General features: G+C 38.6%; 47 protein-coding genes and 1 riboswitch (2 of these 48 cut by a window edge). Of the genes, 9 read left to right on the top strand and 38 right to left on the bottom strand.

Translation table 11 applies throughout. The annotated features are described in order from the left end of the window. Positions 1 to 1,281 carry the 3' portion of an ABC transporter permease gene (locus tag J0J33_RS06775; RefSeq protein ID WP_206888946.1) on the top strand. Its footprint begins 201 nt before the window's first position, so 1,281 of the gene's 1,482 nt are visible here — the last part of the coding sequence; its start codon lies off the left edge, out of view; it ends in the stop codon at positions 1,279 to 1,281. Between the two features lie 14 nt (positions 1,282 to 1,295). After that, complete coding sequence (locus J0J33_RS06770; protein ID WP_206888944.1) at positions 1,296 to 1,967, top strand: ABC transporter ATP-binding protein; 672 nt, start codon at positions 1,296 to 1,298, stop codon at positions 1,965 to 1,967. A gap of 54 nt (positions 1,968 to 2,021) precedes the next feature. On the opposite strand, the gene J0J33_RS06765 is transcribed toward J0J33_RS06770, so the two are convergent. The 15 genes from J0J33_RS06765 to J0J33_RS06695 form a co-directional block, all read right to left on the bottom strand. Next, complete coding sequence (locus J0J33_RS06765; RefSeq protein ID WP_206921632.1) at positions 2,022 to 3,782, bottom strand: InlB B-repeat-containing protein; 1,761 nt, start codon at positions 3,780 to 3,782, stop codon at positions 2,022 to 2,024. A 375-nt stretch (positions 3,783 to 4,157) separates the two neighbouring features. After that, positions 4,158 to 4,991: an Rgg/GadR/MutR family transcriptional regulator gene (locus J0J33_RS06760; protein WP_206888926.1), complete on the bottom strand. Its 834-nt coding sequence runs from the start codon at positions 4,989 to 4,991 to the stop codon at positions 4,158 to 4,160. A gap of 293 nt (positions 4,992 to 5,284) precedes the next feature. Next, entirely contained in the window at positions 5,285 to 7,108 is a 1,824-nt protein-coding gene (gene lepA / locus J0J33_RS06755) for a translation elongation factor 4 (RefSeq protein ID WP_019293520.1), read from the bottom strand. Between the two features lie 110 nt (positions 7,109 to 7,218). Next, a complete protein-coding gene (locus J0J33_RS06750) occupies positions 7,219 to 9,069 on the bottom strand; it encodes a transcription antiterminator (protein ID WP_117518165.1) in 1,851 nt (616 codons plus the stop codon). Positions 9,070 to 9,150: 81 nt separating this feature from the next. After that, a complete protein-coding gene (locus J0J33_RS06745; protein WP_206921631.1) occupies positions 9,151 to 10,605 on the bottom strand; it encodes a glycoside hydrolase family 1 protein in 1,455 nt (484 codons plus the stop codon). A 24-nt stretch (positions 10,606 to 10,629) separates the two neighbouring features. Continuing rightward, entirely contained in the window at positions 10,630 to 11,883 is a 1,254-nt protein-coding gene (locus J0J33_RS06740) for a PTS sugar transporter subunit IIC (RefSeq protein ID WP_165716722.1), read from the bottom strand. Continuing rightward, on the bottom strand, positions 11,876 to 12,223 hold the full coding sequence (locus J0J33_RS06735; RefSeq protein ID WP_165716721.1) for a PTS lactose/cellobiose transporter subunit IIA: 348 nt from the start codon (positions 12,221 to 12,223) through the stop codon (positions 11,876 to 11,878). The genes J0J33_RS06740 and J0J33_RS06735 overlap by 8 nt, the downstream gene beginning before the upstream one ends. 29 nt (positions 12,224 to 12,252) lie before the next feature. Next, the gene (locus J0J33_RS06730) at positions 12,253 to 12,567 is read right to left on the bottom strand and encodes a PTS sugar transporter subunit IIB (RefSeq protein WP_117518171.1); all 315 of its coding nucleotides are present in this window, start codon (positions 12,565 to 12,567) and stop codon (positions 12,253 to 12,255) included. 357 nt (positions 12,568 to 12,924) lie between these two features. Next, entirely contained in the window at positions 12,925 to 14,412 is a 1,488-nt protein-coding gene (locus J0J33_RS06725; protein ID WP_240265512.1) for a helix-turn-helix domain-containing protein, read from the bottom strand. Between the two features lie 111 nt (positions 14,413 to 14,523). Next, complete coding sequence (locus J0J33_RS06720) at positions 14,524 to 16,413, bottom strand: WxL domain-containing protein (RefSeq protein WP_206921630.1); 1,890 nt, start codon at positions 16,411 to 16,413, stop codon at positions 14,524 to 14,526. Next, positions 16,410 to 16,724 carry an LPXTG cell wall anchor domain-containing protein gene (locus tag J0J33_RS06715; protein ID WP_165719667.1) on the bottom strand — a complete coding sequence of 105 codons (315 nt, stop codon included), beginning with the start codon at positions 16,722 to 16,724 and terminating at the stop codon, positions 16,410 to 16,412. Before J0J33_RS06715 ends, J0J33_RS06720 begins: the two co-directional genes overlap by 4 nt. Beyond that, the gene (locus J0J33_RS06710) at positions 16,717 to 17,751 is read right to left on the bottom strand and encodes a DUF916 and DUF3324 domain-containing protein (protein ID WP_206888904.1); all 1,035 of its coding nucleotides are present in this window, start codon (positions 17,749 to 17,751) and stop codon (positions 16,717 to 16,719) included. The genes J0J33_RS06715 and J0J33_RS06710 overlap by 8 nt, the downstream gene beginning before the upstream one ends. Positions 17,752 to 17,848: 97 nt before the next feature. Then, positions 17,849 to 18,460 (bottom strand): WxL domain-containing protein, encoded by a 612-nt coding sequence (locus J0J33_RS06705; RefSeq protein ID WP_086582504.1) that lies wholly within the window; start codon positions 18,458 to 18,460, stop codon positions 17,849 to 17,851. Between the two features lie 205 nt (positions 18,461 to 18,665). Beyond that, positions 18,666 to 19,346: an acetolactate decarboxylase gene (locus J0J33_RS06700; protein WP_019292570.1), complete on the bottom strand. Its 681-nt coding sequence runs from the start codon at positions 19,344 to 19,346 to the stop codon at positions 18,666 to 18,668. 21 nt (positions 19,347 to 19,367) lie between these two features. After that, positions 19,368 to 20,099 (bottom strand): epoxyqueuosine reductase QueH, encoded by a 732-nt coding sequence (locus J0J33_RS06695; RefSeq protein ID WP_206888901.1) that lies wholly within the window; start codon positions 20,097 to 20,099, stop codon positions 19,368 to 19,370. 250 nt (positions 20,100 to 20,349) lie between these two features. Between J0J33_RS06695 and J0J33_RS10950 the strand changes: the two genes are divergently transcribed. From J0J33_RS10950 to gatD, 3 genes are all read left to right on the top strand, one after another. Continuing rightward, positions 20,350 to 20,406 (top strand): hypothetical protein, encoded by a 57-nt coding sequence (locus J0J33_RS10950; protein ID WP_230315958.1) that lies wholly within the window; start codon positions 20,350 to 20,352, stop codon positions 20,404 to 20,406. Positions 20,407 to 20,671: 265 nt separating this feature from the next. Next, complete coding sequence (gene murT / locus J0J33_RS06690; protein ID WP_191672959.1) at positions 20,672 to 22,021, top strand: lipid II isoglutaminyl synthase subunit MurT; 1,350 nt, start codon at positions 20,672 to 20,674, stop codon at positions 22,019 to 22,021. Continuing rightward, on the top strand, positions 22,021 to 22,812 hold the full coding sequence (gatD, locus tag J0J33_RS06685; RefSeq protein ID WP_206888898.1) for a lipid II isoglutaminyl synthase subunit GatD: 792 nt from the start codon (positions 22,021 to 22,023) through the stop codon (positions 22,810 to 22,812). The genes murT and gatD overlap by 1 nt, the downstream gene beginning before the upstream one ends. 33 nt (positions 22,813 to 22,845) lie before the next feature. Here gatD and J0J33_RS06680 read toward each other — a convergent pair whose 3' ends face one another. The 5 genes from J0J33_RS06680 to J0J33_RS06660 all read right to left on the bottom strand — a co-directional run bounded on the left by J0J33_RS06680 (position 22,846) and on the right by J0J33_RS06660 (position 29,106). Continuing rightward, on the bottom strand, positions 22,846 to 25,503 hold the full coding sequence (locus J0J33_RS06680; protein ID WP_206888895.1) for an FtsX-like permease family protein: 2,658 nt from the start codon (positions 25,501 to 25,503) through the stop codon (positions 22,846 to 22,848). Between the two features lie 4 nt (positions 25,504 to 25,507). Then, positions 25,508 to 26,209 (bottom strand): ABC transporter ATP-binding protein, encoded by a 702-nt coding sequence (locus J0J33_RS06675; protein ID WP_117517989.1) that lies wholly within the window; start codon positions 26,207 to 26,209, stop codon positions 25,508 to 25,510. Positions 26,210 to 26,322: 113 nt separating this feature from the next. Beyond that, positions 26,323 to 27,147: an ammonia-dependent NAD(+) synthetase gene (nadE, locus tag J0J33_RS06670; protein ID WP_064305306.1), complete on the bottom strand. Its 825-nt coding sequence runs from the start codon at positions 27,145 to 27,147 to the stop codon at positions 26,323 to 26,325. 2 nt (positions 27,148 to 27,149) lie between these two features. After that, a complete protein-coding gene (locus J0J33_RS06665) occupies positions 27,150 to 27,638 on the bottom strand; it encodes a GNAT family N-acetyltransferase (protein WP_019292563.1) in 489 nt (162 codons plus the stop codon). Positions 27,639 to 27,642: 4 nt separating this feature from the next. Then, positions 27,643 to 29,106 (bottom strand): nicotinate phosphoribosyltransferase, encoded by a 1,464-nt coding sequence (locus J0J33_RS06660; protein WP_019293534.1) that lies wholly within the window; start codon positions 29,104 to 29,106, stop codon positions 27,643 to 27,645. Positions 29,107 to 29,373: 267 nt separating this feature from the next. Here J0J33_RS06660 and J0J33_RS06655 point away from each other — a divergent pair, with 267 nt between their 5' ends. After that, positions 29,374 to 29,961 (top strand): nicotinate-nucleotide adenylyltransferase, encoded by a 588-nt coding sequence (locus J0J33_RS06655; protein ID WP_019292561.1) that lies wholly within the window; start codon positions 29,374 to 29,376, stop codon positions 29,959 to 29,961. A gap of 11 nt (positions 29,962 to 29,972) precedes the next feature. Here J0J33_RS06655 and rnr read toward each other — a convergent pair whose 3' ends face one another. From rnr to J0J33_RS06615, 8 genes are all read right to left on the bottom strand, one after another. Then, a complete protein-coding gene (gene rnr / locus J0J33_RS06650) occupies positions 29,973 to 31,973 on the bottom strand; it encodes a ribonuclease R (protein ID WP_207781148.1) in 2,001 nt (666 codons plus the stop codon). Positions 31,974 to 32,057: 84 nt separating this feature from the next. Then, entirely contained in the window at positions 32,058 to 33,170 is a 1,113-nt protein-coding gene (locus J0J33_RS06645) for an FAD-binding oxidoreductase (RefSeq protein ID WP_206888893.1), read from the bottom strand. Between the two features lie 97 nt (positions 33,171 to 33,267). Further along, on the bottom strand, positions 33,268 to 34,884 hold the full coding sequence (locus tag J0J33_RS06640) for a hypothetical protein (protein ID WP_206921629.1): 1,617 nt from the start codon (positions 34,882 to 34,884) through the stop codon (positions 33,268 to 33,270). A gap of 257 nt (positions 34,885 to 35,141) precedes the next feature. Next, positions 35,142 to 35,663, bottom strand: a complete 522-nt coding sequence (locus tag J0J33_RS06635) for a dihydrofolate reductase family protein (RefSeq protein ID WP_206888890.1) — start codon at positions 35,661 to 35,663, stop codon at positions 35,142 to 35,144. Positions 35,664 to 35,791: 128 nt separating this feature from the next. Further along, entirely contained in the window at positions 35,792 to 35,959 is a 168-nt protein-coding gene (locus J0J33_RS06630; RefSeq protein WP_019292557.1) for a hypothetical protein, read from the bottom strand. An 18-nt stretch (positions 35,960 to 35,977) separates the two neighbouring features. After that, a complete protein-coding gene (gene obgE, locus J0J33_RS06625) occupies positions 35,978 to 37,291 on the bottom strand; it encodes a GTPase ObgE (protein WP_014024644.1) in 1,314 nt (437 codons plus the stop codon). 252 nt (positions 37,292 to 37,543) lie between these two features. Next, entirely contained in the window at positions 37,544 to 40,681 is a 3,138-nt protein-coding gene (locus J0J33_RS06620; RefSeq protein ID WP_206921628.1) for an SbcC/MukB-like Walker B domain-containing protein, read from the bottom strand. A gap of 2 nt (positions 40,682 to 40,683) precedes the next feature. Beyond that, positions 40,684 to 41,856 carry an exonuclease SbcCD subunit D gene (locus tag J0J33_RS06615; protein ID WP_206888886.1) on the bottom strand — a complete coding sequence of 391 codons (1,173 nt, stop codon included), beginning with the start codon at positions 41,854 to 41,856 and terminating at the stop codon, positions 40,684 to 40,686. A gap of 380 nt (positions 41,857 to 42,236) precedes the next feature. On the opposite strand from J0J33_RS06615, the gene J0J33_RS06610 reads away from it, so the two are divergent. From J0J33_RS06610 to J0J33_RS06600, 3 genes are all read left to right on the top strand, one after another. After that, positions 42,237 to 43,049 (top strand): oxidoreductase, encoded by an 813-nt coding sequence (locus J0J33_RS06610; protein ID WP_165719555.1) that lies wholly within the window; start codon positions 42,237 to 42,239, stop codon positions 43,047 to 43,049. Between the two features lie 26 nt (positions 43,050 to 43,075). Further along, complete coding sequence (locus J0J33_RS06605; protein WP_165719554.1) at positions 43,076 to 44,053, top strand: AraC family transcriptional regulator; 978 nt, start codon at positions 43,076 to 43,078, stop codon at positions 44,051 to 44,053. A gap of 169 nt (positions 44,054 to 44,222) precedes the next feature. Beyond that, complete coding sequence (locus J0J33_RS06600; RefSeq protein WP_206888884.1) at positions 44,223 to 45,164, top strand: UbiA family prenyltransferase; 942 nt, start codon at positions 44,223 to 44,225, stop codon at positions 45,162 to 45,164. Between the two features lie 51 nt (positions 45,165 to 45,215). Here J0J33_RS06600 and J0J33_RS06595 read toward each other — a convergent pair whose 3' ends face one another. The 10 genes from J0J33_RS06595 to glpO form a co-directional block, all read right to left on the bottom strand. Continuing rightward, positions 45,216 to 47,891: a cation-translocating P-type ATPase gene (locus J0J33_RS06595; protein WP_165719552.1), complete on the bottom strand. Its 2,676-nt coding sequence runs from the start codon at positions 47,889 to 47,891 to the stop codon at positions 45,216 to 45,218. Between the two features lie 186 nt (positions 47,892 to 48,077). Beyond that, positions 48,078 to 48,177: riboswitch (yybP-ykoY riboswitch) on the bottom strand. A gap of 94 nt (positions 48,178 to 48,271) precedes the next feature. Then, on the bottom strand, positions 48,272 to 48,613 hold the full coding sequence (locus J0J33_RS06590) for a DUF2200 domain-containing protein (protein WP_019292551.1): 342 nt from the start codon (positions 48,611 to 48,613) through the stop codon (positions 48,272 to 48,274). Between the two features lie 61 nt (positions 48,614 to 48,674). Next, entirely contained in the window at positions 48,675 to 49,565 is an 891-nt protein-coding gene (locus J0J33_RS06585) for an ROK family protein (protein WP_019293544.1), read from the bottom strand. Further along, on the bottom strand, positions 49,549 to 50,928 hold the full coding sequence (locus J0J33_RS06580) for a glycoside hydrolase family 1 protein (protein ID WP_206888882.1): 1,380 nt from the start codon (positions 50,926 to 50,928) through the stop codon (positions 49,549 to 49,551). The genes J0J33_RS06585 and J0J33_RS06580 overlap by 17 nt, the downstream gene beginning before the upstream one ends. A gap of 12 nt (positions 50,929 to 50,940) precedes the next feature. After that, a complete protein-coding gene (locus J0J33_RS06575) occupies positions 50,941 to 51,738 on the bottom strand; it encodes a MurR/RpiR family transcriptional regulator (RefSeq protein ID WP_206888879.1) in 798 nt (265 codons plus the stop codon). A 9-nt stretch (positions 51,739 to 51,747) separates the two neighbouring features. Continuing rightward, positions 51,748 to 54,366, bottom strand: a complete 2,619-nt coding sequence (locus tag J0J33_RS06570) for a glycoside hydrolase family 38 C-terminal domain-containing protein (RefSeq protein WP_206888877.1) — start codon at positions 54,364 to 54,366, stop codon at positions 51,748 to 51,750. Between the two features lie 57 nt (positions 54,367 to 54,423). Beyond that, the gene (locus J0J33_RS06565) at positions 54,424 to 54,876 is read right to left on the bottom strand and encodes a PTS sugar transporter subunit IIA (protein WP_206888869.1); all 453 of its coding nucleotides are present in this window, start codon (positions 54,874 to 54,876) and stop codon (positions 54,424 to 54,426) included. A 14-nt stretch (positions 54,877 to 54,890) separates the two neighbouring features. Further along, positions 54,891 to 56,384, bottom strand: a complete 1,494-nt coding sequence (locus J0J33_RS06560; protein ID WP_019293549.1) for a PTS fructose transporter subunit IIC — start codon at positions 56,382 to 56,384, stop codon at positions 54,891 to 54,893. Positions 56,385 to 56,579: 195 nt separating this feature from the next. Continuing rightward, a complete protein-coding gene (locus tag J0J33_RS06555) occupies positions 56,580 to 57,317 on the bottom strand; it encodes an MIP/aquaporin family protein (protein WP_017369576.1) in 738 nt (245 codons plus the stop codon). Positions 57,318 to 57,368: 51 nt separating this feature from the next. Then, a protein-coding gene (gene glpO / locus J0J33_RS06550) for a type 1 glycerol-3-phosphate oxidase (protein ID WP_206888865.1) crosses the window boundary here: on the bottom strand, positions 57,369 to 57,671 show its 3' portion. 1,527 nt of this gene lie beyond the right edge of the window; 303 of the gene's 1,830 nt are visible here — the last part of the coding sequence; the start codon falls outside the window, past its right edge; it ends in the stop codon at positions 57,369 to 57,371.

Below are 57,671 nucleotides of genomic sequence, written 5' to 3'. Positions count from 1 at the left end.
GAAAATTTTTCTAAGAATGATTCAACAGGGAAAACGAACAAGTCTGATATGCCTGACATTACTCAAGCAGATGCTGAAAAAATAGCGAAACTTTCTGGAGTAAAATCTTACTCGTATACAAAACAAGCTACAGCAAATGCCGAAAGCAATATCGAAGCAATCAGTCAATCTGACACCTCAGAAAATAATGATAAACAAGGAGCTGTCTTTATGGCAGGGCCGGAAATGAGCGGAAGTACTCCCGGTGATTTCAAAATCGTTGGTACAAACGACTTGCTCGCCTCTTCAGAGTTTTCGGGTGGGACAAATAAAATAACTTCTGGACGCGCGATTCAGTCCTCTGATGAAGGAACGAATAATGTTGTCATTGAAGAGAGCTTGGCTAAACAGAACAACCTCAAAGTAAACTCAACATTTACCCTCAAAGATAGTAATGATAAAACTTACAAAATGACTGTTGTAGGACTTTACAAATCAGGTTCAACAGAAAATGATTTGGCCGCAGACTTTAGCTTTATGAACCCAGCCAATCAGATATACACTGCTTTGAGTGTGCCAAACCAAATCGATGGTAAAACAGGAACGCTTGGAAGTGCAATCTTTAATCTGGAAAACCCAGAAGATTCAGAGAAGTTTGTCAAAGAAGCTACCAAGCTTATCGATACAGATAAATTTGAAGTACAGTCTAATGATGCTATTTACCAACAAATGCTACAACCTTTGAACAATATCAGCAGTTTTTCTAAAAATATTGTTATCCTTGTGACACTTGCAGGTGCCATCATCCTTGCGCTTATCGTAATGCTCATGGTGCGAGAACGCCGCTTTGAAATTGGTGTCTTGATGAGCTTAGGCGAGTCAAAAGGAAAAATTGTGATGCAATTCTTTACTGAACTATTTATGATAATGGTCGTTTCTATCGGTATAGCCTCAGCTACTGGTAACTTTGTGGGCAATGCCGTCGGTCAACAGTTACTTAACCAAGAAACTCAAACCAGTCAAACCAATCAACCTACCCAAATAAATGGTACTCAAAGACAAGACGATGGACCTCAGACAGAAAAAGGAAGTCCTAATGCTCAACCTGGCGGAATGCGTACGGCGATTGGTATGGGACAAAATAATGAACAGCTCAAGGCCATAAATGAGCTCGAAATTAAAACAAATCCTCAACAAATCGCGATTTTAGCAGCTCTTGCACTCTTGATTACGCTTGTGGCCGTTGGTTTAGCAGCAATTGGTATTTTACGCTTAAATCCTAAACAAGTGCTGACAAATTAAAGAAGGAGGACATTATGACAGTATTAAACATTGAAAATTTGACTTACTACTATAACCATCCTGAAGATTACCTCTTTCAAGATGTCACAGAAACTTTTGAAGCAGGAATTATGTACAGTATTCTCGGCCAATCTGGAAGTGGAAAAACAACACTACTCTCTCTTCTAGCAGGTTTAGATATGCCCAAGTCTGGACAGATTAAACTTAATGGAGACGAGATAAAAGCAAATCAGCTCACCAATTATCGTAAGAACATCGTTTCTACCATTTTTCAAGCTTATAATTTATTAACCTATATGTCAGCTTTTGAAAATGTAAAAACAGCGCTCAGGATCTCAAAAGTCTCCTTTGACGATGAGAAGCAGTCAATTATTGATAGCTTGGAAAAAGTTGGTTTGACAGAGGACTTAATATACAAGCCTGTAAGTAAACTTTCAGGAGGACAGCAGCAACGTGTGGCTATCGCACGCGCCCTTGTTTTAAATCATGATATCATCATTGCGGATGAGCCTACAGGAAATCTTGATGAAAATACGACGCGCCAAATTGTCGAGCTTTTCAAAAAAATAGCGCATGAAGATCATAAACTTGTAATTATCGTGACTCATGAAACAGAGGTAGCTCAAAACTCTGATGTTGTCTACCAACTCAAGAATAAAAAATTCACCAAGTTAGATGCTTTTTGAAAGAAGCCAGACAAAAAAGACTAGCTCTCGGCTAGTCTTTTTTCTTATTTCATTTTACCTTTTTATTAGGTATTTTTTTACCCCCAACAAGGAAAGGGCGACGAGAATGCTTACTCCTAAGACATAAAGATATGGTTTTGCATTTTCACCTGTCAGCGGAAGTTTTTTTCTAGATTCAAGCGACCTAGTAGTATCTTGAGTTTTCTTAGTACTCAGTGATGCTGTGCTCTTCTCTATTTTTATGCTAGCATTAGTATCTTCCTGTTTTTTTGCTACTTCTTCATTTTTCGGTTCTTCATTTTCATTTGACGCTACTGGAACTTTTTCCCAACTGGCATAGAGAATCTTATCACCTTGTTCTTGCGCTGATATGCCTTCTATTTTTTTACCTTTTTGATCTGTCCAGCCTGTAAAAGTATAGCCTTGCTTCGTTGCTTGTTCAAAATGGTTTACTCCTCGTCCATAAATATAAGAATCTGGATTTTGCTGCGAATTTTCTCCACCATTTAAAACATAGTTTATTTTATAAGTATTTGCTTTCCAATTTGCATGGAGTGTTTTGTCGCCTTGTGCATCGGTAGGAATATTGGTTATACTGTTACCATCTCCATCTGTCCAACCTGTGAAAGTGTAACCTTCGCGTTGTGGTGCTTCAAAACGACTTATTCCTTGACCATAACTATATGTTAAAGGATTCGCAGGATGGTTTGTTCCACCATTGAGGACATAAGCAATATTAAAGCTTAAACTCTCGGATCTGAATGTTAAAACAGCAGGTTCAGTGTAAATGGATTCATTATTTATTGAATCTAGCGGTGTAATTTTTAAGCGGTATAAATTACCTTCATTTGAAATATCGGAAGTAAAGTCGAGTGTTTTACAAATTGTTTTATCACCAGCTGAGTTCGTCAGGCTTTCAGAAATATCATTAAAGGACAAACCTTTATCTTTACTTACTTGCCATATCATATCAACTGTTATTTTCTGCGCTGAAGATAAATTTACCTCAGATTCAAAATGAGCAAGTTCTCCTGGAATTAAATCAAGTTGATCATTAGGATTAGTCCCCATAACCTGTCCATCATATTCATATTGCACTAAGGCGGGGACATTAAAGTTGAAAGCATGCCATTTATTCGGATCACCATCATAAGCTCTTTCTTGATATAAGGTGAAAGGGATATTTTGCGCAAGATTAGGGGCAAGCGCAGCAACATCTCCCACTAAAAACACCGGTCTTGTTTCAAGCAATGTGGGATCATTTTTTAGCGTCCTTAATGGCATAAAACTCGTGTAAGGTCCTGTCATGTAGATTTTAATCCCCACACTGCCATTCAATGCTTGGCTCGTATCAACATTAGTTGCCGTATTGTCTATCAGTGGGTTAGGAAGAGTCCAAGCTTGGAGAGCTTCATTCCAGTTATAAGAGCCAGTTGCAGCTGTAGATCCACCAGAATTCGTAATAGTAAAAGTAGGAGAATCCATGTATGGAATCACCTTTACCAGTCGGTAATCACTGTTAGGCAATTTCGTAAATGTAAGTGTCCCCTGATAACGGTCGCCATCAATCGTACTTGTACCTGGTGAGGGGATATTAAATGAAGCTTTAAACAAGCTATTGGCAGCCCCGACCCAAGGAATGTGGGTTTTGTAGTCAAAAGCATAAGTTTTATCTGCAGTTGTGACTACTCCACCATTTGTTGCAAGAACCCGTACAGGTATTATATTTAACAGTATAAATAATATTAACGTGACAGATAACATCATAAGCCTTCTCAAAGACAGTACTTTGTGTAATATTTGATATTTTTTCATTTTTTCTCCTCCTCCTTCTATTATGGGCAACACCACTAGAACTACCTTACCCTTCTAGAATTGTCCTTTCTTTTTTATTATTCCTTATATCATTATATTATAATAAGAAAAAAATTAAATCAATCTCTTTTTCGATGTAATTGTCTACACAATACATTTATACTGGCATCAAGGAGCTATAAGCACCTTCATCCATTGAGTCCCAGATTTAATTTGTAAGAAATGGTTCAAGAAATCGAACTCATATTAGCTATATTTTCTCTTTTATAGACTTTAAAAATAAAATTTAAATGAAAAAAGTTACTGGATCGATTGCGCCAGTAACTGCTATTTTTAAGTATGAATGTGGTGAGACATATATCCTTTACGATAAGTCTATCCTTTTATTTTCTCAAAATTATGTTTAAAAATGCCCCGAAGCTCTAAAGCATTTATTTCTGATAATATCTTTAAAGACCTACTAACAAGTTTTGTTCCCATATTTTTATCTTCAAATTTATAAATCCAACATCCCTTTACAAAAATAGAAGATATTCTTACATAGGTATCAAAAACAAGTGTTAATTTATCTAATTCCTCTATTAACTTCTCTGAAAATTTCTTTTGCTCTCTTCTAATCATGGAAAGAATGGTACGGATGATTAATCTAATTAATAAATTTCTAAATTCCGTGATTTCTTTTAAATACTGACTGTTTTGTGATAGAATTCTTTCAATCAGATGGTAAACTAAGTCGGGATTAATTTCTTCTAGTGTGTTCACTAAGATATACATTTCATAACTATGCCAAACTTGATAAGACTTAAGCTTGTTTTCTATATACTTTATTTCATCAGTTGAAAGCTTTGTATAACAAGCTTTTGCTGAGAGAGCGATGACTTGGTTTTCTTCCATATCATATTTTACATTTTTCATGTATATAGCCTGAAGCTTTTTTAGGTCATTGCTAAAATAAGCTTTCTCAATTTCCTTAAATTGAGATAACCAATAATCCTCCTCATCATTATTAATCATTAGCATATAAGAACGAAAAGTGGTGTGCATCTCTTGTAAGGCAAGGTCTAATTTATCTAAAGAAATCATTGACTTACCATTTTCAAAATAGGACAATGTTGATTTTGATAAACCAACCCGTTCAAAATCGCTTAAAAGTAAGTGGTGCTGCAAGCGTAATTTTTTAAAAACTTCGCCATATTTTTTATAAATCATGGTCATTCCTCCTAAACAGCATATTTTAAAAATGTACACTCTCGCGAACATCCAATAATATATCTTGGCTAGCATTAAATATGCTCGACTTCTTACCTTCTTTTCCCTTTCATTTTATCATAACAAAACTTATATTTACTAAAAAATTCACTTAAATTTAATGAAATAAATTCTTTTTATATCATTTTTCTTCATGATTTATCTCCAGGACGATTATATTTTTATCCAAAAAATAAAGACAGCCTCAAAGACTGTCTTTTACTTATTTGTGATATAAAGTAGCTTATTTACCTTTATTCTTCATCCATAGACAAAACAGAAAGGAAAGCTTCTTGTGGTACTTCTACTGAACCGATCGATTTCATGCGTTTCTTACCAGCCTTTTGTTTTTCCAACAGTTTACGTTTCCGAGAAACGTCACCACCGTAACATTTAGCCAAGACATTTTTACGCAAGGCTTTGATGTCGCTACGTGCCACGATTTTTTGACCAATAGTGGCTTGGATTGGTACTTCAAATTGTTGACGAGGAATAAGTTTTTTGAGTTTTTCAACGATAACTTTACCACGTTCGTAAGCAAAATCTTTATGCACGATAAAGCTAAGGGCATCGACTTTTTCGGAATTCAAGAGAATATCCATCTTCACGAGACGTGATGGACGGTAATCTGAGATTTCATAATCGAAACTTGCATAGCCGCGTGTTGAAGATTTGAGCTTATCAAAGAAGTCAAAGACAATCTCACTCAGCGGGATATGATAAATAACATTGACACGGTTAGCATCAAGATAATCCATCGTCACAAATTCACCACGTTTGCGTTGAGCAAGCTCCATAACGGCACCGACAAACTCGTTAGGCACCATGATTTGTGCTTTGACAAATGGTTCTTCAATACTTTCAATACGCGTTGGATCAGGGAATTCACTTGGATTTGCCACTTCCATTGTTTCACCATCAGTCGTGTTGACATGGTAAATTACAGATGGTGCGGTCATGATTAAGTCTAAGTTAAATTCGCGTTCCAAGCGCTCTTGGATAACATCCATGTGCAAAAGGCCTAAGAAACCACAACGGAAACCAAATCCAAGCGCTTGTGATGTTTCTGGCTCAAACTGCAAGCTGGCATCATTCAATTGTAGGCGTTCTAGGGCTTCACGAAGGTCATTATAACGGTTAGAATCAATCGGGTAAAGTCCACAGAAGACCATTGGATTCATTTTTTTATAACCAGCAAGGGCTTCCTCTGCAGGATTATTAGCTAGAGTGATTGTATCACCAACCCGTGTATCCGCAACTGTCTTAATTGCAGCTGCCAAGTAACCAACATCGCCCGCCATGAGGAAGTCACGCGCCACTGCTTTAGGCGTAAAAATCCCAACCTCTGTCACAACAAATTCTTTACCGTTTGACATCAGTTGAATAGTATCACCTACCTTCACAGAACCGTCAACTACACGGATTTGCAAGATAACACCACGATAAGCATCATAAACTGAGTCGAAAATCAGAGCCTTGAGTGGTGCTTCAACATCACCTTGAGGGGCTGGAACCTTCTCCACAACTTGTTCCAAAATTTCTTCAATACCGATACCTGCTTTAGCAGAGGCTAAAACAGCCTCTGAAGCGTCTAAACCGATGACATCTTCAACTTCAGTACGCACTCGTTCTGGATCTGCCGCAGGAAGGTCAATTTTATTAATGACGGGAAGAATTTCTAAGTCGTTATCTAAAGCCAAATAGACATTGGCCAAGGTTTGGGCTTCAATCCCTTGAGCTGCATCGACAACAAGAATAGCACCTTCACAGGCAGCTAAAGAACGGGAAACTTCATAGGTAAAATCGACGTGTCCTGGCGTGTCAATAAGGTGGAAAATATAGGTTTCTCCATCTTTAGCCGTGTATTCTAACTCAATAGCATTGAGCTTAATCGTGATACCACGTTCACGCTCCAAATCCATGCTGTCCAAAAGCTGTGCTTGCATTTCACGTTTTGAGACCGTTTCTGTCAGTTCAAGGATACGGTCAGCCAACGTTGATTTTCCGTGGTCAATATGCGCAATGATCGAAAAATTACGAATTTTCTCCTTGCGCGCGTTCATTTCTTGTATATTCATCATTATTTCCTTAATAAAAAGTCTATTAGCTCTATTATAACATAAAGTTACTTTCTCAAAATAAAGAAATATATAAAAAGATTAATTTACAAGAGAGACCATCAATCAAACTATACTAAAAGTAATTCAATCATTCTTTCAAGAAAGTCTTCTCTATTTTCGCTTCTCCTCAGGTATTCAACATGATATTCTTCCGTCAATATTTCTATGAGATGAGGGAAAATCTTGTTAAAATCTTTAGAATCATCTGGACTGATAGTAAAACTCAAAATAAGCTGTACAACTTGATTATCCCAATGGAGTGGTTTTTCAGGTTTAAATATAAGTATGCCCGTCTTTCTTCCCTCATACCTTATTGAATGTGGCAGAGCAATGCCACTACTAAAAGAGGTTGAGGATAAGCCTTCACGTTCAAAAAGTTTCTCAGCAAACTCTTTTTCAGCGAAACCATTCTTAAAAAACCATTGCCCAATTTTCTCAAAAGCGACTGCTTTGGAAATCTCACCTTTCAGATGAACGAAAGCATTTTCTTGAATTATTTCTGGCAAAAAGCTCCTCAAAAAATATTGATAACGTTTATTCTTCACTCTATCAATTGCTTCTCTGATAAGTATAAAATCTTTTTCCATTAAAAACTCATGAATCTGTACAGTTTCGTACTGCGGATTTTTTTCTATTATTTTATCAGATGAGAGAATAAGCTCAACATTTTTTTCATCATTAAAACCGTTTTTTACAAACAGAAGTTCATCACCAAACCGCTTTTCCAAACATCCAAGTACTCGATTTTCTCGATCAAGATAACCAGATATTTTAAGTTGGGTTCGTATTTTATATTCATTTTCTTCTTGCTCATCCAAGAAAGAGCCCAGATGAAGGGCTAAGAAGGCTATTTCATCTTCGGCTATCTCAATTTCTAAATCACGTGCAATAAGTGAAGAAAGATAGACTGCTATATCAAATAAAATAGGATAACGCACTTTTATTTCAATCGCACTTAAATTTCTTTTTACTTTTCTATCTTTTATACGATTGTAAAGGTTTTGAGTATGAATAAGTAAGCGTGTCAGAAATTTCTCATCTGTAAAATCTATTAAAAAAACTTCGCTGATTTCTTTTAAAGCATGCTGGAGACTTTCTGATACTTCTTGAGCAACATATGCATCTATTTGTGATTCTGGATGCCCTTTCTCTCCGTCACATAGTAAAGCAAGCTCAATTTTATCTTCTGCTGTAATAACAATGTTATAGTGTTTAAAAAGCCACTGTGAAATCTCCTCAATCATTTCAAAAGAGGGGCTCGCAAAATTCTGGTGTTTTAATACTGATTGCTGATGTATAGCAAAAATTAAATGCAAAATGAAATTTTGAAAAAAATAATTATTAACATGGAACCGATAACTTTTAAAAATAGATCTACAAACCTCTGTCATTTCTGATAAGGAAATCTCTCCTAAAAATCTCTGCATTTCTTCTTCTAAGCTTTGAATACTATTCCCTTGTTGGCGAATTAAACTCATGATTAGCTGGCGTTTTTCATCGTAACTTCCTTTTAAATAGTAATAGAAATCATGCTGAGAGATGCGTAAGCCTTTATTACTTATCATTTTTTGTAATATCCCAATGTCTTGTCGTATCGTCGCTTCAGAAACCCATAGTCTTTCTGCTAAATCAAATAAACTAACTCCTTTTTCATTATTTTTTAACAGTAACTGCAAGATGGAAAATCGACGGCTATTTATTGCATCATTCGTGTTGTCTCCTACTTCTTGTTGGCCACTATACCTATAGCCCTCGCGGCTTGCTTCAATAAGTTTCGGTTCCTCTTCATTAAGCTGTTTTACATAGTAGCGAATACTACGATCCGTCACTCCCAAAATTTTTGACAACTCTTTACTGGAAATGAAGTTTTGTTTTCGATTCTTTTTTAAGTATTCTAAAAGAACTTCTCTTTTCTTCATTGCTTACTCCTAACTCATTTATTTTGGAAAATAAGCTCCATCAAAAATAGGGAGCTACGCCAAAAAGGAGTTAAAAACTCCTTAAATTTCTGCACCGTTTGTTGCAGTGACCTTTTGATACCAATCAAAACTATCTTTTTTCAAACATTTACGTGTTCCATTACCTTCATCATCAATATCGACGTAGATAAAGCCATAACGTTTAGACATTTGTTGTGACGAACAGCTCACAATGTCAATTGGTCCCCATACACAATAAGCAAATACATCTGCCCCCTCATAAATTGCATGTCCTACCTGCTCTATGTGCTGACTTAAGTAATCTGAGCGATAATTATCATGGATTTTATTATCTATTACTGTGTCATACATTCCAAAGCCATTTTCGGCAATCATAATTGATTTCCCATAACGATCCCAATATTGCGATAAGCTATTATAAAGTCCTTTTGGATCGATATTCCAACCCCAAGGGTTAGCTTCTAAATGCTCATTATTAGTGATATCATAAGGAAAATATCCATTTTTCGATGCATCCACCATCTGCGAGAAATAATAAGAAATAGCTAAATAATCTAATGTATTCTCACAAAGAATTTGCTTTTCGTCTTCCGTTATTTCAAGATTTATTCCTTTTTGTGCAAAATAGTTCAAAGCAACTTTAGGATATGCGCCTCTAAATTGTACATCTGTAAACATATATTGCATCCTATTGTGCCACATTGCAAGATTGATGTCCTCCGGCTTACAAGAAGCCGGATAAGCTGTTCCATCTGCAACCATTGTTCCTATCTGAAGGTCAGGTAGGTTTAAAGATTTAGCGTATTTTTGAATCAAGGCCGAGGCAACCATCTGATTATGAACACCTTGGTACTGTGCTTCTTCTTCATGTTCATACTGGTCTTTACAAATACCCAAAGAAAGAAAGGGCTCTACTTGTATCATATTGATTTGATTAATTACTATCCAGTATTTAACTTTTTTGCCAAAACGATCGAGTAAACTCTTACCGTAACGGACGAACTTTTCAATAATTTTCTTATTTGCCCAGCCTCCGTATTCTAAGGTTAGATGAATAGGTGTTTCATAATGAAGCATCGTAATGATTGGTTCCATACCAACTTCACGTATTTTATCAATCATTTTTTCATAATGTTCAAGTGCTGCTTGATTTGGCTCTAGTTCATCTCCCTGAGGGAAAACTCTAGACCAATCTATTGAAGTCCGAAAAGCTTTCATTCCTGTCTCTGCCAGCATTTCCAAATCTTCCTCATAAGTATTATAAAAATCTATACCATAACGTTTTGGATAAAAATGTTCCGTATCCGTAATTGCTTTTCTTACTTGTTCTAAGGTCATTCCTTCTTGTTCAAGACGTTGTATTTCCATGTTGTCTAATCCTTTGTGATAGGGCTGGACATCAGAAGAATTAGGCATTTTACCATCTTGATGATAGGCACCATCTGCCTGTGAGGCTGCTTGCGCTCCAGCCCAAAGAAAATTCTCTGGAAAATATGGAAATTGATTTTTTTTCATTTTTTACTCCTTTTTATTTTTATTTTAACTTTCATCTTCTTCAGCCCACTCTAAGTCTTGTTGTACCGCTTGCTTATCATAAACTTTGAAGAATGGATAGTATATAATCCACGAAATGACAAAGATAACCAAGACAAAAATTAAACCTGAGATTGATTTAGTAATAATCCATCCTGCAAGTGGTCCCGGCGTGTACCACATCTGGAAAGGTTCACTTGGAATTGGAACCAGATTTAATTTCATTGTTATCCAAAGGATAATCGGTGTAACCAATCCAGTAATCCAAAATGGAATCATCAAAATTGGATTAAAAGCAATAGGTGCTCCAAAAACAAGCGGCTCATTAATATTGAAAATGGAAGGAACAAGTGATGCTTTGCCAATCATCCTTAAGCGCGAGGATTTTGCAAGGAATGCCATCATAATACAAAGAGCAAGTGTTGCTCCCCCACCGCCAAGCAAAATTAAGGTTACAGCTTCAACTGTAAAAATATTCACTGGTGCATTACCCGCTGCTACAGCAGCTTGGTTAGCTGAAATACCTGGAAGTTCAATCGCATATAGTACAGGAGTGAGAACCCAACTCGAAATCCCAAAAGAGTACAGGAATGAGAAACCAAGGAAAACCAAAATTGTTAGCCCCCAAAAACTTTGTCCAAGACGAGTTAGTGGCTCAAATACAGCATTAATTCCCTCGTAAAGGTTAAAGTGAAGCTGGAAAGTGAAAAGCCACCCAACTAGAAGTACGACAATAATAGGTAATAACGTATTAAACCAAACTGCCACAAAATCAGGTAAACCAGAATCTTCACTGATAAACTTTATTTTTGTAAATAAATTCATGACAAATCCTACAAACAATCCCGCAAGTAAAGCTGCTATCATACCACCTGTACCAAAAGCGTTGCTGTCAAAACTTATTATACCTGTGGTGGGTTCAATTTTGGGATAAATCAAAATCATAAAGAAAGCCAAACCCGCAAGTCCTGCTTGTTTTGATATTTCTGAATGCTTTTTTTGTTTCATAACAGCACTAGGAATCAAGTAAGAAAGGAAAACTGAAAAAAGGCCAAACGAGAATGTACCAATCATCGAAAAATCTGGAAATCCTTTAACATAAATATTTACAAGACTTAATATCGTTGCAAAAGATCCGATTAAAATCATTGGCATAGCAGCCATGATAGCATCTTGAATAGCTGCAATCCAAGCATTCTTAGCAAATTTATTAACTTTTGGTGCAAAAGAATCCGTCATCCAATCCATAAATTTATTCATTTTCTTTTTCCTCCAGTCTCTTATAGAGCTTAATAATTTCCTTCACTAAGTTATGTTCCGTTTTGACGGTCATCACATGATCTTGAGCATGCCCAAACAACGATGAATAAGGAATTTCAATTCCTTCTGCTTCCTTTTGTAAAGTAGATGTTTGTGCTCTGTGTGCCTCGATTAGCGCAAAATTTGCCTCGTTCATAAGGTTGTCTGCTTCTTCAAATTTACCTTGCGCCGCTTGGTCTACTGCTTTAAAAATTGCTTCACGTGCATTTCCCGCATGCAAAATTACCCCCATGGATACCATAGCAAGATCATCACGTTCAACAGCTTCTGTATTCTCCATTTTTTTCTCCTTAACTCATCATCCTACTTTTACTCTGTCTCAAATTTCTTTAGAGCAAACTCAATTAGCCCTTTGCCATCAAGTGACCCATATACTCGCTGAGGAATAATATCGTATTTAACATTATTTGTCTCGCAAAGTTCTTTTACTTCATCAATCATATATTTTAGATGAGGAGCAACTAAGAGTAAATCAGTTTCTGGAAGAAGGGATGCAACTTCCGTTTCACTTTTTGCTTTAACTTCAACATCCACTCCTAACTTTTTAGCTGCTTTTCGTGCTGCGGCGGCCATAAAACCTGAGGATGCTCCTGCACCGCAGGTTAAGAGTACTTGTTTTGTCATATAATTTCTCCTTTTTCTTATACTAATCTTTAACTTAGAAAAGTATTTCTTTGATGATTTTATTCTAACACTATATGTTAGCGCTATCTTCTATTTTTATTTCCTGATATTAGGAAAAAAGTTTATCACTTCTTCTATGTAGATTCTTTAAATAAGAAAAACTAGCACTCTTTTATGCTAGTTTTTCTTATTTAAATATTCACCCATAGAATCAATAATATAAAGAAAATTAAACAAGAAGTATGAGTTCTTCTGTACTTTACTCACCCTTATTTCATATTTAATAATCATTCTATGTATTGTATTTAGACGCAAAGATTATACTAAACTATATGTTGGACATATACTTAAAACAATTTACCGAAACCTCTTCTCATAAAGCGATTTAGACAAAAACTCAATCAAGTCGGTCCATGTTTCTTTATCAAAAATATTTTTAAAGTAAAAAACATCTTTGGAGAGGAAATTTCCTTCGGGATCACTCGAAATAATAACATCAGCTTCAGGTATCGTTTTGCAGAAAGCGATTAAATCGCTATTAAAAAATTTTTTCAAGGTGTTTTGAATATAGAAGCTATTCACAATGCTTGAGGTATGATTAATATAGACTTGGACAGGGATACTTGGCGCATTGAGCTCGTAAATTGTATAAAGTAGTGCTGTCAAACTTTTTCTCTCTAAATCATTCAACTGCTGTGAAGAAGGAAAATAGGTAATGATCTGATTCAGCCTATCTTTAACAGCACGATAACGAGGCTTTTTTTCAAACAATTCATAATTTTTTTCGATAGGAACTGCACGGTAAAAATCAACATTAAATTGTATGTAACGTGAATATAGGTTGGTAAGTACTAGAAGATAGTATGATTTGACATAATTTTCTTCGGAAAACTCAAAAGAGAACGTCTCGCGAAATTTTTCTAGAAACAGGCTGACTTCATAACCAACAGAAAGTTTCGAATTTTGAAATCTTTCAACAACCCTTTTTTTCTCGTACATATCATCAAACTCAAAAATAAGACCTCTGACTAAAAAACTAAGAAGTATTGACTCTTTCTCAATAATCTCTGGGTCTACATTAAAAGAAGCAAGATTTAAGCAGTGGTGACCTCGATAAAATATCGAAATATCCTCTAAAAATGCTTTTTCAACCTTGACATATTTCTTAAAGTAAACGATACGATAGGAGGTCACGCCTGCAAGTATAAGCAACTTTTGTTCCTGAGCTTTAGAAAGTTTTCGCTCAATTTTTAAAGAACGCTTTAAAAAATTTATATCGATAAATTCTGGCGGAAAGGCATCAGAGAAAGGCTTTTTTCCTAAGGTATTGAAAAGATGCCAATGTGTGAGATAGAGAAAATAGCGTACACCAAGTTCATCTCCCGAAAAATTTGTCGCATTTGCCAAGTCAAATTCGGCTTTAAAAGGGAGCATAATCTCCTTCACTTGTGTCAATAACTTGTAGACTGTTGGTTCACTAAAGTTCAAATCATAAGCAATTTCAGGAATTGACGTGTAACTTTTACTGATAAGTGTAGAGAGGAGACTATATAAAGGGCTTTTCCGCATATAATTCAGTTTCAAGCGGGTCACGATATAATCTGGTGTCATTTCATTTTTCATTTTTATGACTATTTTTGAAGACTTTTTTATTATCTTAATATCTTGACCAAAAATTTCATGGATATCTTCTTCAAGTTCCTTGCTGTACCGTCTAAAAGTCTCATTTTTCAAGTTCAATTTCTCCTTTAAATCTTTAGAAAATTCACCTGCCCGAGAAAACAAGATGTACTGAAAGAGTTCAATCTTAACTTGTTCCTTTGGCGTTGTGAAAAGCTCTATCATAACTTTTTCTCCTATTTCCATTCCTCGCTTTGCATCTTCCAACATCTTTTATTACCTCAAGCCTTCAAAATATAAAAACAGCGAAACGCTGTTTTTATATTTATTATAACTTTATGCTGGTGGTGTACTCTTAGTGGTCGATACAAGATTCCAAGTTATCGTACTGCTAAAAGTCTCTCCTGCACTCAGATCGGCTAGCGGATCAGGTTGTAAGAGCAACTGCCCGGTTAAATCAAAAGCTTCACTGCTTACCGAATCTACAATGTAATTATCTGTATCATCATCTTTAAGATTTATCTCAAAGGGATAAGTGGACATTGTAAGTTGACTATTAAATTTCAGTCTATGATTATTGTTACTTTGGAAACGACTCATCTTTGCAGAAAGTCGCCAGCCACCTTTTGCTCTACTGTCCACAATTTCAAGATGATCTTGTGCAGTGGGCTCTCTATCTTTTGTTCCATCATAGATATAACTGGCAGGCAATTTACCAAAATCAAAGTTTGGTACTTGCTGTAAAAGAAGCTTTCCTGTCGCTTTATTAACCAGAAGTTGAGCCTTATTTGAAGAAAGAGTAACTGTTTCCTTTTTGCCGTCGCCTGTATCAATCGTTGTTGAAAAAGTGACTTGACCTGCAAAAGGTTTCCCATTTTCTGTCGCTTCCCGTGCAGTTTTCATAAAGGCACTGTCTTGAGCAAAAGAAAGGATGTGATCTGCATCATTGAGACTGGTCAAATCGCTTACTGTACCTTTATAGTTTTTGACCCCTTGAGTTTCAGAGAAAGCTTTAGAAGTCTTCCCTTCTATGTATTTCCATTCATAACTCCATACTTCGGCACTTTCAACCGATTTGTTCAAATCTGCTAAACCTTGTCCATCAAGTTCCCAGCTCATACCACTATCTTCTGCAACATTTTTAGCTGCTAAACCACCGAGATAGATTGTCTTATTATCTGTTGGCGTTGTTCCATCATCATTTCTAATTCCTGCAGATATCGTGAAAGGGATACCCGGCGCTTGCACATCAGTGTTTACTTCATCAAGCTGATCCCCAGCATCAAATTCAACACTGCGTCCCTCTGTTTTGAGGAAATTAATTCCCTTTAAAGAACTATTCCAAGTAATTTTACCCGTCGCATCACGTGGTGTTGTCACAGCCTTTGCAGAATAAGTCGCTTTTTCAAACACCACATTCGGAGTCGTAATGGAAATACCACTAGCTGCAACTGGTTTATCTTTCACCGTGACTTTAGCAAGTTGCGAGTAATAGGTCATAGCAGAGATGCTCCCAATTATTGGCAGGGTATTGAGCCTTGTTTCTAGCTGAAAATAATAATTCCCAGCTTGCATCTTGGTTACAGGGATGTCAATGCTTTGCTTTGTTGAGCCAAGTATCCCACTTCTATCCGAAAATTCACCAATACTTCCCATATTTAGCCAACTTCCATCGTCTTGTTCCTGCCAAGCATTTACTTTGACTTTAACCTTACCCAAAGAAGTCACCCATGATGTAGTTTTAATACTTAAATCAGCAGTTGTACCTTCAACAATATACTGCTCTTCTTGGGGCTGTGAAAGAATCCCTGTGCGTAGTGGAAAGAGTAAATAAAGGCCATTACGATCTGGTTCATGGGCACCTGGCAAATCGGTATAGCTTGCATCTGATGATAGGCCAGCAACTGAAGTTGCTTTTTCAGATTGAGGTTTATCTTCGATAGATTTTTCTTGCTCCGGTACCTCAGATGTTCTCGGTGCTTCTTTTTCTATTGGAGCTGCCTCTTCAGATGTTTGATCTCCTCTGTTTTCAGACTCAATAGTTTGATCTGTATCCGATGTTGGTGTTTCAAGTTCTGACTCTTGCAGACTTGAGGTACTATCCTTATCATTTGTTGCACTAGATGAAGGCTGTGCTTCCACATCACTGTCCAAGGCATAAACTGCTGGGCTTGCAGCATGTAGCAAGAGAAAAAGCAATATTAACCCTATATTTATTTTTTTCATTGAAGTTTTCCTTTCTCTACATATATACGAGCCAAGAAAAAGACAGCAACAAACAACAATAGCATACAGCCAAACAAGATTAAAGAATATTCTTGAGTACTTCCTGTAGATGGCAAGAGATCGTAATGGACCAACTGTCCATTTTGAGGAATTTCAGGTGGCAAAACACCAGCATCTCTTACATCCTGATGAACAGTAAAACCAATCTTACTTTGCATCATATTAGCGCTCACTGGCTGTATAAGGAAAAGATTCGTCAGACAAGAGAGACCTAAGAGTGCTAAACTAACTTTTAGTTTGCTATTATTCATCTTCATCATCAGTATCGCCCTTTCTTTTTCCTAGCCCATAAGCCACGAGGAAAATAATAATACTGCTACCAACTACTGCAGCTATGATCCACCAAAGCTTTGTATTTGATTTTTCTCCCTCAAGCAGCTTGCTGTTGACGGTTTCTCTACTTTTACTATCAACTGTAAAGTCACGTGCCATATCAAAGCTTTTATCACCCGACTTCATCAGCATATGATAGGTATATTTCCCCGGTTTTAAGAGATGATTATTGGTATCTATTGTATATTCAAATGAAGAATAGGGGGCCATCTCATATTTTTCTGATTGTGACTGATAAAGCTTGTCCGTTTTTCCCTTTTCAGTCACCCATGCCTCTACTTTTATTTGCCCAAACATGCTTGGAGCTTGGTTACTAACCTCACCTACAACTTTAGGCACTCCTGTATCCGACTTCATCTGTGCGTTCGTCAACGCCAGTTTCGGCGTAATTTTTTTATTGAAATCTTCCGATATTATGACAGGAATTGTCATTGCAAAGGCATTACGAACACCTACACCTTTAGACTTTGCTGTTTCTTTCGGTACTTTGCGAACATAGACACTGCCTAAAACAGTACCTTTTATATTATCTTGAGGTAGCTTAAGATTAAAAGTAATATTCTTTGTCTGCCCAGCAGCAACTGTTACTTTTTGAGTCGCCTTTTTCTCCTCTACCAAATCCTTGAGGGAAAGACCACCTGCTATCATTTTTTTGGAGCTGGGAGTATAATCAATATGGCCATTATTACTTGTCGTTGCTTGGACAAGCTGAACATCAAAATCTTGATTTTCATTTTCTGTCAAATTCTGAACAGCTACCGTTACTGGATAACTTTCATTTTGTTCACCCTTAATTGAGAAATAGCCTGCAGCTGGATCAGTTTGACCCTTTCCAAGTACTGGGGTGACGGTAAAACCTGCGCCCTCTTCCGCATGTGCATTCACAGGTAAAAATAAGGTGAATAGCAGTATGGCAAAGCAGCCCAATCCTTTTATAAATTTCATGCTTTTCAACCTCCACTAAAAAATAAAAGCAAGAACCGACAAATCTTAAGTTTTGCCCGTACTTGCTTATACATTTTCATTTATCCGACAACAAAGATTATGCAGTTGGAGCGACGGGTTGTGAAGAACTCAAGTTCCAGTTGATTGTTGTTTCAAAAGCATCATCAGCTGCCAAGTTTGCCTTTGGATTTGCGCCCAAAGATAATTTAGCATTTTCTGCAGAAATAAGGAATTCATCTTTACCATGCGAACCATTACCTTTTGCAAGTTCTACAGGGCTCTTGTCATCTTTAATCACACCTGTAAAATCTTCTCCTAAAGTACCGACCGCTGAAAGGTCTAAAGCTGCACCTTCCAATGAAGTTTTAGAATTTGTAAATTTATCCATATTAGCTGTCAATGTCCAGTCTGATGTACCCAAACGTGTATCGCTAACTAAAACTTTTCCTTCAGCTTGAGCTGCTTTTCCAGTGAAACCTGAGTAAATTGAGCTGGCTTCAAGAACACCATAGTTGAAGCTTGGTACTTCTTTCAATGTTAACGTGCCATTATCTGGATCCGTTGGATTTCCTGGATCTTTAGCGGTAATCGTGAAGTTAGCAGTAGAATCTTTTGCCTCTGCTTCATCCGCGAATCCTGTAGTAGCTGAAGCCATCGTCATGCTAGCCAAGATTCCCATACCCATCGTTGCTAAAAATGCTTTTTTCATAATAAACATCTCCTCTATAAATTTTTATAAGATTATGTGAATCCACCTTGAATAAACTCACTTCTTTATTTTATAATTTATCTTGCAACATAATTATATTTATTTGTGGGAATTTACCTCAGCTCAAGATAAACTTTACGATTTATTTCACATAGGAATTTTAACGACAAAAAAACTACCCTTTTTAGGTAGTTTTTATCTATTATTACTCAAAGCGCATAGCCTTGAAATTTTCATTTTCTTGAGGAAATTCCTGTTTCATTTCCCCCACTTGACCAACTTCAATGGTAATTTGTCCAGATAAGAATTCAGTCAAGTGACCGCCAAAAGTCTTGTCGTCACTTAAAAAGTGTAGATGAGCACCATCACCATACAGATCTTCTAAAAATTTAGGCGACCAGATACCAACAATCGTTCCCGAAATATTTTTTTCAGTAAAATGAGGCTGTTCAGCCAGAATTTCCAAATAATTTTTCGTATTCTTTGCAGGTTTAGAGCTAATTTCCACCGACTCAAAGTGTCCAGTCATTTTTAGACTGTAAGCTGTGTTCCGTGTTGGGAATTTCTCTGTCAGATCATGCAAGGTTTGCATCGTCAGTCCATTAACTTTATAAGTCGCAAAGGGTTGGTGATCAATCACTGCAACATACGGTAAAGTTTCATCTGGTTTAACTATGCGAACCTGATTTTCAGAATTTCCGTGATAGGCAGTGCCATCAAGAATAATAACTTCTCCATCAGCACCATCTAAGGTACCAATACCAATTTGTCCATATTTTAAAGCTTCTCCAGCAGTTATGGTCCCTTCATAAAAGCCACCATACAGGGTGTTAAAAGAACCATGCTGAAAAATTGCACTCATTTTATTTATAAAACTTTTAACCATGCAACAATTATAGCATGTTCTTTATTTTTTGTCGCCTACTTTATTTATAAATTTTACAGCACTTCTATTAATTTCTTTGAGGTCAATTCCTTGTTGACGTGCTGCAAAGACACAGCCACAATAGCATTGGCGGTAAATATCGTATTCTTTGCACATCTCTACGGAACGTTTCCAGCCATTGTTTTTCTTAAAGTCACTAGGCAAGTATTGGACAGCATAGATTTTTTGCATATCTAAGCCTATTTCATTTATGAGTTGGCCGTTCTTTTTGGGGCTGAGCGTGAGTGCCGAACCAAAATAATCATAACCTAACTCTTGAGCTTTCTCTGCGACAATATCTAAACGCATTTGAAAACAAGCTGTGCAACGCGAACCACCTTCAGGTTCTTCTGCGAGCTGATGCAAATTGACCATCTGCATAAATTTATTGGGTTCATAAGGTGCCGCAATAAACTGAACTTTATTTCCTGTTTTTACATTAAAGTCTTGAACAAAATTAGCCTGCACTTTCTCACGCCTTTCGTACTCGGCACGAGGATGAATATTCGAGTTCGAAAAATAAATTGTCACATCAGCATTTTGACAAAGATATTCTAAACTATAAGTTGAACAGGGTGCACAACAGGAATGAAGCAAAATTTTGGGCCGAAGACCTTCAGCCTCCCAGCTTTCACGCATTTTTTGATAAACCCGATCATAATTTACCTTTTGATTAGGATTCATCTTTTGTAAGATTTCAGTCGCATTTTTCATGCTTTTATTTTATCATATTTTGAAGATGTCTTGCTTGTAGTTTAATAACAGTGAAATTTAGGTCTTTCATTTTTATGGTTTTTATATTATACTAAGAGGAGGAACTCTCAAAACTCCTACACCCCGCTCTTGGCAATGTCCAAGAGCTTTTTTTGTTGTAATTATACTATAACATGGTAGCTTTATCGTGAGCTGGCCTCACAAAAATGAAAGGCGACAATTTTTGTCGATATATAAAACACTTTCATTGATGATCGCATTTGCGTTATTGATGATTACAGTGGTTAATAAAAACGATAAAAAATAACGTCCAACTTTAGCAGGGCAGACGTTATTTTAACATAAATCTTGCTACCGTTCTTAATACGGCTGCATGGGTCTTGTTAGCGCAAGTCCTTTTCTTTATATTTATTATAATACAGTGCTCTCCTAAGAGCAAGAAAAACGAAAAATCTGATGAAGTTAGAACACCCTACACAACTTCTTATTACCTTGTTTATCAGCAAAAAAATATCTTTTCCAATGAGAAGTTTATCCTCCTCAACACCGCAATCTATGGTATAATATCATTTATGACTATGAAAACTTCATTCGCAACTTTAGCAGGAAAGAGTTCACGCTTAGTTTTAGAGAAAATCTTTAAGCGTGGAAGTACGTTGCCTGGTAAGATTGCTTTAAAATTTGATCCTGAAATTTTAGCTACATTAACAAAAGATTATGAAATTATCGTTGTGACAGGGACCAATGGTAAAACTTTGACCACAGCGCTCACTGTCGGTATACTCGAAAAAGCTTTTGGAAAAGTTGTCACAAATACTTCTGGTGCCAATATGATTACCGGGATTACTGCTACTTTCTTGACAGCGCCTAAGGTTAAAAAAGGGAAAAAAGGCTTTGCTGTTCTGGAGATTGATGAAGCATCACTGCCAAAAATCACCGAATATATCAAGCCTTCACTTTTTGTTTTCACAAATATTTTCCGCGACCAAATGGACCGTTACGGAGAGATTTATACAACTTATGACTTTATCGTCAAGGGAGCCGCTAATGCACCTGAAGCCACTGTTCTTCTCAATGGTGATAGCCCGCTCTTCCATTCACGGACTTTGGTAAATCCTGTCAAGTATTATGGTTTTGACCATGAAAGTCATGCGCCTGAACGTGCGCATTATAATACTGAAGGGGTTGTTTGTCCGGAATGCCATCATATCTTAGATTATAAGCTCAATACTTATGCTAACCTTGGCGATTACATCTGCCAAAACTGCGGTTTCAAACGTCCTGAGCTGGATTATCGTGTTTCTGAGCTCACAGAAATTACCAATACTTCTTCTCAGTTTGTCATTGATAATCATTCTTATAAAATCAACGTGGGTGGGCTCTACAATATCTACAACGCTCTTGCTGCTGTTTCTGTCGCTGAATTTTACGGTGTACCTGCTGAAACTATCAAGGCAGGTTTCGAACAATCTAAAGCCGTCTTTGGCCGTCAAGAAACCTTTAAGATTGGCGATAAATCCGCTACTATTGTCCTGGTTAAAAATCCTGTTGGAGCAAACCAGGCCCTGGAAATGATGAAACTTGCTGATTATCCATTTACCTTGGTTAGCTTGCTCAATGCCAACTATGCTGACGGTATTGACACAAGCTGGATTTGGGATGCTAACTTTGAGCTGGTCCATGACATGGATATTGACCAAATCTTTGTTGGTGGTGTCCGCCATAGTGAAATGGCTCGTCGTTATCGTGTTTCTGGATTTGACGAAAGCAAAATTCATGAACTTGAGTCGCTACCCCAAATCCTTGATGCCCTCAAAAATGAAGCAGATCAGCACATCTATATCCTAGCAACCTACACTGCAATGTTAGAAATGCGTGAGTTGCTTGCACAAAACAAGATGATTGGAAAGGAGATGCACTAATGGTTTATACTTCTTTAACATCAAATTTAGAAAATCCTAAATACAACCTTCATGTTGCCCATCTTTATGGAGACTTGATGAATACTTATGGCGATAACGGTAACATACTCATGCTTAAGTATGTTGGCGAAAAATTAGGCGCTGAAATGACTTTTGATATCGTTTCCCTTGAAGATAGTTTTGATCAAGATTTTTATGACCTTGTCTTCTGGGGCGGTGGTCAAGATTATGAACAGGAAATCATTGCGGACAGCTTCAAAAATATCACATCACCACTCAAATCCTATATTGAGGCTGAAAAGCCTATGCTTGCCATCTGTGGCGGCTATCAAATGTTAGGTCAGTACTATATCAATGCTGCTGGCAACAAGATTGACTGTACTGGTATCTTGCCGCACTACACCAAAAACCTTGGCAATGACCGTTTTATTGGCGATATTCAAATTCATAACGAAGAATTTGGTGAAACATATTATGGTTTTGAAAATCACTCGGGAATTACCTATCTTGGTGAAGGCGAAAAAGCTTTGGGTAAAGTGGTTTATGGTGGCGGGAACAATCCCGACGATGACACCGAAGGGCTCCACTATAAAAATACATTTGGTACTTACTTCCACGGTCCCATCCTTTCGCGCAATGCACGCTTGGCCTATCGTCTCGTCACAACTGCCTTGTATCAAAAATACGGGCAAGACTTGGAACTTCCAGCCTTCGAGGAAATTCTCGCCCACGAAGAAAAAGGACAACAAATCACGGATGCCAAACGTAAAGTTGAACATTACGAACATTAAACTAAAAAACTGTAGAATAAATCTACAGTTTTTTTAATCCACAGACTTTAATGCACCCAGCATATCGACATTTTTGAGTTTCAGATGGACGACAATACTTAAGCCTAAAGTTGTGGCTAGGGTAATGAGTGTTGAGAGCAACAGGTTACTCCATAACAGATTAGGATTAAACATAATCATGTCGGTCGGTAACATGGTAATAATCACATGATGGAAGTAAGACCCTAAGCCAAAGCCAGCTAATATACCCATAAAGCTCAGTAAAATCGTCTCACGATAAATGTAAAGTGTCACTTCACGATCATAGAAGCCCAGTACTTTAATCGTTGACAACTCTCGAATTCGCTCAGAAACGTTGATATTGGTTAGATTGTAAATAACAACGATAGCCAATAGAATAGCACAGCCAATAAGCACAAACATGACACTGTTAATACCGTGTAAAAAGGCGTCAATTGTATTTTGTAAATCACTATTTTGCGATACAGTGAGCGCCCCAGCATTTCGCATAAAGTCTGCCGCAGCTGCTTGACTTTTAGCCCTTGATGTATCTCGAAGCTTCAAGAGATGCGCATTTGCCCTTATCGGTGTTTCAAACAGCGCTTTATACTGGTTTTGATTCATAAAAATATAGTGCCCCATATACATCTCGGTAATACCTGCAACTTTTATTTTTACTGTTTTATCCTGATCGTTTTTTAGCGAAATGGTCTGTCCAATTTTTGCTCCAAGCAGTTCTGCCAGTTTTTCACTTATTACTGCACCATCTTTTGGTAATGCCAGTTTCTCCTGACTTACACGATTACGCAGTGTTACAAACTGCTTAAAGTTTTCTTCCTTCTCCGGAACCATTAAACTAATATCCTGACGATTATCGTTAATCGTTTGATGCAGTTGTTCAAAGTGAACTGGAGCGTAAGACTTAATATTGTCTGACTGTAAAAACTGGTCAAGTTCATCTTGCTCCTGTTTATTCAAGTTATCCTGAGAAACCGCAAGCATATTGTAGTGTAAAATTTCACCAAACTGCCGTTGACTCAGCCCTGAGATAGAATCACGGATACCAAAGCCCATAACAAGAAGTGCTGTACACCCCGCAACCCCAACAATAGTCATCAACATTCGCTGTTTGTAACGGAAAAGGTTACGTGCTGTCACTTTATAAGTAAAGCTCATACGATTCCAAATCGGCTTGATTCTCTCCAAGAAAATACGCGAACCTGCTTTAGGTGGTTTGGCTAAGAAAAGTGCTGCTGGTGCGCCACGCAACTCAGATTGAGCCACCAAATAAGCGGGCAAAACGGTACAGGCAAGCGCAATAACAAAGGAAACAAGCGTCCAGAAAGGTGAGAAAGTCAAAATCAATCCTGAAAATGTAGAGGAAGCCGAATAAGCGTTAAATACCACATGAGGAAGCACAACATGACCTAAAATAACACCTACAGTTGCACCGGCACAGGCTGAAACAGCTCCATATACGATAAATTTTTTCCGAATTTGAGCATTGGTGTAACCCAAGGCTTTAAGTAAGCCCATATTGCCTCGTTCTTCTTCCACGAAACGTGTCATCGTCGTTAAACTGACAAGAACGGCGATCGCAAAGAGCACGACGGGAAAAATGTTTGAAAGGGCATCGATACGAGTGGAATTATCAACAAAGGTTTGATAGCCCGGGTTTCCTTCTTTTCGATTATTTACGGTATATTCTGGAGCTTCAAGCGCTGCTAGTTTATCTCTCTGTTCTTGCAGTTGAGTTTTACTTTCTACAAGTTTTGCTTTACCTGTATTCAAACTTTCCTGCAGGGCTTGGAGTTGAGGATTTTCACCAGCTAGAGCTTTTTGTTGATTAAGCGCATTCTGTGATTCTTGCAGTTTTATTTCTTCTGCTTTCAGTTTATCTTGGGCTTGTTTTAGCTGGGCTAGTGGCTCTTTTCTTATCTCCGCTAAACGCTTTTCAGGTTGTCCTTCCAAAAGATTTTTAAGCTTTTGTTGGTAATAGTCTGAGCGTTCCGTAAATTGTGGATCATATGGACTAAGGCCTTGCATGGTTTTGAAACTCAAGCGTGCAATCATATACACATTTGACTGAAAAGCTTCAGGAGGAACAACGGCATAGCCGTTAAGCTGTCCCGTTCCTATATTGGTCGGACCGTATAGACTTTTATCAACAAATTCACTTGATTTGACAAAACCGACCAGCTTAAACTCATGGTTTTTTAGAAGATATGATCTCTCATTTTTTTCTTCGGTTACGCGGATTGTATCACCAAGCTTGTACTTGTCTTGATAGAGAAAATCAAGGGCAATTTCATTGCTTTTTTGGGGCATTTTTCCTGCAATGAGCTCATAAGTCGAAAGGTTGTCTGCTTGCGAGAAAATACGCAAGGAAGTTTTCTTATCGGGCAGCAAAACATCACGAAAATAGCCAAAATCCACCGTTTTGAGTCCATCTGCCTGGCGAATAAGCGCTTGGTCCGATGCATTTAAACCCATCGTTGAGGTAACACTCAAATCTGCCAAGTGATGCCGCGCATAGAATTCCTCAGCCGTTGCCCTCATATTTGGCCCAGACATTTTTAAACCGACAAAGGCAAAGACCCCTAAAGCCATGAGGGAGAAAATAGACATGAAACGTCCAAAGGATCCAGTAATCGACCGTCTTATATTTTTATTGAGGATTTTTGTTTTCATCGAATCACCACTCAATCGTTTCGATATCTGCCGGACTGTCGTTGACTGTAATCTCCTTGACCCGACCATCATGGACATGAATGATACGGTCCGCAATTTGACTAATGGCAGCATTATGGGTCACAATAATCACTGTTGCACCCTGAACGCGCGACATGTCTTGCAGTATTTTCAGTACATGCTTGCCTGTTTGATAGTCTAATGCTCCGGTTGGTTCATCACAGAGAAGGATTTTGGGATTCTTAGCGATAGCACGCGCAATAGCCACACGTTGTTGTTCTCCCCCCGAAAGTTGTGAGGGAAAATTATCCAAGCGATGACCCAAGCCGACATTTTGAAGAACTTCTACAGGATCAAGCGCATTTTCGACAATCTCTGAAGCTAATTCGACATTTTCCTTGGTCGTCAAATTATTAATCAAGTTATAAAATTGAAAAACAAAACCAACATCACGTCTACGGTAAGTAATCAGTTCTTTAGCAGACAGCTCCGCAATATTTACACCATCAATTATCACTTGCCCTTCATCACTCGAATCCATGCCGCCTAAAATATTTAAGATTGTGGACTTACCCGCACCTGACGTTCCTAGGATAACTGCTAGTTCTCCTTTCTCAATTGCAAAGTTTACGTGATCATTGGCATAGATTTTCTCTCCACCGGATTGATATATTTTTGATTCATCTTTTATCTCAATATAGGACATAATATCCCTCCTGTAAGCGTTTGTATTACTCTATTATACCATACTCTCAACCCTCATTTTATTGATTTACGTATAAAAAAACGCCAGCTTAATCGCTCACGTCTTCTTATATATTATTTCCAAAAATCATCAAAAACGGTAATAGGTAAGTGACGTTTGTGTTCCGTTTTAAGATACCAATTTTCGATTTTTTCTTGTGCCTCGGGGCTGATTGATCGTCCTTCTGTATAGTTGTCGATATCCTCATAAGTCACGCCCAAAGCAACTTCATCTGCCAAACCGGGCTTACCATCTTCCAAGTCTGCTGTTGGAACTTTTTCATAAAGAGAAGGTTCGGCACCCAAAGCAGCGAGCAACATCTTACCTTGACGTTTATTGAGACGGAAAAGCGGCAACAGATCAGCGCCACCATCACCAAATTTCGTATAAAAGCCAGTAATATTTTCAGCTGCATGGTCTGTTCCCAAAACAGCACCTTGCATCCCTCCAGCAATCCCATATTGACTAATCATGCGTTGACGGGCTTTGATATTTCCTTTGTTAAAGTCAGAAATCTCCACACCAGTCGCTTCTAAAGCCGCAACTTGAGCATCAACAGCTTCTTTGATATTCACAACTAAACTTTTATCTGGTTTAATAAAGTCCAGTGCTCTTTGCGCATCCTCTTCATCTGCTTGTGTACCATAAGGCAGACGAATAGCTACAAATGTATAAGCTTCGTTTCCCGTTTCTGCACGCATTTCTTCCATGGCAATCTGTGCTAAGCGGCCAGCCAATGTTGAATCTTGCCCTCCAGAAATTCCTAAAACATAGGTTTTAATAAACGGATATTTCTTTAAGTAGTCTTTGAGGAAATCCACTGATTTACGGATTTCTTCTTGTGCATCGATTGTTGGTTTAACACCTAGTTCTTTGATAATTTTTTCTTGTAAAGACATATTCACTCCAAAATTTTAGCCATATAAAATTCATCAACCCATTCATCATTGATTTTAAGAGATTGGCTACGTACTCCTTCAATCACAAAACCGTTTGTTTTATAACATGAAATAGCTGCACTGTTGTTCATTGCCACCGTGAGTTCTAAACGTGAAACTCCTTCTTTACGTGCCCATTCTTCTAAAGCTGCAAAGAGCCGGCTCGCAATCCCTTGACGACGATAATCCTTAAGCACAGCAATGACAATTTTAGCACAATGTCTATTGCGACGGTAAGTGCCACGATAGGCAGCTAAGAAGGCAACTAATTCGCCTTGATCATTGTCGGCACCCATCAAAAAGTCCGTTGAGGCAACTTGATTAGCTAATTCATGAAGTTTAGTTTTATGTTCGTCCGGTTCAACCAGCATAAAGTTATTTTCTTGAAAAATTTCCATTTGGAGCTGACCAAATGCTTCAGCATGTCCTAATTCAATATTTTTTATTCTCATAGTATCAATCCAATTTCATTCCAGAAACCTTGGTGCGTACTTGACTAATCAAACGCATCTTATGGTTCCATAATTCTTGTGATAAGTCAACGGGATATGGTTGGGGATTGAGGTTGCGCTTATATTCATCCCAAAGTTCGGTCAAGTTGGCTTCAGCAAAAGTTTTGATTTCTTCTAAGGTAGGCAAAGGATAAACTTGCTGGCCTTTGACAAAAATTTCTTTAAGTAGGGGTTTAGCAGTAAAGTCACGTACATTTTTATTAATAAAGGTATGCACGGGATGGAACATATAGATTTCCTCACTCTGGTCTGGTCTTTCACCGTCAAAAGTAATATAATCTCCTTCAGACTTACCGTCACTTTCTCTTGTGATACGCCAGATTTGCTTTTTCCCAGGCGTGGAAACTTTCTCTGCGTTGCTCGACAGTTTGATGGTGTCTTGCATTTCGCCCTGATCATCCTCCATTGAGACGAGCTTGTAGACAGCACCAAGCGCAGGCTGATCATAAGCCGTGATGAGCTTGGTACCTACACCCCAAACATCAATCTTCGCTCTCTGCATTTTCAAGTTCAAAATTGTTGACTCGTCCAAGTCATTTGAAGCATAGATTTTGGCATCAGTAAAGCCAGCTTCATCCAGCTGCTTACGTACTTTTTTCGAGATATAGGCCATATCTCCAGAGTCAATGCGGACACCTTGGAAATTAATTTTGTCACCAAATTCACGTGCCACACGAATAGCTGCCGGAACACCAATGTTCAAAGTATCATATGTATCCACAAGGAAAACACAATCTTTATGTGTCTGTGCATAAGCTTTAAAAGCTTCATAATCGTTGCCATAGCTCTGAACTAAAGCATGAGCATGTGTTCCGCTTGGTTTAATGCCAAAAATCTTAGCCGCACGCACATTACTTGTGGCATCTGCACCACCAATATAGGCCGCACGTGTCCCCCAAATAGCAGCGTCCATTTCTTGGGCACGGCGTGTACCAAACTCAAGCAAAGGATCATCACCAATCACAGACTTGATGCGTGATGCCTTGGTTGCAATCAGTGTTTGGAAATTAATGATATTGAGGACAGCCGTTTCGATAAGCTGACATTCAGCCAGCGGTCCTTCTATCTGAACCAAAGGTTCGTTGGCAAAAACGAGTTCTCCTTCTTGGACAGAGCGGACTGTACCTGTAAAGCGAAGCTGTGCCAGATAGTCCAAAAAATCCTCAGGATAATCTAAATCACGGAGATAAGAAATATCTGTTTCGGTAAATCTTAGATTGTTCAAGTAGTTAACCATGCGTTCCAGACCTGCAAAAATAGCATAGCCGTTTTCAAAAGGCATTGAACGGAAAAAGACTTCAAAAACAGAATTGCGATTATGACGTCCAAGCTCCCAATAGGTCTGCATCATATTTATTTGGTAAAGATCTGTATGTAAAGTTAAACTATCGTCTGGATATAGTGACATGGTGACTCCTTTTATGAGTGACAAATTATATTCTAACTCTATTTTAACAAAATTTGACGGTAAATTGTATTGTCATCACCTTTATTTACAAATATTCAGGGACATTTCTATCTTCATGTTGAAATTATCTCAATGCTTCTTAAATTCTTCATGAGTTTAAACTCAATAAATTATTATTTTCTTATTTGAAAATGCTCATGTGACTGATGAAAGTGGGCTTTTCTGGTATAATATGAAAAGAATTAAAAAGGAGCTATATATCCACTAATGGAACAAGCAAAAAGAAATAAAATCGGAATTTTGGGCGGTAACTTTAACCCGGTCCACTTTACCCATCTGATGATGGCTGATCAGGTCGCTCAACGTCTTGAATTAGATAAAGTTTGGCTCATGCCCGAGGCTCTTCCTCCCCATATTGATGAGAAAAAAACAATCTCGGCTGAGCATCGTGTGAAAATGCTGGAGCTGGCGATTGCAGATAGTCCACGTTTATCACTTGAGTTGGGAGAAGTTGCACGTGGTGGGAAATCTTACACCTATGACACGATGAAGCACCTCACTCAAGCTTATCCAGATACTGATTTTTATTTTATCATTGGTAGCGATATGGTGGAATATCTTCCGAAATGGTACAAGATTGATGCCTTACTTGACTTGGTTCAGTTTGTTGCTGTTCAACGTTCAACTGAAGCTATTGAAAGTCTTTATCCTGTCCAATGGGTGGACTTACCTCTTTCTTTTGCTTCCAGTACTTCTTTACGTAAGATGTTTAAAGATGGAATCGAGCCAGTTTACCTCATGCCTCAATCTGTTATCGATTATATTAAGAAAAATAAGCTCTATCTTGAAGGATAGAACTTTTTTTATTATTCTTCAATAATTTCTTCAAAATCAACGGTTCCCTTACGTTTATTGGCTGAAATGACACGAATTTTTAGGACATCCCCCATACGATAAGTTTTCTCAGATTTTTTACCTTTGAAGATATCTTCTTCTTCATCGAATTCAATGGCTTCTTCAACACCTGTGTGAAGATTGACCGTACGAATCAAACCTTGAACCGTATTATCAAGTTCCATGAAGAGGCCAAATTTTTGAACACCAGTTACGGTTGCTGAGTAAACTTCACCGATATGATCTTGCATGTACTCCGCTTTTTTCATAGCATCCACGATTCGTTCCGTCACAACTGCGCGATGTTCCATATCAGAAGACTGTTTAGCGATTTCAGGTAAACGTTCTTTCCATTCTTCTTTCGTACGGTTTGAGTGATCTTTTGGATAAAGATGAAGTAAACGGTGCACGATCAAGTCCGGATAACGACGAATCGGACTGGTAAAGTGGGTGTAGTCTGTCGCAGCTAATCCATAGTGCTGTGTATTTTTTTCTGAATACAGAGCTGTCGACATCGTGTGGCGTAATTGATACGTTAGTGTTTTTTCAAAAGCTGTTCCTTTAATCTCTTCCGCAAAGTAATTTACAGCTTCATGAGAGTTTGAACTCAAGCTAAAGCCCGCATCAGCAGCCTTTTCCATTAATTTAGCAAATGCTTTTTCTTTCGGCTTGTCATGTACGCGGTAAAGTGACGGCAATTTTTTCTTTTGGAAATCAAGGGCAACCGTTTCGTTGGCTGCCAACATGAAGGATTCAATCATACGTTCTGCTGTACCACGTTCACGTTTCACAACATCAATCGCATGTCCTTTTTCATCCAAGATAACTTTTGCTTCACTTTCGTCAAATTCGATCATGCCACGTTGATGACGCATCTCTTCGAGTAGCGCGTGAAGTTCCCCAGCGATAGCGACAGAATCCACAATTTTAGGGAATTGCTCTAGACTTTCGCGATGTCCTTCTTGCCCTTTATTGAGCATCTTGTTTACTGTTGAATAAGTCATACGATAAGTTGTCTTAATCACAGACGGACCAATCTTATAATTGATAATTTTACCGGAATTATTGATTTCCATCACACAGGACATCGTCAACCGCTCTTGCGCTTCATTTAGTGAACAAAGATTATTGGACAGCTTAACAGGTAACATTGGCACGACACGATCGGTAACATAGACAGATGTAGCACGTGCAAAAGCTTCCTCATCCAAAGGTGAACCGTCAGTGACATAGTGAGAAACGTCAGCGATATGAACACCCAGTTCATAATTTCCGTTGTCTAACTTCTTAACATGAATGGCATCATCCAAGTCTTTAGAATCTTCGCCATCAATCGTATAAGTGATTTCTGAGCGATAATCGTCACGCCCTGCAAAATCTTCTTCCGTTAATTCTTCTGGGATTGCTTCGGTCTGAGCCATTGTTTCTGCTGTAAATTCTTGCGGAATTTTCATAGCGCAAAGCACTTCCAAAATATCAATCCCCACATCATCCTTGTGTCCGATAATTTCTAACATTTGACCTTCAAATGCTTTATTTTCATCAGGATGTTGCGTTACTTTGACACGGACAACATCACCTTCTTGTACTTCAGGCAGCGGTTGCTTGATGTATAAAGGATCTGTGATTTTATCATTGTAGAGTTGAATCGTGCCTTTGTAGCCTGTAAGTTTGCTTTGACGGCTAGATAAGCTTTGATAGCTCCCAACAGTTTCCGTCACTGAACGTTTTGTGATTTTGATTATCTGTCCATCTGCACCACGTTTAGCATTTTTTTGATGAAGCACACGAACAAGGACTGTATCTCCATCCATTGCTGATTTGGTGAATTTTGGTGAGATGAAAATGTCATTACTCTTGTCAATCGCATCAAGCGGGTTCACAAAGCCAAATCCCTTCGGATGCTTATGAAAAACGCCTTCAACTTCGTTTTTTTCTGGTGTATTAATAATTAAATCTGATATTTTTGCCATTATTATCTTTCTGTTTTTTAAATCTATCTTTTCTATTATAACACACCCTACAAGACGTCTTTTGTTTTGAAATGTTTTTTAAACTCATTCTTCTTTTTTATTCACATAGAGATTCATTTCCTTTTGATAATGGTTCATATCCCATTCTGAATTATCTGCATTTAAATGTTGTGCTAAAAGATAGGCAATGTAAGGTCCTGTAGTTAGTCCTGAGGAACCTAATCCACTCGCAATATTCAAACCTCTCTCTTGCACTATAGGGCCAAAGAAGGGAGCAAAATCAGCAGTGTATGCGCGGGTCCCGACACGGTAGCTATAAGCTGTATCTGCAAAATAATCTTCCTTTAAGAAGGTCTGCACGCCTTTAGTCAGTTGCTCAAAAGCTTCTTGTGTCGGTTCTAAATCCCAACCTGCTTCATTTTCATGTGTTGCACCTAAGAGTAAACGGCCATTTTGAAAAGGAATCAGGTCGGCTTCACCTTCTAAGAAAGCAACCGGCCATTTCTCTGTTTCAAAATTGGTCTCAAAAGACAACAGTTGCCCTTTCTGGGGCGAGACCTTGGCTGTATAACCCAGTTGATCCAGTAAAGTTTTCAATGCTGGTCCCGGTGTCAAAACAAGTTCATCTACTTCCACCTCCTCTTGCACTGAAGTCACACGCCATTTTGCCTTCTCCTTCTTGACTTGGGCTTCTTCGCTTATTACACGAACACCGCGTGTTTGGGCACGTTCCCGAAGATGTTGCAAGTAAGCTTTTCCATCAAGTCGTGCGCCTCCAGAGATGTATAAGCTTTCGACAGGTTTTAGCAAAGGCAGAATGTCTGTCGTTTCTTCTGTGGTGAGATGGCGCACTTCCCCAATCTCTGGTGCCGTTGCACGTCGCTCTAAAGCAAGCTGTTCGAGGTCTTGAAGCGCTTGTGGACTTCTGACGAAGAGCGTCCCACACTTTTCGTAAATGTTTTCATCTAAACTCAAGTCTTTGACCAGTTGCTCAAAAAAGGCAGCACCATCTTTAGCTAAAGCATACCATTGTTTGTTTCTTCGTTTGGACAGCCAAGGAGAAATAATCCCTGCACTGGCACCTGTCGCCTGATGTTTGCCAGAATCAAAAACTGTAATGTCAAATTTTTCTGTATCTAAGTAATTGGCCAAGGTCATGCCGATGATGCCGCCACCAATAATCGCTATTTTTTTCATAAATTTATTATTCCATACAGCTGATTTTTAGTCAACTATCGGTTTCCGGATATTCAAAAAACTTCCTGAATTTGGGAAGTTTTTGAATATCCTTGGATTAGATGCGGGGAGGTTGAACTAAAAGTGCTGGCCGAATTCCGCCAGTGCGTCCAGAAATATCCGTACGATAAGTGGATAACTGACCAAAGGAAGTGCCCGGACGGTTATCAATACCCCATGACTGTCCGAGTGCCGCTGGTGTCCGTAAGAACCACCATTCATCAGAACCTCCTAAACGCAGTCGAGGGTTCGGGAAAGCTCTACCATCTTCTGTAAGAGCAACCACATCAGCTAATGAAAGAGCAAAGGCTTGTTTGACTCCTGCGGAATTTCTTTCCGTTCTGTCACTTGATACCGCTCCTAGATTCTCAAAGTTTGAAGGCAACCAGCGTGGACCAAAACTCATATTTTCTTGCCATTCTACTGCTTCCAATGCTACAGTAGGTACAGCATCCCGCTCAGGTATTAAAACTGGTACCACAATCTCTTTTAAATCTTCATTAAGGTCATCATACCATTCTTTTAAAGCTTCACGATGATCATTCCAAGAAACATTACGGAGAGTATGAGTGCGCATAATCATATGTGTTCCACCTCCACCTCCAAGGTAAATGAACTGCTGACCACTAGTCTTAAATCTTTGCCCTTGATTGAAATTACTGAAGTTAAGCTTACTCACGGGGACATCTACAGTGGGAGGTGGATTTCCTGCAAAGCCATCTGCCAGCATCCTGATGATGGATAACATTTGTGTTAAGTTTGCTGAATCATCCTCGCCCTCATCTGAAAATGTTTCCTCTAGACTTATCAACTCACTGTCTACATGAATAGCATAATAATAAGAGCCGGTGATTGCCTTTGTTTCGGCCGTCATCACTGCAGCATCTATGAAGTAAGAAGTTGCTTGACCAGGCTGCAGAGCTTGCGACCAGTAAGCCCAGCCTGTCTCCTCGTCCATGACCCAGAAAGCACCGCCTACTAAATCTGGTGCAGATAATTCAAGATATTCTTCAAGCGTTACTGGTGGCCGAGATTCAGGCATATTTTGTACTGTTTGTCTGGAAGCCAAGCTTCCTGGCCAAGGTGCCTGACTGTCATTTGTATAAGTATACCCTTCCTGCCAGTAATTATCTGTACCTTCTCCAGGATGTGTCGCACCATCCACAAGATAGTCCCGAGCATGACCTGCGGCAGCGGTCGTTAGATCCCGAGCATTAAGATTAAATGTCGGAAGGTACCAAGGCGCAGGTTCTCCTCCACGTGTCCACCCAAAAGTCAGATTGGAATAAGTGTTAAAAGCTGCCGAATCTCCAGCACGGTTGTTAATGTTCCCTGATTCTGGTTTATAAGTTGTCCAAGAACCTACATCTGTGCGACTCCCCCCGGCTACTTGATTCCAAGAGGTCTGACCTCGTTCTTGATACTCCATGAACTCAGAAAGTTTAATTCTTACCATGATAGGTGTTTGACCGTAATTTTCAACAAAGACATCCTTGTTTTCTGTGTTACGGTTGAAATAGTCATGCACACGACCACCTGCTTCTGGACGATTTTCTATCTCACGATCATTGATAACCTGTTGGTTAAAAGCTGTGAAGGCAAAAGTTACACCAATTAAAGTAAGAAGACTCAAAATTAAAATATTACGCAGCTGACGTTTCTTTTCTATGTTCATAAACTTCTCCAACCTTCAAGATACAGAGCAGCTATCACTGATAGAGTAAAACCATCTGCTCTGCTCTGCTCTGCTCTGCTCTGCTCTGCTCTGCTGAAAAATTGTAATCTATCATATTTACCTCGTCAAATATTTCGTTATCCTCAAGTAATATTAATAACACCTATATAATGTTATTGTAATATTTTTCTTAGGAGATTCAAAATAATATCAAAAAAGCAGCTCAAAACGAGATGCTCAGATGTTTTTTTCTTATTTTATTTCGCTTTCGTTTTGCGCTTATAAGCCAATTCAACAAATTGTCCGTATCTTGTTGTTCCTTGTAACTCTAAGTCTGACGCATAATTACCTTGTGGAAAGAGCGGAATGCCTTCACCCAAGATAACTGGAGCAATTGTTACTTGGTACTCGTCGATAAGATCAGCTTCCATGAAATCCTTAATCAGCTGACCGCCACCAACTAACCAGATTTCTCCTTGAAGTTCTTGGACAAATGATGTTAGATTACTTGGATGCACAAACTTGATATTAGCTTTATCTTCCCAAGTTTGTCTTGAAAATACATAAGTCATTTTATCTTCATAGGGCCATGTTTCTAACTTTTGATCTAAAAGCCATTGGTAAGTTCTGCTGCCCATGATAACAATATCTACAGATGAGAGAAATCGCGATATACCATTGTCTCCCTCTCCTTCAACAGCCATCAGCCAATCCAAATTATCCTGCTTATCAGCGATATACCCGTCTAATGTTTGGGCGATAAAAAGTTTTACTGCCATGTGTTCTCCTTTTCGTTTCTTAACTTGCTTCATTTAGCTTAGCAAGACTAAATTATAAATTCAAGCTAATTGCTCTTGTTTTCTCCCATGTTATAAAAATAAAAACCATGAAAAACATGGTCTTCTTTTTATTCATCTTCTTTTTCGTTTGTTTCTTGTGCAGCTTTAGAGAGGCGGAGTTTACCTGAGGGATTATATTTCTTAATCAAAGCATCAATCCGTTCATCTGTCCAAAAATCTGCTGAGGCAATAAATTCACCGTTTTCATCACGGTCAGAAATAATCTTAAAGCCCATCTCAATCCTCCTACGCTATTAATCTACAAATTCAAACTCAAATTTCTCGATACGTACCAAATCACCATCACGTGCACCTGCTGCACGAAGTTGTTCATCAACACCCATTGAACGGAGTTGACGCGCAAATTTCATGACAGATTCGTCACGGTCAAAGTTAGTCATCTTGAAGAGTTTCTCAAGCTTAGTACCAGACAAGCGCCAAGCGGCATCATCATCACGTGAAATACTGAATGGTTTTTCTTCTTCTTCAAAGCCATAGTATGCTTCTTCATCGATGAAGTCTTCGTCTTCATACAACAAGAATTCTGGTGTTTCAGCTAAGAGTTCACTTGTACGTGCCAACAGACCTTGCAGGCCTGTTTTTGTTAGACCAGAAACTTCAAAGATTTGAGGCATTTCTTGCCCTTCAGGTAGATTTTCAGCTAACTTTTTCTTGAAATCTGCAAGAATCTCTGGCGCATCTGGCATATCCATTTTGTTGGCCACAATCAATTGTGGACGTTCAAGCAAGCGAAGATTGTAACTTTCCAATTCCTTATTGATGGTTACATAATCTTCGTAAGGGTCACGTTCCTCGATGCCTGACATATCCAAAACATGCAAGAGAACTCGTGTACGCTCGATGTGACGTAAGAACTGAATCCCTAAACCTGCACCTGAGTGTGCGCCTTCAATCAGTCCAGGCATGTCCGCCATAACGAAACTGTCACCGTAGCCGATTTGGACCATACCAATATTTGGTGTGATTGTGGTAAAGTGATAAGCTCCAATCTTTGGTCGTGCATTAGAAACAACACTCAAAAGCGTTGATTTACCTACAGAAGGGAAACCTACTAAACCAACATCAGCAAGGACGCGCAATTCAAGCATAAGCCATTTTTGCTCCCCTGGCTCACCGTTTTCAGCAACTTCTGGTGCAGGGTTACGTGGTGTTGCAAAGCGAATGTTTCCACGTCCGCCACGACCACCTTTAGCAACGACAAACTCTTGACCTTTGTCAATCAAGTCCACAATTACTTGTCCTGTTTCATTGTCTTTGACTGTGGTTCCTTGCGGAACTTTAACAATCAAATCTTCTGCTCCACGTCCGTGCATCCCTTTGTTCATACCTTTTTCACCTGGTTTCGCACGGAAAATACGGTTGTATTTAAAGTCCATCAGAGTAGAAAGCCCTTCATCGACACGGAAGATAATATCACCACCGCGTCCGCCATCTCCACCAGCAGGACCACCGTCTGGTACGTATTTTTCACGACGGAAAGCGACTGCTCCGTCTCCACCTTTACCAGCTCTTACTTCAATTCTAGCTGTATCTAAAAACAAGCTCATTTTTATTTTTCCTATTTCTTCCTAAAAGCATGCGCTCTTCTATTTGGTTCGAGTTCGATTTTCCAGCAGGACTAAACTTCATCATTTTTTACTGCTGTTTGCTGGAAAAGCTTTTTCCCATACATCTCACTCCACACTCCTTTGTGAGTAGAGTTTTGAACTCTACTATTTTACCATATTTCATTGTTTTTCTCAAAAGGCTACTTTGGAAAGCAGTCGGAACTTTTTATCTTGGTTTCTGACTAAAAGATTTTATTTCGAAAAGAGTTTTACCTGACTTCGTCCGTCTCCGACTTTTTCGACACGCAGTTGCTGTGCGATTGAATCTTTCATTTCTTCTACGTGACTAATAAGGCCAACAAGACGGTTTTCTCCTATTTGTTCGAGCGCTGTCATGGCTTTTTGGAGTGTTTCTTGATCAAGTGAGCCAAATCCTTCATCGACGAAAAGTGCTTCTATTTGAACCCCTTGCGCAGAATTCTGGACTACTTCACTCAGTGCTAATGCTATTGACAGAGCAGCAATAAAGGTTTCTCCACCCGACAAAGTATTGGATGAACGTGAGGCGCCTGTCTCATTATCATAGATGCTGATGTCCAAGCCATGATCGCGCCTTTTATTGGCGGATTCTTTGGCCAACTCAAAGCGATAGCGGTTATTGGAAAGTTGATTGATGAAATGCTGGTTAGCATAAATCAAAACTTTTTCCAGATAATGTTGGACAACAAAGGTTTCAAGCTTGAGCTTATCTCCTGTTTTTCCTGCTATCGCATTGTAGAGCTTAGTCATTTCACGCGCCTTATCCGCTGCCTTTCCTTGTGTCTCAAGTATTTGTTCAATCTTAGCAACCGTTGTTTCGAGTTGTTGGCGTGTATTGGATAGCTCAATAACTGTCTTTTGCGCTTGGCTATAGCGCTCGTTTAAAGCTTGCTTTTCTTCTCTCAACTCAGTAAGATCAGGTCTTTGCTTACCGCTTAATTTTTCCTCATACTTTGCTAAAGCACGATTCAACCGTTTCTCCTCAAGTTCATAAGTATTAATAAACTTGGAAATTTCAGGAAGGTTATCCTCTGCAAGACAATTTTTCAGTGTGACTAAATCATTGGTCCAAGCATTTGGGGCTGCCAATGCTTTGTGGATAATGCGCTGTCCTTCTTGAAGCTTCAGTTTTTGCTCTTCAATACGCATCAGACGTTCTTCATGTTTTGCTTTCTGTTCTGCATAACGCTTTTCAAGGACAATTATCTTCTCACGCACCTCTTGGCACTCTGTATAATAGTTATCGACTTCTTGGCGCAATATAACCTTCTGCTCTTTTAGAACTTGACTCGGTTGCAGTTGCCCAAACTCAGCTAAACTTTGAGTAACTGTTTCGAGCTGTGCCTTGACTTTATCGCTCTCCTGAAACAACCCTTGGCGTTCAGCTTCTAAGTTTTCTACTAAAACACACAGCTTGTCTTTTTCCAGAGAACGTTCTTTTTGTGCAGTGCTTTTCTGCCTATAACTGTCTTCACGAGCTTGAAAAATGATATTGAGCTCTTGGCGACTAAACACTTTAGGAAAACTGCCTTCATGTGCCTGACAAAACTGACTGTAGGCTTGCTCAAACTTCTGCTCCATTTCTTGCAGTGTTTCAGCTTTTTCTGCAGCTTTTTTTTGAGCCATTTCAAGTTCGCTTTGAGCCTTTTCTTGCCTTTCTTCTGCAGCAGCAAAGGCTTCTTGAGCTTCGTCAACTTGTTGCATAGCTGCTTTTAAGTCATCGTCAGAAACACCAAGCTCAACATGTGATAAAGGATGTTCTGTAGCACCACAAACTTTACATGGTAAACCATCTTCGAGTTCCTTTTGTAGTTGAGCAATCATGAGACTTTGGCGTAACTTTCGCTTTTCCTGATAACTTTTCTGTTTGAGCATGAAATCTTGCTGCAGTGTCGTAATGTTTTCCTCAGCAAAGTTTAATTCCTTTTGTGCAAGTTGATTTTCTTGTTTTAAGCGCTCCAAATATTCTGCTAAAGGAGAAAGTTGCTGGTGAAAGTCCAACTTTAGACGACTTAAAGCATCTTTTTCCGCCTGCAAGATACTCTCATCAAGGATCTCTTTTTGTAATTGATCAAGTTTGACTTGTGCTTCTTTTAGGGGCACATCTGTCTCACTTTGCTTAAGCTGCAAGTGGACAATCTTTTTCTCCAAATCTTTTTTCTGCCGGATAAGTTTTTCTACCTGCTCGGCTTGCGTAATCGTGCGAGTCAGCTCTTCAATAACCTTACCTTTTTCTTCAAATTCTGAAGCTTTCTGATCTAAGTCTTGCTCACGTTTTTTCACTTCTCCAAGTATTTTCTGCTCTTGCTCGGCTTTTGAGCGATAATCAACTTCACGTACTTGGTTAGCTTCTAGTTCTTTTTCAACCTCTTCCAAGTCACGTAAAATATCCTTAAATTGTTGCGCCCAGCTGCGGGCTTCGTAGGCTTCTTTCTGTTGCTCATAAAGCACTGCTTGCTCCGCTATTTTTTCTTGGTATTCTTTTTGAGCTTTTTCGGCTTCAAGGAACTCTTGTTCCAGCAGCAAGGCATCTTCGTAAGCTTTATCGACAGTTTCTACTTGGTGCTGTGCTATTTTTGCTAAGTCACGAGCCTTGCTTTCTTGCATCTGCTTTTGCTCTAGAAATTCTGTCGCTTTTTCAAATTTTTCCTTATCTGGACATTCTTCCAAAGCCTTGGCTTCTTCCTCCGTCCAGACAGAAGAGCTATATTGGCTTTGCAAGATTGAATCAAGAGCTGCGTTTTCTTGATTGTTTTTTGTATATTGATTCCGCACTTCCTCAGAAAAGACCGTAAAAATTGCCGTACCAAAAATTTTCTTCAGAATTTCTTCTTTTTCATTGGTGGCCGATTTTAAAAAACGTGAGAAGTCATTTTGTGGAAGTAAAATGATTTTCTTGAACTGCTCGGCGCTGAGATTTAAAAGACCATATATTTCACTGGCAACATCGGCCGGTTTTGTAGCCAAGCTGGCTTGCTCTGTGCCAAATACCCTATCTACAATAGCTAAGCTGGCTTGACTTTTTTCCGTCTTAGTGCCTACTCCTCTTTTCTTAAAGACTTCTTGCTCAGGACAGCGTTGTACCTTATAAAGAAAGTTACCTTGCTCAAAATAGAAAGTAACTTCTGTACGTTGGTCGGGCTGTGCAAACTGGCTGCGCATCTCTCTCGCTTCACGATCTCCTGTCGTCTTGTCAAAAAGAGCATAAGTCATTGCATCAAAAATCGTAGATTTTCCGGCACCCGTATCGCCGCTAATCAAAAATAATGGTGCTTCATCTAGAGCTCTAAAATCAATTTCCGAGTGAGCATGAGGTCCGAAATAATTCATTTCTAAGTAAATTGGTTTCATGTCTACTTCTCCCCTCTCAAGTCAATAAAAGTTTCTTCGATAAAAGTTCGCTGAAATGGACTAAGTGACTCTCCTGCCACCTGTTGGTAGAAATTTTGCACGATTTCTTCTTCACTCATCATTTCCATATTTTGATGGGTTTCTTGCTCTATGATGCGTTCTTTATCTTCATAATCCAGTTCGACAATAGTGCCATAGATTTTCTGAAGTTGAGCACGTAAATTTTGCCCAGCATGAGCAAAGCGGTCAAAGTTTTTAATACATATAGCAAACCAAGCAGATTCTAAAGGTTGTTGCTGGTAAAACTCTGGATCAATAAGCGTTTCCCACTCTTCAGTAAGAGCAACCAAATCCGTCTGTGGTTGAATTTCGAAAAACTCAGTCTCAATCTTATCCGCCACATTTACGATATAATAGCCTTTTTTCGTTTTCGCTTCTTTGATATTAAATTTGACAGGACTTCCTGAGTAACGCACTGTCTCACTGGGTGAAGCATGATGTGTATGAATATGCCCCAAAGCAACATAATCAAAATCCACAAACTGCTGGACTGTGACAGTAGCTAGCCCCCCAGCTTTGGACTTGGTTTCACTTGTCAGCTCAATCTCCTGATCTGCAGAAGGGCTCACAGCAAAGTGAGTCACTAAAATTTGTTTTTTCTCAGGGTGAAAGGCTTCCCGCATTTTTTCAAGCACTAGTTCTAATGCCTGAGACAAGGTTTTAATTTCTTTCACTTCCTCTTCCGGCATACCAGCTTGTAAAAAATAAACACGCGCATCAGCTGGATCAAAGTAAGGAAGCAAGAACATTTGGATCTCCGCTGTTTCAATGGGTACAAAAGCTTCTTCTAATAATGTATTCAAATGTAAATGGTTAAATTCCATCCATTCACGCCCATAATTCAGTCGTCGTGCACCGTCATGATTTCCCGAAATTGCATAAATAGGAAAATTCTCCTGAATATTCATTTCTCGCAGCATTTCGTTAAAGGTCGTCACAGCTGCTGCGCTCGGAACTGTCCGATCATAAAGATCTCCTGCAATGATGATACCGTCAACCTTTTCTTGCTTGGCTGCGGCCAGCATAATTTTAAAGGCGTGCTTTTGCTCTTCTAAAAGACTCCAACCGTTCAAGGTTCTGCCAATGTGCCAATCTGATGTATGTAAAAATTTCACTAACTTCAGCCCTTTTCTACTTTTTCGCTTCCTCTATTATACCTCATAAAAGTTAAAGACAAAATAATGGGGAGATTTATTAAGTTCCCTAGAGTTTTTGCTTTTACCTTTTTTAAAATGCTAGAAATCTCATATTGCCAGAAACGCGATATAGTCTTTATAAAAGATTCAAAAAAATATTTTACAATAAATAATTTAAAGAAAGTGCGGTACAATTATACCTAATAAGTACATCAATTCATATATGGATAAATTCCTATTAAAGGAAAAATAATATCAATCAATGTCGTCAAGTGACAATAAATTGGCGCAAAAAGTCATTGTATTACCTCTAGTGATGATATAAAATATTTTTATAAATAAAAAAAGAGGAATATACGATGAAAGTTATTTTAATTACTGGTGCAACAAGTGGAATTGGTTTTGAAACAGCCAAGTTTTTAACAAAACAAGGACATATAGTTTATGGAGCTGGAAGACAGGAAGAAAAACTGAAACGTCTTAAAGCCGCAGGCATAAAACCTATTAATTTAGATGTAACAAGTGAAGAAAGTACAAAAATTGCAGTTGAATCAATTTTAAAAAAAGAAGGTAAAATTGATATATTGATAAATAACGCAGGTTATGGCTCTTATGGTGCAATTGAAGATGTGTCACTTCAGGAAGCACAAAAACAGTTTGATGTAAATTTGTTTGGTGTGGCTCGATTAACACAATTGGTTTTACCTCATATGCGTAAGCAAATGTCTGGGCGAATTATAAATATTTCGTCCATGGGTGGTCGTATCACTACGTATTTTGGTGCATGGTACCACGCTACAAAATACGCACTTGAAGCTTTTAGTGATGCACTTCGCATGGAAGTAAAAGAGTTTGGAATTGATGTATCCATTATCGAGCCAGGAGGAGTCAAAACACCATGGGGATTTATCGCAGCAGACTATCTTTCTTCCTCAGCTAAAGGAGGCGCTTATGAGGTAGCAGCCTTAAAAGCCGCTGAAGGTATGAAAAAACAATATTCTGGGAACATGATGAGTAACCCACTTGTAATTTCTAAAGCAATCTCTAAAGCAGTAAATAGTAAAAAACCAAGGACGCGTTATCTTATTGGTTTTGGTGCAAAGCCAATTGTATTTATGCATACTATTTTGCCAACGAGAGTTTTTGATTGGATTATGATGCGTGCCAGTTGATAGGATAATATAGAAAAGGATAAAAAATGAAAATAGCACTAGACCGAGGTTTTCAACAATTTTTAGCAATGAATAAAATTGACTTTGAATCTTTACTAGCTGAAGCAAAAATTCCCAATCTCCTTTGGCAGGAAGTTCTTCAGTTAGATGAAGAACAGTATTTTCATTTACAAGAAGTTTTATCTCGCCATCTTTCAGATGAACAAATTTTAATGGTGAGCAATATTGAAAAAATACAACTATTTATGCCTGCTTTCTTTGCTGCATTATCTGCTTCTAACGGTCTACAAGCACTTTATCGTTTTTCAAAATACAAAGCAATTGTTGGACCAATATCAATTGATATAACTGAAAAAAAGCAAATCGTTACAGTTAAAATATCCCCACAAACATCTTATTATAAGCTTTCTTACTTTTCAGTTGTTAATGAACTGAGTTTAATACTTAGCATTCTTCGAACTGGAAGTAATCGTTTTATTATTCCAGTTCAAGTCCAGCAACCCTTTAATTTAGGTGAAAAAATTCGTGACCATTTTAATACTACATTGGAAAAATCACAGCAAGTTTCGATATCTTTTAACTTAAATGATTTGGAAAAACCCTTTTTTACTACAAATAATACGATGTGGCAAATGATTAAGCCAGAACTTGAACGTCAACTTCAAGATATCAAAAGCGATAAACAGTTTCTCAATGTTGTACATAAGGAATTACAAAAGTTGGTTGCTTCAGGTAACTTTTCATTAGAAATATTAGCTCGCAAATTAGGAATAAGTACCCGAACGCTTCAACGAAAATTCAATAAAGAGCATACAACTTTTAAAGCAGAGCTACAATCTGTACAATTTGGAATGGCAATATTATTTGCGACACAAGAAAACCAAACTATGGAAGAAATTGCATACTTAGTTGGCTACTCAGAAGTAAGTGCTTTCTCTAGAGCATTTAAAAAGTGGTCTGGCTTGACATTGAAACAATACATTAATAAAAAAAGAAACAAATAGTCCAAAATATATTTAGTCCATACGAGTTCGTAATAAAGTTCAAGGGTCAGAAAGTTCAGAGCTACAGTAAACCAATAATGCCACAAAAACTCCTACCAGTGAATCTAAGGAATAGAAAATCATCAGTCTAATTAATCTGCAACTATTTTTTTGTGATATAATTCTCATTATGAACGTCAAAACATTTCTTAACTTTACAAGAATCCAAACCTTACCCGTGGCTCTGCTTTCGCCACTTGCAGGAATTATGTTCTCGCTATGGTATTTTCACTCTTTTCATCTTTTACCCACCCTTCTTTTTCTGATCGGTCTTGCTGCCATCAATCTTTTTGTTTCCGCATGGAATAATTTGATGGACTACCATAAAGCGCTGGATACAGAATATAAAACCCAGAAAAATATCATTAGCAATCGCAATATCAACCCTAAGTTAGCACTAAAAATTTGCCTGCTCTTTCTTTTCATCGATATCGTAGTTGGGCTTGCAGTTATGCTTATCACCAATCTTGCCATTTTACCCGTTGGCGGCCTCTGCTTTCTTGTAGCAATCTTTTATACTTATGGCCCCTTTGCTTTCAGTCGCTTTCCTTTAGGTGAAATTTTAGCTGGCCTATGTGAAGGATTTTTCGGTTTCTTTCTCGCTGTATATATTAATTCTTATAATTTACAGTACTTTTTCATTCAATTTGACGGCTGGAAAATGAACTGGACGTGGGATTTTTCCCAACTTCTTCCGATTGTTCTCATAGGTATTATGTGTTTCTGTCAGAACTTCAATGTCATGCTTTCCGATAACATTTGTGATTTGGAACAAGACATTCGCAATCAACGTTTCACCTTACCTTATTATCTTAAAATTCCTGCCAGCTTAGTGCTTTATAAAGTCATGTATATCATTCCTGCTCTTTGTGTTAGTCTAGCAATAATTTTAGGTATCTTGCCTATATGGTCTGCCTTAATGCTGCTCATCCTCTTCGAGTTGATTCCTAATATGAAAAAATTCCTCCACAAGCAAGTCAAAAGCGAAACCTTTCATTATCAAATTAAAAATCTAATTCTTTACAATGGCAGCTTGGCTTTGACTCTGTTTATTGCTATTATTTTTAACTAAAAAAAACGCTCCAAAAGCTGGGAGCGTTTTTTAAATTTTCTTAAAGGATAATTAACCTACTTTGTTTACTGTTGCTTTTGCTTTTTTCTGACTAACAAGTACGCGAAGTGCTTTGATGATTTCCATCATCAAGACAGCACCTAAAGCAAGACCAGCAGCAAGTAACCAGTAGTGCATACTGAAGTTTGCCGGAATGCTAAAGAATTCACGTGTGAAAGGTAAGGTTGTCAAGCTGTAAAGTCCGAGACAGAATACTACCGCACCTAAAACATATTTGTTAGAGAAGAGGCCCAATGAAAGGATTGTTTGTGAATTTGAACGTGCTGTGAAAGTTTGTAAGCTACGTGCCAAGATTAGAGTTGTGAAGGCCATAGCTACACCCAACTCATCTGAAACTTGCATCCCGATATATTGAGAAATAATCGCTGCAATACCAATCAATACACCACGAACTGCAACACTTGCCATCAAACCGCCTTCGAAGATACCTTCGTCAGAAGGACGTGGTTTTTTCTTCATAACATTGGGTTCTGCTTTTTCCATACCCAAGGCAATCGCTGGTACAGAGTCATTTACCAAGTTGATGAAGAGCAATTGCAGGGCTGTAAATGGACTTGCCCAGTTCATAACTAAGGCAAAAACAATGGTAATAATCGCCCCTAAGTTACCTGAGAAGAGGTAACCAATTGATTTTTTAATATTATCGTAGACTGTACGTCCAACCGCTACAGCATTAACAATAGAAACGAAGTTATCATCGGTCAAAATCATTGATGATGCATCTTTGGCAACGTCTGTCCCTGAACCCATAGCAATACCAATATTGGCTTGTTTCAAGGCTGGGGCGTCATTAACTCCGTCACCAGTCATCGCAGTAACATTTGCTTTCTTCTGCCATGCGCGAACAATACGAATCTTGTTTTCCGGTGACACACGCGCATAAACAGAGATTTTCGCCAAGTTGTCATCCAACTCTTGCTCTGACATAGCATCTAATTCTTGCCCAGTCACAGCAATGTCGTTTTCCCCAAAGAGACCGATATCTTGCCCAATCGCACGTGCTGTTGTTTTATGGTCACCCGTAATCATCACTGTACGGATACCTGCTTTTTTCGCTTCCGCAATTGAATCATAAACAGCTTCACGTGGTGGGTCAATCATGGCTGTTAAACCAATCAAGATCAAGTCATTTTCATCTTCCAAATCCAGAACTTCTTTGTCTTGCGCCAAAGGTTTGTAAGCATAAGCCAAAACACGGAGTGCTTTGTTACTGAATGCTTCATTTTGTTTTTGGAATTCTGCTTTTAATTCTTCAGTAAAGTCTTGGACTTGACCGTTGATAAGAACTTTCGAACAACGTGCAAACATCACGTCTGGTCCACCCTTAGTCAACATGAGTTTTTCATCATCAATAAGGTTAATCGTTGACATCAACTTACGGTCGGAATCAAAAGGAAGTTCTGCTAAACGAGGGTAAGCTTCACGAAGTTCTTGATAAGGTTTACCTACCTTGTTGCTAAAAGCAATAAGTGCAACTTCTGTTGGATCGCCGAGCTCTTGCCCTTCTTCATTGATACTTGAGTCATTACACAAGACAGCTGCTTCAATCAGCAGTGCTTCGTCCGACGTCCAAGTTTCTGGCTGATCTGGGAAAGTTTCTTTTGTGGTTGTAGGCAAAAAGTAATCGACAACCGTCATTTTGTTTTGGGTTAATGTCCCTGTTTTATCCGTACAGATAACACTTGTTGAACCTAAAGTTTCAACTGCAGGCAACTTACGAATGATAGCATGTTGTTTTGCCATTTTGTTTGTACCTACTGAAAGGACAATCGTTACAATTGAAGAAAGTGCCTCTGGAATTGCGGCAACAGCGACAGCAACAGCAAACATGAAGGCATCTAACATCTTCACTTCAATATTTGCACCGTCTCCAGCAAAGAAGATACGTGCCGCTTGGATCGCAAAGATAGCAACAGAGAGAATCAGGATAGCAATACCCAGTTGTTTACTGAATTTCTCCAGTTTTTGTTGCAAGGGTGTTTGTTTATCTTCAGCCGTTTCAAGGAGCGTGGCGATTTTACCAATCTCTGTTTGACTTCCGATACCGGTAACGATAAATTCTCCACGCCCATAAACAGTGAGCGCTCCACTGTAGAGCATATTTTTACGGTCGCCTAAAGGAAGTTCCCCTTCAAGCGCTACATCCGTCTTTTCAACTGCTTCGGACTCACCTGTTAACATGCCTTCTTCTACACGCAAGCTCTTACAGGTCAAGACACGTCCATCGGCAGGAACAAAGTCCCCTGCTTCAAGCAAGACAAGGTCACCCACAACAAGTTCACGTGCTGGAATCGTTATTTTTTCACCATTACGTAACACTTTTGCATGGGGCGCCGAAATTTGTTTCAAAGCATCCAATGAACTTTCTGCTTTTTTGGTTTGAATCACAGTGACGATTGAGCTGATTAATACTACACCAAGAATGATGCAGGCTTCAACCACTTCGCCTAATGCCAGCTGAACAATGGTAACAATCAGCAGGACAATAACCATCGGATCTTTAAAAGTGTCCAGTAATATTTTCCAAGTTGGAACTTTGTCTTTACTCTTCAGCTCATTAAAGCCGTCTCGTTCTTGTCTTTCTTTGACTTCTTGCTCCGTTAGACCTTCAACGGTTGTCTGCAATTCCTCAAGGACAAGCTCTGTTTCTTTGTTGTAGAATTCCATTTTAGCTCCTTCTCCAATAGTTAAATATGACGCTTGATATCAAAAGCAATATTTTTTGATTCGAAACGAATAAGACGCTACGGTAATCGATAGATAGTATGATTTTCCCTCCAGCATGAACATCTTTCAATGCTTGTATGTAGCGTATTAAAAAGACCCCTGCCAAATCTGGCAAAGGTCTTGCTAAACATGTCATATCCATGTCAACAAAGCCGGTGAGATTAATGCTCACGGAATGACGACTTTGTTTCGGTTTGCACCGACGCTACTCCCCTTTGGGAATTCATATTCAATATTGTTCTTTAATAATAACAAATTCCCTTAGTAAATGCAAGAATTGGACTCAGTCTGGACACATAAAGCTTCATTATGTCCACGAGTTATGAGGTTATTCTTTTAATCTTTTCCAGACTTTTCCCTTTGGCGAGTTCATCTACTACTTTATCCATATAACGTAGCTTTTTCATAAAGTTGTCTTCGATTTCTTCTACACGAACACCGCAAATCACTCCAGTGATAAGAGGCGCATTGTCATTAAAAGGCTGATTTTCAATCAATTGCCCCAAGCTACCCGTGAGCTGGCTAGGATTCGTGTATCCTGTTAACCAAGTCAAAATCTCATCTAATTCTTCTTTTGTCCGTCCTTTTTTCTCTACTTTTGCCAAGTAAAGCGGATAAACGGTTTCAAATTTCATCTGTTTTACACGATCAGTGCTTGCCATATTCTTTACCTCTATAAAGCCTTTTCTTTTAAGTATATAGAGCGCTGGTTTTTTTGTCAAATCATCTCTGAGCTTTCGGGAAAATAGTGTAAAAATTTAAAGCTGCCCCAATCAGATTTGCATTGTTCATATAATGACAACTTTCAATTCTTGGCAGGATATGAGCTATGTCATAGTTTTGAAGACGTTCTGCTAATTTTTTCTGAAGGATTTCTGGCAAATCTTTCCGCGCTGACATTCCGCCACCAATGATAATTGTATCTGGATCAAGCGAAACTTGGATATTATATAAATAATCAGAAATAATCTCCAGCATATTTTCGATAAGTAAAGTAGCTTGGGGATTTTTTTGATCCATTAAGTCATACAGTTCCTTACCTGAAATTTTCTGCCCTGTCTCTTTGGAATAAGTTTCCGCAGCTTTAACCAATGGTCCGGTTTCGCTAAAAGTTTTATGCTTCGTGTTTTTCATCAAACCGAATTCGCCAGCAAAAAGATGCGCACCTTTATAAAGCTTGCGGTTAATAAAGATAGCTCCACCTACTCCTGTACCTATGACCAAAAAAACAGCATTCTGGGCTTCTTTTCCTGCACCATAATCAATTTCACAAATCCCTGCACAATTGGCATCATTTTCGATAGCCACGGGCAAGTCAAAGCATTGTTCAATTTCATCAAATATAGGACGATTGTGCAGATAGGGTACGGCGCTGATTCCTTCAATCCTTCTTTTCGCTGTATTGACAGCGCCTGGAGACGATATCGCTATTCCTTTAAGCTGTGGATAGTCCTTGATAATACTGCCCATCTTCGCAGTAAGCTTTTCAAAGCTTTCAGGTGTTTTAAAAGAAGCATTATTCAGGATTTTTTCTCCATCCCATAAACCATATTTTACTGCTGTGCCGCCAATATCAAACACGGCGAGCTTATGTCCATTATTCTTCATATCCATTATGCTCACTTAATTTCTTATACCAAAGTCCGCTCTTTTTCACGGTACGTTTATAATCCTCTTTCAAATCAACCCGATAAAAACCATAGCGGTTGCGATAACCATTCAGCCAAGACCAACAATCAATAAAAGTCCACGTGTGGTAACCAAAGCAATTGCTTCCTTCTTCAATGGCTTGATGAAGGTAACTGAGATGCTCCTTCATAAATTCAATGCGATAATCATCTTGGATCATGCCTGAATCATCCATAAACCGCTCCTCATCAGCTACCCCCATGCCATTTTCACTGACAAACCAAGGAAGATTATGATAGTCCTTTTTCATCATCATCGCTACATCATAAATGGCTTGCGGGTAAATTTCCCACCCACGATAAGGATTCATTTTCTTTTCAGGCCAATCATAAGGTTGGTAAAAATCATCTAAGGTTTTGGCGGGGAAGCTTGCATCCTCAGGTGCTTGAACGCGACTCGGTTGGTAATAGTTTAAACCGATAAAGTCTACTGTATTGGCTGCTACATCTTTTTCATCTTCTGGCAATGTTTCAGGTAAGAGTTGGTTATTTTTGAGAAGTTCAACCAAATCAGTGTTGTGTTTTCCAAGCACCGCAGGATCAAGAAAGCTTTTTATATTGACTAAATCAGCGGCTTTTTTCGCTTTTAAGTCTGCTGCTGACTGACTGCGCGCATAGCTCGGAGATACATTCAGAATAATACCGATGGATCCTTGCGGCATAAGTTCTCTAAAGGTTTGAACAGCTTTTACATGTGCCATTACGGTATGATAAGCCACTTGAACAGCTTTTTTGATATCAACAATTGCAGGATAATGAAAGCCTTGTAAATAACCACATTCCACATGAACCATTGGTTCATTGAAAGTGGTCCAATCCTGAACTAAATCACCAAAGCACTCAAAAGCTGTTTGGGCATAAAAACGAAAAGCCTCAACAGATTCTCGGATTTCCCACCCACCTTTATCCATCAACCACATGGGCATATCAAAATGAAAAAGGTTAATTATTGGCTTGACACCATTTTCTTTCATCTTTGTAAAATAATCTCTATAAAAATCAACCGCCTGAGGGTTGAGCGTTTTACCGTCAGGAAGTAGTCGTGTCCATTGGATAGAGGTCCGAATCGAATTAAGCCCGATAGCTTTCATCCGTTGGCAATCCTCTGCGTAATTTTCGTAAAGATTAGAAGTTATTTCTGGGCCTTGTTTTTCATTAAATCTTTCAGGATTTTCTTTAAACCAGTAATCCCATGTAGAAGCAGATTTACCCTCTTTTAGAGAATAACCTTCAGTTTGTGGACCGGATAAAGCTGAACCCCACAAAAATCCTTCAGGAAATTTTTTCATGTTTAAACCTTCTTATTTTTTATTTTTATGTAAAATTTCTTCAGATTTGATCCATTTCTTTACAGAATCAGAAAAGAGATGAAGATAGCGTTCGTAAAGTATGTCTAATTGAATTAAAATCGGAATTTGTGGTGAGATATTCCCGATAGATTCTTCATGTGTTAAGCCCGCTGATATTAGTGTAATATCTGCTTGTTTAATCAAATCAGAATTAGGATTGGAAGTAATCAGTGCTATCGGAATATTTTTTTCCTTTGTTATGGTCATCGCTTCAAGAAGGTTGCTGTCTATTCCTCTCAAGGATGCCACGAGTATCATTTCACCCTCACGGGCAAATTCTGCTGACATTAAGATTGACTTTTCCTCTGAAATGACACGAACATACTTGCCAAACCGTGAAAATTTGAATGAAAAATCAGCTCCTGTATAACTGTTAAAGCCCTTTCCAAAAAAATGAATGATGTTATGATCTTTTATTAAAGCGCACAGCTTGTCCACTTCCACCTCGGAATAAGCATTGTCACTTCGTGTGGCTAAGGCATGGTAAATAGCTGTCACTGCCGATGAAATCGATGGCTTTTCTTTTTTATCCAAGGAAAGGTTGTACAAAAACATGAGTTCCTTGTAATTATCCAAACCAATCTTTTTACAAAAGCGAGTAATCGATGCCTTTGATACGGCTAGTGTTTGTGCTAATTTATCTATATTCAGCGGTGCCTTTTTACTGATAAAATAGTTGGCTATAATCTCCTCAACATAGGTTAATTCCAAACGGTGCGATTCAATTAATATGAAAATATCTTCCTTCATGATTTTTCCTCAATCTATGAAATGAACAGTTTTAATCTGTCCTGCTCTAAAATCTCCCAGATTAATTTTACTATTTTTTTGTCGTTCGGTTAGCGCGATTCCTTTCAAGTCAACAAACTCATAGCGAAGCTCCTGCTCTGACAGAATAAAATTCTCACCCTGAACAGCTTGGGTACTTGGATTATACACCCGTAAGTCCCAACCGCCGTAAAGCTTATTCTTACGGAGTGAACTAAAGACAAGGCCAGGTGCTTTCAAGCTGATATTCTGGGGACTGCAAATTTTTTCTTTCAAGGTATTTGACACAAAATATTTTAAAGTCGTTGTAAAAAGATTTAGACTCTGAATTTGATAGAACGGCAAGGATAAAGCATAATCAAGGTAACTTTTAGCAAGTCGTGCGGGGTTATAATCCTGTTCTAAACTTATGGCAAATTTGAATGTTAATTTTTCCAACAATTGGCTATCAGGTGTTGGGATGTACTTAAAAGCATTACCAGAAGCTACACCTGGCCTTCTGAGCAAATCAGGCCGTCCTAAAAATCCGACACTTCGAAAGAGGGTTAAAGCTAACTGATGGTGATTTTCCCCGATTAATTGATATTCTTTGATTCCTTTGGCAAAAACCGTCCAACTGTTTTTATCATCGTGAACATTAACCCATTTTAGCATGGGGTAAATAGCTGTTGGTTCTTCACGCCAGCCGATTTCTTGCCAATCTTTCAAATGCGGATCTTCTGCTTCACGCTTCACTGTGCCAAAAGGCGTATCTGTGTAAGAATATTGATTAGCAAAAGGAAGATTGATGACTGCACGCATACGATGGTCCAGCGCTTGATTATCTATCGTCAAATGGCATTCGAGATGCTTGCTCCCTTTTTTTAAGGTAATTTTTAATTCGTAGTCTTGTTTTTGTTCGCAAATGCCTTCTGCACGTTCTTTCAAATCCTTGGGAAGGTCCCAAGTACCAGTCAAAATCAGCTCTTGATAATTTTCCCCACAAAAAGCTTTTCGCTCACTTCCCGTAAGTGTCAAATCAAAGACACAATCTGCATGAGCTGGCGAGTAATCGTAAGTATCACCTTCATCACCACCATCTTCAAAAGATAAGATGTTGTCATAACTTTGCTGCTTTTTCTTATCAAATAAATGAAGCTGTCCTTTTTCATAGCTCAGCTTGTAGTAATCATTTTCAATATAATCTTGCTTGTCTTCGCTGATGACCATGCTTGACCGTTGACTTTCTTCAACGAAGTAATTCACAAAACTAAGCGCAGGAACCGTAACTTCTACAGCCAGTTCATGAATATAATAATATTTATCCGGATCTTGAGCAGTTTCTTCGCGTCTGATCTCACCAGAATATTCTTTATTTCTTGCCAGAACATCAAAACTTAGCGCTTCCCCTGCCGTGTTTTTCAGTTGGATATCTTTAAACTCAGTAGAGACATTAATTTTTACTGTTTTAGTTACTTCCCAAGGCAGGGTATTAAAAATGCTGACTTGGTGGTCACAAACTTTTTTCTGTGACTCACTGATTTTTCTGGTCAAGTAGTCGACTATGGAATAAGACAGTTGGTCTGCTTCGATAAAACGCTCGCGAATAATGCGATTGGTTTTATCGCTATTACAGCCGCCCGCACTGTCGTGGGCTTGATTTTTTGCCAGCAATTTCCAGATTCTGTCAATTAAGCCTTGCTTGTTAGCAATACCAAGTTTTTCAGCCATAAGAACGAGTGGTTCTACCTGATAAATCATCCGTCTTTCCAGCTTATCATTCAAATACTTATGGTCGTAACGTGAAGAATAAATCGAGCGATGGATTTTCGAGACTGAGCTGGAGATAAATTCACCTTCAATTGTGGTCAGTTCCTCTTTTTCGAGTTCGGAGAATAGCTCCTCATAATTGCTTTCTTTTAACTCATAATCACTCAGTTTCTGGTTGTAAAAATCAATCCGCTCACGTAGGTTAAAATCTACATAACGCTGGTCTCCTCCTACAGGTAAGACAAGATGTTGCCCCACAGCACCGTCTTCAATCTGCGTCATAAGTTCTTGGGTTTGGTCACTATAAATAAGTCCAATGCCGACAAAATAACCATCCTTAATATTTGCGGCTAAAACTTTTGAACCATCTTCAGCTTGCCAATAAAATTCGCGGTCCCTTGTTTTTTCCTGCGGCAATCCTCGCCAAAAGACTGTACGATCAATTCCTAAACCTTGATATATCTTAGGCATATCTTTGCTCTGGCCGAAAGAGTCTGGCAGGTAACCGATATTCATATAACCACCTAAATCTTCTGCTAATTCCATTCCCAGAGTCAAATTTCTCACAATTGACTCGCCACTTATGATGAGTTCATCTGTTTGAGTATACCATGGACCAATCCAGAGTTTTCCAGCTTGAACCAACTTTTTGAGTCGTGTTTTTTGTTCAGGGAAACTTTGGAGGTAGTCATCCAAAATGCTCATTTGCCCATCGAGGAGATAATAAGAAATTTCATTATTCTCCAAAGCGCTCATTACTTCATCCAAATGATAAGCCAACTGGACGAAAGATTCATTATGAGTAAAATACCATTCTAAATCCCAGTGTGTATGATGAATGACGTGTACTTTTTTCTTCATTTTTACTTCCTTATTCATTTTTCCAAAAGGCCAAATCAAGATGATTTGACCTTTGAGTTAAAAATCAATTTTATCTATAACGGCAGTCAGATTATCCGGGTCTTTCTCTGATAAAATATCTTCACGAAATTGATCATCAATTAATTTTCGAGCGATTAAGCTCAGCAACTTCAAGTGCTCAGTCGCACCTTCCTCAGGAATCGTAAGTGCCAGAGCAACTTTCACGGGTTTGCCATCCAAAGCATTCCAAGGAATTTCATTGGCAAATCTAACGAAAAACATGCCCGGCTTTAAGTTCGTTTTATCTTTACAATGAGGAATGGCGATATGATCTTTAAATCCTGTTGTTGCTTCTGCTTCTCGCTGTTTTAGGCCTTCAAAATATTCGGCTTCATTATCCACAAAACCCAGAGAATGTGCAAACTGTGCAATAACTGCAAAGGCTTCTTCCTGTGTACGTGCGCTTGTATCGAAAAGGATATGTTCTTGATTAAAAACTTCTTTGTTCATCTTTATTCACTTTCTTATTTTGCTTTAGCTTTTACTGGCTTTTTGAATTCAATACCTCGTGTAAATCCAATCAATAATGCGGTGGTCAAAATACCTGCACATACGCACAAAATCCATGTTACAAAAGGAATCGGTTGCTCAATATAACCAATAAAGGTCCCCAGAGGCGAGCCAATACCGCCATAAAATTTCGAACCAGTAGCTGAGATAAGTCCGCCTGCAACAGCTGATCCTACAACGTTTGAGAAAATCATTCGTACAGGATGTGCTGCCACAAATGGAATAGCTCCTTCAGTGACACCGACAATCCCCATACCGAAGGCTGCACTGGCAGCAATTTTTTCATCTTTTGAAAATTTATTTTTAAATAATATCGTAGCCAACCATACACCTAAGGGAGCTACCGAAATCGCTGCTTGTGTTGCTGTACCAGGTACAAAGTTTGCACCTTCAATACCGTATTTTGTCATTGTATCGGTAAATATTGCTGTCCCAAACACCAAAGCCGTTTTATTGATTGGTCCACCCAAGTCAAACCCAATCATTGCGCCACAAATGGCTCCGATAATGATTGGTGCACCTGCGAAATTATTATTTAAGTTGGTTAACCCATCATACATAGCATCCATCCCCACTGAGATTGGATTCCCGATGATATAAAGCACAATCAAACTGATAACTGCTGTTGCAATAAAAGGAATAATCATAATTGGCACGATTGGCATAACAATTTTAGGCCATTTTATTTTTTTCAATCCTTTGACCATATAGCCAACAATGAAAGCCACAATAATAGCACCAATAAAACCTCCACCTGCTTCAGTTCCTAAAAATTCTGGGTCATTAACAAGATAAGCACCAATCATGGCAGGAGCTATTGCGGGTTTGTCTGCAATGGAATTTGCCACAAAACCAGCAAATAGTGGAATCATCAGTTTAAAACCCATCTGCCCAACATAAAAGAGTTTTTCCATGAGGAAGCCCATTTGTGTCGTATTGTCAAAACCCCACTTGACAATACGTCCTAGGTCGTCTCTTTGAAAGGCATAGAGATTGGCAATGGTAAGGAGAAGACCGGCAGCGATGACCATTGGCACCATGTAAGAAATACCACTCATCACATGGGTCAGAAAAGTAACCTTATCTTTATCATTACCAATCTGAATATTCCCTACCTTACTTCCTTTCTTGCCAAAAACTTCAGCCTCAGCGAATGCTTTTTTTATCAAGGCTTCCGAATCTTCAATTGCCGGGATAGATTTTGTAACATAAAGAGGCTTACCTGTGAAACGAATCGGATCAATCTTAATGTCTGAGGCAACAAGTACAAGATCTGCGTTTTCGATCTCTTCAGGAGTTAAGACATTCTCTGCTCCAATAGCTCCATTTGTCTCTACTTTGACCTCATAGCCCATTTTTTTAGCCGCTTTTTCGATAGACTCGGCGGCCATATAGGTGTGCGCTATTCCAGCAGCACAGGCCGTAACGGCTACTATTTTTTTCGACATTTTGTTTCCTCCAAAATTTTTCTTTTAGTTTTGTTATATTTGTAATATAGCACCTCTAATTTTCAAAAGCAAGAGAAAATAAAGCGTTTTCTTTATTTAGTTTTTATTCCCATAAGCTGGAGGATTACTGGTATTTTTTTCATAAAAAAAAGAGCTAGATCTTTGTCTAACTCTGCTTTTGTCTAATATTTCAATTTATTTACTTGCAAATTGAATAACCATGTTAAAGAGAAGGGCGCCTAAGCTACCGCCAATGATTGGACCTACGACAGGAATCCATGCGTAAGACCAGTCAGAATCTCCTTTGCCCTTGATAGGTAAGATAGCGTGCATGATACGAGGACCTAAGTCACGTGCAGGATTCAAAGAGTAACCGGTTGTCGCACCAAGTGATAAACCGATGGCTGTGATGATAGCACCGACTAAAAGAGGTGAAACACCAGAAGTTTGCGTAATGGCATATTGACCAAAGGCCAGAATACCTGTCGTTAAGACTGCTGTTCCAACAATTTCACTGATTAAGTTCGATCCCGTCTGACGAATGGCTGGACCTGTAGAAAATGTACCTAAGATATCTGCTGGATTTTTAGTTTCAGCATAGTGAGGGTAAAACATCAGGTAGAGGATAATACTGGCAACCATTGCCCCGAGCATTTGCGCGATAATATAAGGGAAAACCAAACTCCAGCTAAAGCTACCAATCATTGCCATTGCAATTGTTACTGCTGGATTCAAGTGGGCAGGCGACATAAATCCGGAAATGTAAACCCCCATCATTACTGCAAAGCCCCAACCGAGTGTGATAGCAACCCACCCTGCTCCTGTTGCTTTCGTCTTGTTCAGAACAACGCCTGAAACTACACCGTTACCAAGAAGGATTAAGATAAATGTGCCTAAAAATTCACCGAGTAATTGTACCATTTCTGAGTGCATATTGACTCCTTTTTTCTATATTTTATTTGTTTCAATCATCGTTGGACTCTTCTACTTCTTCAAGTCCGACAAGGCAGATTCACGAAGTGCTTCTTCCAAAGCTTTTTCTTGTTCTGCTTTTTCTTCTGCAGACCAGCCGAGATATTCCGCCATGGCATTAACAACATGTACCTTGATAGCATCTACGCCTTCACGCATAAATAAAATATGGTTGGTACGACGAAGCAAGTAATCCACGGGCGTCAAGATCATTTCATCTTCAAGCGCATAACGTAAACGTGCTGATTCGGCGAGAGATAGACCTTCATATGGCTCCATTTCAGAAGCATAGGCAAACACTTGGAGGGCGTTCAT

Origin of the sequence: Lactococcus sp. LG1267 (genome assembly GCF_017309545.1) — a bacterium.
Lineage (GTDB): Bacteria > Bacillota > Bacilli > Lactobacillales > Streptococcaceae > Lactococcus > Lactococcus petauri.
The sequence above is the reverse complement of the archived record's forward strand: the minus strand, read 5'-3'. Positions and strand labels throughout refer to the sequence as shown.

Coding starts and splice junctions, on each gene's coding strand:
- J0J33_RS06700 (WP_019292570.1), bottom strand. CDS start 19,346: ATGGTTAAAAGTTTTATAAATAAAATGAGTGCAATTTTTCAGCATGGT.
- J0J33_RS06595 (WP_165719552.1), bottom strand. CDS start 47,891: ATGGAATTCTACAACAAAGAAACAGAGCTTGTCCTTGAGGAATTGCAG.
- J0J33_RS06715 (WP_165719667.1), bottom strand. CDS start 16,724: ATGAATAATAGCAAACTAAAAGTTAGTTTAGCACTCTTAGGTCTCTCT.
- J0J33_RS06605 (WP_165719554.1), top strand. CDS start 43,076: ATGAAAATAGCACTAGACCGAGGTTTTCAACAATTTTTAGCAATGAAT.
- obgE (WP_014024644.1), bottom strand. CDS start 37,291: ATGAGCTTGTTTTTAGATACAGCTAGAATTGAAGTAAGAGCTGGTAAA.
- J0J33_RS06765 (WP_206921632.1), bottom strand. CDS start 3,782: ATGAAAAAATATCAAATATTACACAAAGTACTGTCTTTGAGAAGGCTT.
- J0J33_RS06585 (WP_019293544.1), bottom strand. CDS start 49,565: ATGGATATGAAGAATAATGGACATAAGCTCGCCGTGTTTGATATTGGC.
- J0J33_RS06675 (WP_117517989.1), bottom strand. CDS start 26,209: ATGTCCTATATTGAGATAAAAGATGAATCAAAAATATATCAATCCGGT.
- J0J33_RS06620 (WP_206921628.1), bottom strand. CDS start 40,681: ATGAAACCAATTTACTTAGAAATGAATTATTTCGGACCTCATGCTCAC.
- J0J33_RS06575 (WP_206888879.1), bottom strand. CDS start 51,738: ATGAAGGAAGATATTTTCATATTAATTGAATCGCACCGTTTGGAATTA.
- J0J33_RS06705 (WP_086582504.1), bottom strand. CDS start 18,460: ATGAAAAAAGCATTTTTAGCAACGATGGGTATGGGAATCTTGGCTAGC.
- J0J33_RS06680 (WP_206888895.1), bottom strand. CDS start 25,503: ATGAAAACAAAAATCCTCAATAAAAATATAAGACGGTCGATTACTGGA.
- J0J33_RS06600 (WP_206888884.1), top strand. CDS start 44,223: ATGAACGTCAAAACATTTCTTAACTTTACAAGAATCCAAACCTTACCC.
- rnr (WP_207781148.1), bottom strand. CDS start 31,973: ATGGCAAAAATATCAGATTTAATTATTAATACACCAGAAAAAAACGAA.
- J0J33_RS06560 (WP_019293549.1), bottom strand. CDS start 56,384: ATGTCGAAAAAAATAGTAGCCGTTACGGCCTGTGCTGCTGGAATAGCG.
- murT (WP_191672959.1), top strand. CDS start 20,672: ATGACTATGAAAACTTCATTCGCAACTTTAGCAGGAAAGAGTTCACGC.
- J0J33_RS06730 (WP_117518171.1), bottom strand. CDS start 12,567: ATGACAAAACAAGTACTCTTAACCTGCGGTGCAGGAGCATCCTCAGGT.
- J0J33_RS06665 (WP_019292563.1), bottom strand. CDS start 27,638: ATGAGAATAAAAAATATTGAATTAGGACATGCTGAAGCATTTGGTCAG.
- J0J33_RS06710 (WP_206888904.1), bottom strand. CDS start 17,751: ATGAAATTTATAAAAGGATTGGGCTGCTTTGCCATACTGCTATTCACC.
- J0J33_RS06760 (WP_206888926.1), bottom strand. CDS start 4,991: ATGATTTATAAAAAATATGGCGAAGTTTTTAAAAAATTACGCTTGCAG.
- J0J33_RS06695 (WP_206888901.1), bottom strand. CDS start 20,099: ATGAAAAATGCGACTGAAATCTTACAAAAGATGAATCCTAATCAAAAG.
- J0J33_RS06590 (WP_019292551.1), bottom strand. CDS start 48,613: ATGGCAAGCACTGATCGTGTAAAACAGATGAAATTTGAAACCGTTTAT.
- J0J33_RS06735 (WP_165716721.1), bottom strand. CDS start 12,223: ATGGAGAATACAGAAGCTGTTGAACGTGATGATCTTGCTATGGTATCC.
- J0J33_RS06635 (WP_206888890.1), bottom strand. CDS start 35,663: ATGGCAGTAAAACTTTTTATCGCCCAAACATTAGACGGGTATATCGCT.
- J0J33_RS06740 (WP_165716722.1), bottom strand. CDS start 11,883: ATGAATAAATTTATGGATTGGATGACGGATTCTTTTGCACCAAAAGTT.
- J0J33_RS06645 (WP_206888893.1), bottom strand. CDS start 33,170: ATGAAAAAAATAGCGATTATTGGTGGCGGCATCATCGGCATGACCTTG.
- J0J33_RS06660 (WP_019293534.1), bottom strand. CDS start 29,106: ATGTCACTATATCCAGACGATAGTTTAACTTTACATACAGATCTTTAC.
- J0J33_RS06725 (WP_240265512.1), bottom strand. CDS start 14,412: ATGATAGAGCTTTTCACAACGCCAAAGGAACAAGTTAAGATTGAACTC.
- J0J33_RS06580 (WP_206888882.1), bottom strand. CDS start 50,928: ATGAAAAAATTTCCTGAAGGATTTTTGTGGGGTTCAGCTTTATCCGGT.
- lepA (WP_019293520.1), bottom strand. CDS start 7,108: ATGAATATACAAGAAATGAACGCGCGCAAGGAGAAAATTCGTAATTTT.
- J0J33_RS06770 (WP_206888944.1), top strand. CDS start 1,296: ATGACAGTATTAAACATTGAAAATTTGACTTACTACTATAACCATCCT.
- gatD (WP_206888898.1), top strand. CDS start 22,021: ATGGTTTATACTTCTTTAACATCAAATTTAGAAAATCCTAAATACAAC.
- J0J33_RS06610 (WP_165719555.1), top strand. CDS start 42,237: ATGAAAGTTATTTTAATTACTGGTGCAACAAGTGGAATTGGTTTTGAA.
- J0J33_RS06555 (WP_017369576.1), bottom strand. CDS start 57,317: ATGCACTCAGAAATGGTACAATTACTCGGTGAATTTTTAGGCACATTT.
- J0J33_RS06750 (WP_117518165.1), bottom strand. CDS start 9,069: ATGAAGAAAAGAGAAGTTCTTTTAGAATACTTAAAAAAGAATCGAAAA.
- J0J33_RS06630 (WP_019292557.1), bottom strand. CDS start 35,959: ATGGGCTTTAAGATTATTTCTGACCGTGATGAAAACGGTGAATTTATT.
- J0J33_RS06720 (WP_206921630.1), bottom strand. CDS start 16,413: ATGAAAAAAATAAATATAGGGTTAATATTGCTTTTTCTCTTGCTACAT.
- J0J33_RS06565 (WP_206888869.1), bottom strand. CDS start 54,876: ATGAACAAAGAAGTTTTTAATCAAGAACATATCCTTTTCGATACAAGC.
- J0J33_RS06640 (WP_206921629.1), bottom strand. CDS start 34,884: ATGAACATAGAAAAGAAACGTCAGCTGCGTAATATTTTAATTTTGAGT.
- J0J33_RS06745 (WP_206921631.1), bottom strand. CDS start 10,605: ATGAAAAAAAATCAATTTCCATATTTTCCAGAGAATTTTCTTTGGGCT.
- J0J33_RS06570 (WP_206888877.1), bottom strand. CDS start 54,366: ATGAAGAAAAAAGTACACGTCATTCATCATACACACTGGGATTTAGAA.
- J0J33_RS06655 (WP_019292561.1), top strand. CDS start 29,374: ATGGAACAAGCAAAAAGAAATAAAATCGGAATTTTGGGCGGTAACTTT.
- nadE (WP_064305306.1), bottom strand. CDS start 27,147: ATGTCTTTACAAGAAAAAATTATCAAAGAACTAGGTGTTAAACCAACA.